The sequence below is a fragment of the Desulfobotulus pelophilus genome, from assembly GCF_026155325.1.
In the GTDB taxonomy this organism is placed as follows: Bacteria; Desulfobacterota; Desulfobacteria; order Desulfobacterales; family ASO4-4; genus Desulfobotulus; species Desulfobotulus pelophilus.
Window position 1 is genome coordinate 1 of record NZ_JAPFPW010000020.1, and the last position, 54,582, is coordinate 54,582.

Here is a 54,582-nt window from a genome sequence, read left to right on the forward strand (position 1 = left end):
TTGCTTATACAATATTTTGTTCCTTGTTTTTCATCTGGAGAAATTGATTATTCCTCCTTTATTGGGGTGAAAAGGCTCTGTATTTCTTCCAGAAGCGGCCGGAGTTTCTGTTGCCAGGATCCGGGTATCATGAGCATGGGGATCTTTCGGTTTTCCGGCATGGGAATGGAAACACTGCCCGGAAACAGTCTTTCCATGAGAAGATCCAGTAGAGATGCGCTTCTGCCATTGGCGTCCAGGTGTTCTGTCAGCTGAAGGAAAAGGGTATGGAGAATGACAAGCCCCTCTTCCATATCCGCTGCGCCACTTGTCTCACAATTTATTTTTGAAACCATGCAGCGACAGGCCATGGGTCTGTATTCATAGACGAGACATGTTTTTTGGTCCGTGTCCATAAGGGGGCATGGCCACCATGCCGGATCGGCGGCATCTTCCTGTGGCTCTTCACCTTCCATGTAAAGAGATGCCATGGTGTTCATGGTTATGCGGGGCTGAAGCCGAAGGAGTGCTGGCTGGTTTAAAAAAGCACTTTGCAGTCTGGTACTGTTGTCGGAACTCATACCTTGTATAATGAAATCCGCTTCAAGACTGGTTATGACAACATTGCGCGTGCAGCAGGATGAGCAGCCGGGCTTGCAGGCTGTCTGATAGGGTTGAAAAGCTGCGGCCTGAAGGTGATACAGTTCTTTCAGAGACAGAAGGCGGCTAGCTGGATCCATGGTTGTTCCTTTTGCTGTGACATGGTCTTTTTTCATATGCCGGTATGGACGAAAAGTTCGTAGAGCTTTGCTGGTTTTTGATAGGAAAGTCAAGGAAGGAGATGGTTTTCATTTTCTTTTTTCTTGACCGCTGAAAAGAAAGAAGGTAAAGAGAAAAACTGTTTCAGGCGCGTAGCTCAGTTGGTAGAGCGCTACCCCGACACGGTAGAAGTCTCCGGTTCAAGTCCGGACGCGCCTACCAAAATGTATGAAAACCCGGTATGGCTAAGGCCTGCCGGGTTTTTTGCGTTGCGTCCCTATGGCGTCGATGGAAAGATATTTCCAAAAGAAACATTTTTTGTTTGAAAGGTTCCGGCATGACCTTAACTCTGCTGCACACTTCGGACTGGCATATTGGGCATAACCTCTACGGGCGTAAACGTTACGAAGAACACGAGGCGTTTTTTCAATGGCTGCTGCAATATATTGAAGAACGAACGGTGGATGTTCTTCTTGTATCCGGTGACATTTTTGATAGCAGCACACCTTCCAACCGTGCTCAGTCCCTTTATTATGATTTTTTGCACAGACTGAGCCGCTCTTCCTGTTCCCATGCGGTTATCACCGGTGGTAATCACGATTCACCAACTCTGCTGGATGCCCCGGCAGCCCTTCTTTCTTCTTTGTCCGTTCATGTTGTGGGCCGGGCACCCGAAAAACCGGAGGATAGTGTGCGGGTCCTTCGGGATGCGGCGGGTGATCCTGTCCTTGTGGTTTGTGCGGTACCTTTTCTGAGGGACAGGGATCTTCGGCGGGTCGAAGAGGGAGAATCCATGGAAGAGAAGGATATCCGTCTGGTGGAGGCAATGAAGGGGTACTATGCTGCTGCATGTGGGCATGGAGAATTCCTGCGGAAGACAATGAGTCCTTCTGTCCCCCTTGTGGGCATGGGGCATCTTTTTGTTGCCGGGGGCAGAAGTGAAAATGGTGATGGTATGAGGGAGCTGTATGTGGGCTCGCTGGCCCGTATGGGAAGCGATCTTTTTCCCCCGTATCTCGACTATCTGGCACTGGGCCATCTCCATGCCATGCAGAGGGCGGGTAAAAAAGATCATTTTCGTTACAGCGGATCCCCTCTGCCCATGAGTTTCGGGGAGGCTCGACGTTCTCAGGGTGTTCTTCTGGTTTCTTTTAATGAGAATGGGCTTGCGGGTATTGAGACAGGTGAGGTTCCACGTTTTCAGGAGCTTTTATCTTTAAAGGGAGATCTGCTTTTCCTTGAAAAACGCATGGAGACTCTGAAAAAAGAAGGAAGCCGGGCGTGGCTGGAAGTGATCTGTCAGGGAGAAGGGCTGGGAGGAGGGCTGAAGGAATATATGGACGACCTCATGTCTGGTTCCTTTCTGGATCTGTTGCGTGTGGGGTATGAAAAAAGTGAAGGTGGTTGTTTTTTGGTTTCCGATGGTGTGGAGCAGCTTTCAGATCTGGACGTAAGAGAGGTTTTTCAACGCTGTATGGATGTCGGGGAAGTCCCGGAAAAGAGACGGGCGCAGATGATGCGTCTGTTTGAGGATATTTTGTCAGAAATGGCGATCAGAGATGGTATGGCAGAGTAAGCAGCTGTTGCAAGGAGGCCTTTATGCGTATTGAGTCACTGCGGCTGAAGAATCTGAACTCCCTCAGGGGAGAATGGCAGATTGATTTCAGAAACAAGGTGTTCCTCTCGGAAGGTCTGTTTGCCATTACTGGCCCTACAGGTTCGGGAAAAACCACAATTCTGGATGCTATCTGCCTTGCTCTGTACGGTGCCACTCCCCGTCTTGGTCGTATCACCCGTGAAAATGAGATGATGAGCCGTCACACGGGAGAGTGCTTTGCGGAAGTGGTATTTGCCGTGGCGGAGGGACGCTTCCGTTGTCACTGGTATCAGCACAGAAGCCGCAAACGGGCGGATGGTCCTCTTCAGACAGCCAGACATGAAATATCAGAAGTGGATAGCGGAACAGTTCGAAGTGCAAAGCTTCAGGAGGTTCTGGCAGAGGTTGAAACCCTTACGGGTATGAATTTTGATCGTTTTTGCCGGTGTATTCTCCTCGCTCAGGGGGCTTTTGCCGCATTTCTGGAAGCAACGGAGGATGAGCGGGCCCCCATTTTGGAGCAGATCACGGGGACGGCCGTTTATTCGGATATTTCACGGGCTGTGCATGAACGATTTACCTTTGAAAAACAAAATGCTCAGGAGCTCACACAGAAACTGGCGGGAATGGACCTTCTTTCCGGCGAAGAAGAAGCAGAGCTGTCCGGGGAGCTGCAGGCCTTGGAAGAGGAGGAAAGGAGGGGCAGGCAGGGAAAAGATGCCTTGTCAGCCATTCTTGCTCATTTTCTGCAGGTGGAAAGGCTGGAGGCGGAGCTTGCTGGTATTTCTGTGTCCCTTACGGCACTTCAAAAAGAAAAAGATGCTTTCAGGGCAGAGGGTGTCCGTCTGGACAGGGCCAGGCGTGCCCTGCTCCTTGAGGGAGGCTGGGCACGCCTGGAAGTTTTGCGAAGGCAGCAGTCCTTCCAGATAAAAGAAAAGGAAGCCTGCGAAAACAAATTGCCATTTTTGGCAGACACATTGCAGATCATGACAAAAGAGGAGGCCCGTCTCGCGGATTTATGGGATGCGCTGAGAAGAAAAATGGAGCAGAACAAGCCCTTTTTCAGAGAAATACGGGATCTTGACGGGGCCATTGTCAGGCAGCGGAAAGATTGGCATGCCGCCATGGGAGAAAAAGATTCCCTTGAGAGGCGAAAAGCCGTGGTTGCTGAAAGGGAAAGGGAGCTGATCACGGTCCTTGGAGAAAAAAAGAAGCAGCTTTTTCTGCTGCAGAAATGGCAGAAGGACAAGGCCCATGAGGGTGCCATTGCCGAAATTCTTGGGGGCGTCACCCTTCTCACACGGCGTCTTCAGGATATCCAGAAGGAAGAGAAGTGTTTTGATACAAAGAAGAACGCATTGCTTGTTGAGCAGAAAGGTTTGGCAAAAGAAACGGAGAGGGTTTGTGAAGATCTTCTTGCTGTACGGAAAAAAGTCTTGGAGGCTGAAGAAAGGGTGCGGAACGGGGAGGGCCAGCTTGCTGATCTTGCCGGTGAACGTTCTCCGGATGTTCTTGAAGAAGAAAGAAGACTCCTTCGGGAAAAGGGTCTCATGCTTTCCATGAGAATGGAGAGGCTTTCGGAGTTTCATCGTCTGGAAGAAAAACGTGTCCATCATCAGGAAGCAATGAAAAAGCTGGATGAAGAGGACTGCCGGTTTCGTGCCCAGATTTATGAACTGGAAAAGCTTCTTCACGAAAGGGAAAAGGAAGCTGCCCATCTTGAAAAGATGCTGATTCTGGAGCAGAAGGTCCGGGATCTGGAAAGTGAGCGGCGGTATCTTCAGTCGGGAGAACCCTGTCCTTTGTGCGGTTCACGGAATCATCCCTATGCACATGAAGCCGTAGCATTGGGTGAGGCGGGGCAGATTCAGCAGGATTTTGATGCCGCCTGTGTGCGGAGAAAAGAGATGCAGGAAAAACTGTTTTCAGTTCGCACGTCCAGCACTATGGCCATGCGAGACCGGGAGCACCTGCAGAAGTCCCAGGAGGAAACCCTTCTGGCTCTGGTGGGTATCCGGGAGACACTGGCATGGGAACACCACGAAGCGGTAGCGGATCTGTCTGTAGAGATAATTCGCCAGAGGTTTCTGGAAGTAAGTGAAAAAGAAAAGGAACTGGAAGTTCTTTCTGCAAGAATCCGTAAAGTGCAGATGGAGCTGGAAAGCAGCCGCAGCCAGTGGAGGGATGCGGCGGAGAAGCTGAGCAGGATTAGGGAAAAGCATACGCTTGCTGAACATCGTATGGAGACCCTTCTCAGGGATCTTTCCGGGGTGAATGAGCGGCTTGGGGTCTGTATTCAGGAAAAGGAGCAGGAAGAAAAGAGTCTTCTGGACATTTTGGCTCCATTTGGTTTCGGGCAGAACGACCTGCTTTTCCCCGAGGCCCTTCTTTTTGCTCTGGAAAAGAGAAGAGACAGCTGGAAGCAAGCCCTGAAAGATGAGCAGGCACGGGTGATGGAAATTCATTCCCTTGAAGGAGATTTGCGGGAAAACGGAGCCAGAATGGCCGAACTGCAAGAGTATGCAGAGGTTCTGACGGTCAGGCTCGGGAAACTGGAATCTGATGAAAGCCGTCTGGTGCGGGAGCGTCAGATTCTTTTTGGAGACAGGGATCCGGACAGGGAAGAAAGGGCGCTTGTCAGCGAGGGAGAGCGGTTGAACCGGAGTCATCAGGAGGCCCTGAGGCGGACCGTTGAAGCTTCCGCAGCTTTGACAGAGGATAAAAGGCGTTCTTTGCGTATGGCGGAAGCTCTGAGCCGACTGGAAGAGGAGGTTGCCGGAGAAGAATCTTTGTTTCACACAGATCTTGGGCAGGCATCGTTTACAGGTGAAGCCGAATTTCTGGCGGCCCGTCTGCCAGATGGGGAAAGGCTGGTTCTGGAGCAGAGGGAAAAAAGGTTGCAGGAAGAAGAGGCAACCCTGCAATACGGTCGTAAGGAAAAAGAAAAGGCTCTGGCCGCAGTTTTGGCAGAAAAGCCTGTGAACAGAGCCAAAGAGGATGTGCAGGCGGAGCTGGAAAGGGCAGAAGCCAGGCTCCGGGAGCTGCGGCAGCGAATGGGGGCTATTCAGGAAGTTCTCCGTAAGAATGAAGGGGTAAAAGCCAGGCATCAGCAAACCCTTACCCTGCTGGAAAACCAACGGGGTTTAACCCGTGACTGGGAAGAGTTGCACGGCCTCATAGGGTCTGCAGACGGGAAAAAATTCCGGATCTTTGCTCAGGGACTTACCTTTGAGACCGTAGTGGCTTATGCCAATGAGCGATTGCAGTTCATGACAGATCGTTATCTTCTGGTGAGGGGCAGAGAAATGCCGCTCATGTTGCAGGTTCAGGATCTGTGGCAGGCCGGAGAACTGCGGAGTACGAAAAATCTGTCCGGAGGAGAAAGTTTTCTTGTGAGTCTTGCTCTGGCGCTGGGCCTTTCCCGTATGCAGAGTGGGGACAGGGCTGTTGCATCCCTGTTTCTGGATGAGGGTTTTGGCACTTTGGATGATGCCACGCTGGATGTGGCGCTGGATGCTTTGGCGGGTTTGCGCCAGGAAGGAAGGCTGATTGGCATGATTTCCCATGTGTCCCGTCTTCAGGAGCGCATACCTGCAAGGATAGAACTGGTACCGGGTCCCGGAGGCCTGAGCCGTGTGCAGGGGCCGGGTTGCAGCAGGAAGGGAGAGAGGGTCTGATCCTTTTTTCGGGCATTTTGCTGGACACAGAAAATTGTCATGATATACAGTACTGTAAATAAAGAACAGTACTGTTGTTAGTTCACCGGTGTTCCCACGGTATTTTGCTCGGGAGTCTTCATCCTTGGCCTGAAGGGCTGCTGTTGCTACCACGGCTTCTTACAAAGGAGAAAACCATGCATTTTCTGAACAACCTCAAGGTGGGCAGACGCATGGCCTTAGGTTTTGGGCTGCTGACGCTGATTATTCTGTTTCTCGGAGGTTTGGGCTATGTGGCTTCCATACGTACGGACCGTTCTGCGGATGAAATAGTTATGGTCCGGCTTCCGAGTCTGGACTCTGTCCTTGTTATGGAATATCAGCTAGAAAAGCTGATTTCTGCGCAGCGTATGCTGTTAAACCCCAGAAACTCCATGGAAGTCAGGAGGATAGCTTATACGGCCCTTGACGCGTCGCGTAAAGCCTATGAAGAGGCTTCCAAAGTGTATGAACCTTTACCCCAGACACAGGAAGAAAGCCTTGAATGGCAGGCTTTTCAGTCCATTCTTGCGGACTGGCGCAGACTGAATGATTCGTTTATTACGAGGTCACAGGAACTGGATTCAACGGGAATTCTGAATCCCGATGAGCTGATCGGATATATCCAGATGTTTCGGGCGGATCACCACTCTTTAATGGGCAGTGTTGCCAATTCTATTCTGCTGGGTGATTCTTTTCGTGGAGGAGAAGATCACAGGGAGTGTAATTTTGGTCGATGGCTGGCTTCCTTTACCACAACCAACAGAAATCTTCAGGCTACCTTGAAGGAAGTGCAGGCGCCACATAAGGTTTTTCATGAAAGCGTTGAAACAATCCGAAGGGCCATGGAAGAGGGGGACAGGGAGAAAGCCCTGGGTATATTGAACGGAGATATGCGTCCAGCGGCGGAACAGGTGTTTGATTATTTTTTTGTTTTTCTGGATGAAGCCTTTCAGGTTCAGGAAATGCAGAATGAACTGACCCGTATGCTGGTAGGGGAGATTCTTCCTTTACAGGAAAGGGCCCTTGTTCATTTGGACAGGGTAGTTCAGATCAACAGGGATATTGCCACACGTGAAGGTGCGGGTCTCATGGCTCTGTCTACCCGCAATAAAGGTCTGACGCTGATGGCCCTGTTCGCTGCTCTTATTCTGGCAGCGGTATTGGGTGTTGTGGTTACCCGCAGTATCCTTTTGCCCCTTGGGCAGAGCAGTCGTCTGTTTAGGGCCATTTCTACCGGAGATATGACGCAGACCGTGCCGTCGGATCTTCTGGTCAGAAAGGACGAGTTGGGTGATATGGGGCGGCAGATGGCGGAAATGGTGGCTTCTCTGCGGACTGTTTTTACCCGGCTGAACGGAGGGGTGGAAACGCTGGCATCCTCTTCTACGGAGCTTTCCAGCATATCTGAACAGACAGCAGAAGGTGCGCAGGAATCGAGTAAGAGGGCAGAAACGGTGGCCGCTGCGGCGGAGGAAATGACTGCCTCCGCTCAGGCCATGGCCCAAAAAATGGAAACCTCCTCCGGGAATCTGAACTCTGTGGCATCGGCCATGGAAGAAATGACGTCGACCATTGGCGAAATAGCCACCAACACGGCAAAAGCCAACACAAGTACGGAAGAATCCGTTAAAAGGATAGAAGGTTTTGCCCGAATGATGCAGGAGCTGGGTGGGGCTGCTCAGGAAATCGGCAAGGTGACGGAAACCATTAACGGTATTTCTGATCAGACCAATCTTCTGGCCTTAAATGCGACCATTGAAGCGGCCCGGGCCGGTGATGCGGGCAAGGGTTTTGCCGTGGTTGCCGGTGAAATCAAGGAACTGGCCAGTCAGACAGCGAGGGCTACGGGTGATATCCGTCAAAAAATCAATGGTATTCAAACTGCTGCTGACAAAGCGACAGCAGATATTGAAACCATTGTTCACGGCATTCAGAATGTGAACCATATCGTGGGTACCATTGCGGCAGCCATTGAAGAGCAGTCGTCTGCCATCGGTGAAGTTGCCGCTAATATAGCTTCTGCATCGGGTATGGTGGAGGAGGCCAATGGGCAGAGCAGCGAAATGAATCAGGTTTCAGGAGAAATAGCCAGAGACATGGCTTCGGTGAGTGCTGCGGCAACACAGGTGGAAAGTGCCAGCAGGCAGGTACAGGAGACCGTACGGGAGCTCTCTGCCCTTTCTGAGGAAATTCGGGAAATGATGCGTCGTTTCAAAGTATAAGAATCCGTTGACCCGGCAATGATCAACAGACGTCACGTCATTTGGTTGTTGGAGCCCTTATTTAAAAAGGCTGTTCCGTTAAGGGGCGGCCTTTTTCTATGCTTGAAGTACCAGAATGGGGGCAGTCCCCGGGCCAGCCATTGCTCAGGCTTGCCGTAGGATTACGACCTTTGGGCAGGATCATAAAAAATGGGGTCGCATTCAAGAAAAGAAAAGGGCTGGAAAAAAGGGGGCAGAAAGAACCGGTATTGTTTTTTTCTATCGGTTTTATCTTTGGCATAGAAATACACAATTTGCCCTGCTTCCTACCCCGTGGTATCCCGTGGCCTTATTCTTCGGCTGTCAATTCAAAAGTAAGGGGTTTCAATGCGTTGCATTCAAAAAATCTTTATATTGTCTTGCTTGTCTGTTTCTTTGCTTGTGGCTCCGGTGCATGCAGGAGAGAATCCTTCTTTTAGAGGCAAAAGCGGAACTCTGCAGATTGCAGGAGGAACGGCGCACATACCCGTTATGAGGGATCTTGCAAGGGTAATCATGACAGAGGCTCCTTCTGTGCGTATTGCCATTGCCGGTGGTGGCTCTGGCGTGGGTATTCAGAAGGTTGGGGAAGGCCTGGTGGATATCGGTAATTCCGGGCGCAGACCCACGGATCGGGAGATTGAAAGCTACGGACTGGTCCTTTACCGCTGGGCACTGGATGGTGTGGCTCTGGCCGTTCATCCTTCCAACCCCGTAGGTAGCGTGGATGTGGCAACCCTTTCTGCCATTTATAAAGGGGAGATCAGAAACTGGAAAGAACTGGGAGGTCCGGACAGAACCATCACCCTTTATACACGGGATGCGGCATCCGGCACCCGGGAGGTTTTCTGGACAAAAGCTCTCCAAAAAGGAGCGATTGCGGAGACTGCCCATGTGGTGGCTTCCAACGGGGCCATGAAAACGGCCATTACCCAGGATCCCGGTGCCATTGGCTATGTATCCGTAGGCCATCTGGAACCGGGAATAAAAGCCCTTGCTTTTGAAGGTGTCATGCCCGGAGTGGATACGGTGCTTTCCGGTGCCTATCCCGTTTCCCGGGGTCTTTACAGCAGTACAAAGGGAGAAGCCACCGGGCTGGCGGCAGACTTTCTGAACTATCTGTATACCCCGGAAGGGCAGGCGATTATACGGGAAAAGGGTTTTATTCCTGCCGGTCGGGACTGATTTTCGGGTTGGCGGATACTGTGTACAGCGTTCCGGCATCCTGTGTACCGGATTCCGTATAATTGAAAAAACCCGGAAAGCCGGTCAGCTTTTCCGGGTACAATTTTTAAAAGGGGCAGGTTCTCAGAATGGTTTCCTCTTTGAGAGCTCCTGTCCGGGGAGCAGGCTTTAGGCCATGGGACAGTATTGTTTTCCCCCAAAGGATAAAAGGGAAACCCTTTTTCAGTATTTCTGCGGTTTTTCCGCATATTTTACCTATTGTCTTGTGCTGCTGCTTTTTGGCTTTTTTCTTTTTTTTGCTTATCCTCTTCTGAAAAGCGGAGGATATTTTCTTTTACTGGTAACACCCTGGCAGCCTTTGGCCGGTAATTATGGCATTGGCCCCATGATTGCAGGAACGGCTGTTATCAGCCTGCTGGCGGTGTGTCTTGCCTTTCCCGTATCCTTGGGAGCGGCCGCTTTCTGCGAAGCAGGTCTTGCTCCTAGGAATCTTGTACGTTGGGTGCGGCCAGTTTTTCAGCTTATGACGGGCATCCCCACGGTGGTCTATGGCTTTCTGGCGGTTTTTCTTCTGGTTCCCTTTCTTCGCAAGGCCATCGGAGGTTCTGGTTTTTCTGTCCTTGCCGCATCCCTTATGCTGGCCCTTCTCATTGCACCGACCATGATCCTTTTTTTCTCCGATGCTTTCCGTGCTGTTCCCGGAGAGCACCTGCGAGTCATGACAGCCATGGGAGCCCATCCGGAAGAAAAGCTGGTTTTTCTGCTTCTGCCCCAGGCCAGAAGCGGTATTGTGGCGGGATTGCTTCTTGCCGCAGGCCGGGCTGTGGGAGATACCCTCATAGCCCTGATGCTGGCGGGTAACAGTCTGGCTTTTCCTTCCTCCCTTACGGAACCGGCCCGTACCCTGACAGGCCATATTGCCCTTGTGATGGCTTCGGATACCCAAAGCCCTGAGTTCCGGTCCATTTTTGCCTGCGGGCTAACGCTGTACCTGATAACCACCCTGTTGATTTTTTTCTGCAGAAGGGTCGTGGTTTCTGAAAGGGGAAAAGGATGAAGGCGCCCCTGCGTATAGCCATAAAAAGCGCTGCCTTTGCTGCGGCTTTGGGGCTTTGTTGTCTTGTTCTTTTTCTGCTGGCAGCCCTTTTTGTGAAAGCATGGCCTGTGCTGGATCTGCGCCTTTTGTTCGGGGATACTCCGCCGCTGCAAGCGATCAGGGGGGTAAGGCCCGTATTTGACGGGCTCTTCCCCGCCATTTGCGGAACCCTTCTTCTGGTGATTTGTGCTGTGGTTCTGGCCCTTCCCATGGGGATGGGAGCGGGCATTCATCTGGCTTTGGCTGCCAGCCCAGGTACCTGCCGCCGGATCGGCTTCTGCGTGGATATCCTTGCGGGTATGCCTTCCATTCTCATCGGTCTTCTGGGTTTTTCCCTTATTCTCTTTCTGTATCGTTACTTTCCGTTCATCACTCCGGGACTGCTGCCGGCAGCGGCATCTCTGGCCTGCCTTATTCTTCCCTATATCATCAGGGGAACCTGGCAGGCCATTCAGACTCTGCCACCGGAGCTGTTGCGGACCTCCCTCTCTCTGGGAGCCAGCCCTGTGCAGGCGCTGCGTCATGTCCTGCTTCCAGCTGCAAAACCCGGGCTTACGGGTTGCCTCCTTCTTTCTGTAGGGCGTGCCGCCGAGGATACGGCCGTTATTCTTCTTACGGGTACCGTTGCTGCCTATGGTCTGCCATCGGGATTCTGGGATCCCTTCGAAGCCCTGCCATTTTTTATCTATACCACCGCAGCGGAATACGGCTCCCAGAGGGAGCTGGCCATGGGCTTTGCCGCATCGTTGATTCTGGTGGGGCTTTGTGGCGGACTCTTCAGCCTTGCCGCATTGATCCGCAGGACCGTACAGATGAAAATTTTTACGGGAAACATGTCATGATGAAACCGAATATCAAAATCCGTATCCGCGATCTCCGTGTGGCCTATGGCAAAAGCCCTGTTTTTGCTAATGTTTCTCTGGATATAGCAGAAGGGGCCATTACGGCCATAACAGGGCCGTCCGGAGTGGGTAAATCTACTTTTCTTTTCAGCCTCAATCGTCTTTTGGAGACGGAAAATCAGGTGAATATTTCCGGCAGTATCCTGCTGGCTACGGAAAGGGGCTGGCAGGATATTCATGCCGGATCCATGGATGTGTATGAACTGAGACGGAAAGTATCTGTGGTGTTTCAAAATCCCAATCCTCTGCCCATGGGTATTTTTGCCAATGTGGCTCTGCCCCTCAGGCTGAAGGGTATCCGGAGAAAGGCGGAGCTGGAGGAAAAGGTGATCAGAGCACTGAAGCAGGCCCATCTCTGGGAGGAGGTGGGGCACCGGCTTACTGCGGATGCCCGTACCCTTTCGGGAGGTCAGCAGCAGCGGCTGTGCATAGCCCGAAGCCTTGTCATGCAGCCGGAAGTCCTGTTACTGGATGAACCAACATCCTCTCTGGATGCGTCGGCAGAGGCTGCCATTGAAAGCCTGCTTCTGGATCTGAAAAAGACCTGTACGCTGGTACTGGTTTCTCATTCAAGAAGGCAGGTGAAAAACCTTGCGGATCTGGAGTTCGCCATGACCTGCCGTGACAAGAACAGGCCTGCCATTTCAGCTTTTTGAAATAACAGACCTGTTTTTTTGTTTCTCCGTGCGCCGGGGCTTTTTTTGCGGTTAATATCCGGAAGCTTCCTCTGTGCAGCCGGACCTCTATGTTGGACAATTACAGAATTATTCCCTCAAGGCCGGCTTCATACCGGTCATTCACAGCAGTCCAGTTGATGATTTTGAAGAAGGCTTTGATGTAATCGGGCCGTCTGTTCTGGTATTTCAGGTAGTAGGCGTGTTCCCAGACATCCAGGCCCAGCAAGGGTATTTTCCCATGCATGATGGGGCTGTCCTGATTGGGCAGGGGCAGCAGAACCGGTTTTCTTTTTTCATCCAGAACCAGCCACATCCATCCGGACCCGAAGAGTCCTGCCGCACCCTCTGTAAATTCTTTTTCAAAGTTACCGTAGCTTCCGAAGGTGTCAACAAGGGATGTCAGTATTTTCCCGTCTGGTTTTTCTCCTGTTTTCAGTGTCTGCCAGAAGAGAGTGTGGTTGGCATGCCCCCCTCCGTGGTTGCGTACGGCCGTTTTTATGGTTTCCGGTAGGAGCTCCATTTTTCCGAGTAGCTCATGCAGGGTTTTTTCCTGCAGGTCCTTGTGGTTTTCCAGTGCGGCATTCAGTTTGTCCACATAGGTCTGATGATGTTTTGTGTGGTGAATTTTCATGGTTTCTGCATCAATATAGGGTTCCAGCGCATTGTATGCGTAGGGTATTTCGGGAAGTATGTGCAGCATTCTGTACCTCCTTGTTTGCATGGTTCATGCATCAGAATTTCTTATGCTGCAACAAAGAGTGTGTCTTTTTTTTGGTTTGTCAAAAAGTTTTTTAAGAAAAAAACACTCCCTGATTTGAATTTTATCGGGATTGGGCTGGTATGGGAACAATGGGCTTTTACAGAAAAGGGAAGGGTCCCATCTCAGAACAGGTTGAAACTCATGCCACTGTCGTCATTTTTTCCAATGCCACAGGTGAAGGGGTATGGTAGGATTGTATGTGTCGGCCATTTTAAAGTGGTGAATCATTTGCCATCGCTGACCCAGTGTCAGGTCGGATAGATCTATTGTGGACCATGAGGATGTAATTTCACGTATAAGAGGCATCCAGGCGTCTCTGTTGGCTTCAAAGGGAAGTCCTGTACAGGCCATGGCGTGGCGCAGGGCTTTATCCTGTATTTCGTAGAGGCTTTTTGCCATGGCAGCGTTTATGGCTTTTTCAGTCCTCCAGGCTGACGTGCCGGGAGCCGTGCACAGAGGATCGAGTATTCTCAAAAATTTTTGATAAAAAGAGCTGTCCTGCTGCATTCCGGCCTCCCTTTTTTTCTGCTCCGCTTTATCGGGTTTGTTTCGGATGGTGCCATTTACTTCCAGAAGGTACGTTTCAGACGATTTTCAATGAGTTCGCGCAGTCGTGCACTTTTATATCTGCCATCGATCACGTTCCATATGCTGCTTCGGGAAACCCCCCATTCCCTGGCCCATTGGGCAACATTTTCTCCCAGCACTCCGATCATTCCCCGGATTTCCCGGGCAATCCTGAATCGTTCCTGTTCATCGGGCGAGGCATTTTCAGGCATGCAGAGGGTGTAATGCACCACTTTTTCGGATTTTGCTGTGTGTCTCATTGCATGATTCCTTTGTGGGGGTTGACGGCTTACTTCGTCCTGCAGAGATGGTGGAACAGAACCGCAGGTTCGGGCTGTGTCTGGCCGGTACCGTGCCGGCGGGAGGCCGGGAAGAAAAGAGTCGGCTGCATGGGTCTGGCCGGGTCCGTTTGTCTGTGGTAGAATGACTGATCAGGATCAGAAAAAAATGACGGCATTTCTGTTGGCGCTTTGATTCGGGGATATGGGCAGCCGGGGCTGTGGCCGTTGAACTGTTTTCAGATCTGTGTGCCAGTGCTATTTCTCTGAGTCCGGATGACCTTTCCGGGTGAGTTGCCCTCCTCAACCTGCCAGTGAGTTCCTGTAGAGACCGGTATGGCTTTTCGGTTGTCACTGGACGCTCCATTCCCTTTATGATGACTGTCATCCGTAACAGATTAGAGTTGTCTCAATTCGTTCAAAGCTGTAATGATTACCGAGACATGTTTTGTTCTTCGGGAAAAAATCGTAAGCTAAATATTGTCGCCATGTCAATAAAAAACTGGTTTTTTCGCAGTTTTTAACTCCTTGCCAGGTGTTTTTAAGGATTGGAATCGCTCACCTATGTTGCCGATTACCTCAAAAGATAACAATTCTCAAAAAGAATCACTGAAAAACCAGGCTGATGCCGGTCTTTTTGAGAAGCGTTTGAATAGGCTGAAAAGTGTTTTAAAAGTTAAAAGCGAATCTGAATTAGCTAAAATCTTAAATATCAGGCCGCAGTCCATAGCTGCAGCCAGAAAGCGCGGCCAGTTTCCCACTGGCTGGATTTTTCAGGTGGCAGAGCTTGCAGGCGTTTCTTCGGATTGGCTTTTTTTTGGAACCGGTCCGGTCCGTCGAACGGTAACGCCGTGGTCAGAAGGGCCAGAAGAAGCAGTGGGGCAGAACGGTGCATTGAGTGAACTGGACGTAATGAAGGACAACAAAAGCAGTGAATCAGCCGAGGCGGAGTCGGAGTCAGGTCATTACGGATGGGTTCCCATGGTGGAAGCCCGGTTTGGGCCGGATGGAGAGTCCCTGGAAGTGGCGGAAAGCCGACGGAGCCTGTATGCGTTCCGAAAGGGGTTTCTCCGGCGTGTGGCTTCCAGTCCTGGAAAATTGGTTATGATGCGTATTAGCGGAGATTCCATGGAGCCGCATATCCAGGATGGTGGCATTGTCATGATTGATCTGGGCCGATGCAGCCCCAGGGATGGCTGTATTTTTGCCATGAATTTTGACGATGTTATTGTGATTCGGGAGCTGGAGCTCCTTCCCGGAGGTATGTGCCGGGTTATCAGCCGCAAGCGATCCCGCTACGAGTCTTGTACGGTATCGTTAAAAGATATCTGTATTGTGGGTCAGGTTATTTGGAGTGATCGTATCTTCCCACGGTAAGTTACGCGTTTTCATGAGAAAGCAGCATGTGTGATGGAAAGCCTTCGGAATGAAAGTGTTTGGCAAAAATAAGCTTGGCAGAAAGCTCAATGGGTAGTATGTTTAGCTTGTTGGCTAAATGATAAGCTGTTATCCTGCTGACGGAAAAAACGGCGGATTTGGAAGAAAAGAAGGCGTTTTCAGGGGGCAGGGGAATGGTTTCTGCATGATGACAGCGTGTGAGGTTGGGGAGAGAAGTTATGATTTCGGATAAAGGGGCAGGACCTATGATCCGGCACCGTTATGGAGCTGTGGCATCGGCTGAGAACAGGGGCTGCTGCAGTGACGGTGGGCTGGCGTCCATTGATGCTTCCCGTCTTGGTTACAGTGCGGAAGAAGCGGCATCGGTTCCCGGGGGATCCAATCTGGGGCTTGGGTGCGGTAATCCCGTGGCCCTTGCCTCAATCAAGCCAGGTGAAGTGGTGCTGGATCTGGGGAGTGGAGCTGGGTTTGATGCTTTTCTTGCTGCAGAGAGGGTGGGTGAGACCGGTTTGGTTATCGGAGTGGACATGACGCCGGAGATGGTGGATAAAGCCCGCGCTAATGCAGAGAAAGCGGGGAAGTCTCAGCTGTCTTTCCGCTTGGGGGAAATTGAGTATTTGCCCGTGGCGGATGCTTCGGTGGATGTGATTATCTCCAATTGTGTACTGAATCTTTCTGCGAGAAAGGATCGGGTTCTGGAGGAGTCTTTCCGTGTTCTGCGGCAGGGAGGGAGGCTGGCCATTTCCGATGTGGTACAGATGAAACCCTTTAGCAGTATCTTGCTGGATCATCCTGACGCTCTCTGTGCCTGAGTTACGGGCGCCATAGCGCCCGAGCTTCTGGAGAAGCTCCTTGAAAAAGCCGGATTTACCGGTATTCAGATTGAGGTTCATGAGGAAAGTCGGGAATTTATCCGGGAATGGGTGTCGGGAATGGATGCGGGAGCCTATGTGAGAAGTGCCCGCATTCAGGCCAGAAAGCCCTGAATACACCTCAGCGTCTGGTAAAATCGGAAGGAAGGGCTTGAGGAAAGTCTGGGCGGTCCCTTTTATGTCTCTGGTGGTCTCAGAGATTTTTCTCTGGGGTTGGCAGATAAAGCAGGCCTTGCCTGACTTCTGCAAGCGGTATGAGACGGTTTGGGACAGGTTTGTTTTTTGGGTGAGCAGGATTCAATTGCGATCCTGCCCTATGGAAAAGACTGGACAGGTTCGTTTGCCTGTCCAGTCTTTTTTTTGTCTGGGCGTTGCAGGGCTTGCCACCAGGCTACCCGTATAAGCCTTCTGTTTCGCCATGTGCCCGGGTGTGAGCCATTTTGTCTGTCTGTATCATGGCCTGCGCAGCAGCAAGAGCTTGGGAGAAGGAGGGAAAGAAGTGCTCTTCATCGATTTTCGGGCAGATCTGCATCTGCTGCATGGTTTTATGGACTTTTGGATGAAGCCCGCAGATAAAAACGCATGTTTTTTGTGCCTGCAGCCGGTCAATGGCAATTTCCAGCCCGTGAGCGGCTGTGGCATCGATGCTTTCCACTCTGCGCATCCGTAAAATAAGAATGGCCGGTGGTTTGTTCAGGAACTGAAAGGTGTCGAGAAACCGGTTTACCACCCCAAAGAAAAAAGGGCCTTCGATTTCATAAACCTGAATGGCTTCACCCGGGATGGGGAGTGTTTCGTCACCGGAAGGGGTGTGGGGATGCAGGTCAAAGTGGGCTAATGCCGCCATGCGTCTCATGAAGAGCAGGGCGGCAAGAACCACACCAACCTGAACGGCAAGGGTGAGTCCTGCAAAAACAGTGAGAATGAACGTTACCAGCATGACAAAGATATCTTCGGCCGGAGAGTGGAGGAGGGTGATGAACTTGTGGATTTCTCCCATATCCCAGGCAACGATGATCAGAACACCGGCAAGGCAGGCCATGGGAATGCGGGAAGCCAGTGGTGCGAGGCATAGGATGGAGAGGGCAAGGGTGATGGCGTGAAAAATCCCTGCCATGGGCGAATGGGCACCGGCACGTATGCTGGTTGCTGTCCTTGCGATGGCGCCTGTGGCAGGAAGACCGCCAAAGCAGGCGGAAGCCATATTGGCCAAGCCCTGTGCCGTCAGCTCCGTGTCAGGGTTGTGTCGTTTTCCCGTCATTCCATCCGCTACGCTGGCACTGAGAAGAGATTCGATCCCACCCAGAAAGGCAATGGTGAGGGCGCTGGGAATCATGACCGGTATGAGGCCCCAGATATTTTCAGGAATGCGAAAAGAGGGGAGGTTTGCCGGTATGCCACCGAAACGGGATCCTATGGTGGCAACTTCCACATCCAGCATGCAGACCAGTATGCTGGCGGAAAGGATACCCACAATATGGGCGGGAATTTTTGGTATTGTCCGGCGCACCATGACCATGACCAGAATGGTGAAAAGAGTGAGGCCCAGGGTTGCGGGGTCCGCTTCGCCCATGTGGGAGACAGCATGATTCATGTGATCCAGGAAGGAAGATCCTTCCGGCTTGGCAGCGATGCCGAGCCCTTCCCGTAGCTGGGTGGAAAAAATAAAGAGGGCGATACCAGAGGTAAAGCCTGTGGTGACGGGATAGGGAATGTATTTGAGCATTTGACCAAGACCGAAAAGTCCCATCAGAAAAAGAAACATACCGGCCATAAAGGTGGCAACGCAGAGTCCTTCATATCCGAATTGGGCCATGATGGAGGCAATAATGGCAACAAAGGCCCCGGTTGGCCCACCAATCTGAAAGCGGCTTCCCCCCAGAAAAGAGATGATGAATCCTGCCACAATGGCGGTAAAAATCCCCTGCCCCGGTGTGCATCCCGATGCAATGGCAAAGGCAATGGCCAGGGGGAGAGCTACAATCCCCACCGTGATACCGGCACCCAGATCCTGCATAAAATGACTGCGGAAGTAGTGTCTGGAAAAGACCATGCGGATTTCCGGCTGACAGGACGAGGTTATACGGTGAAAAACGGCAAAGTGCATGAGAGAAGCCTCCATGGATGTCGGTATAAACAGACACGCAGGCTCAGGTCGGGCATGGGGGTCAGGCCGAGTCTGTGGTGTGCAGTGGAATTTGTGGGTTCGGTTTGTCGGTAACCGTCAAAACGACAAAAAGGCCTTGGTTCGGACGGTGAGTAACTTATGACAAAAAGATTTTGTGGAAAACGGGAGGAGGAAGATCAAGGTGAAGCATGGCCGATTCTTTCATTGGGGAAGGATAGAGAGTCTCACCATCAAAGCTTTTTTTCTATACCCGGCAAGAAGGAAAGGCAATGTTTTTGTAGCGGCAAGGTCCATGGAGTCTGCAAGTCTGTTTGTCGTCCGTTGCTTCGGTTCGCTGGTTTTGAATAGAGAAGGCGGTCACGGGAGGCAGAGGGAAGTATGGGCTGTTTTGCCCCGCCCGCTGCAGGGGTAAGCTGCGGCAGGCGGGGGCAGGTCATTTCTGTTTGAATGACAGAATACGGGCTGGATGTGGGTGCATCGTTCTGCCGCTCTCAGGTGGAGGAACCCTTGTCCCCTTGAGTGTGCCACCCTTGCTCATGCCGCTCCCGCAGCGCTTATAATATCTTTCAGATACCAGGTTGCAATGCTGAAATAGATCAGAACACCGCCAATATCCGCAATGGATGTGATGAGGGGTGCACTGGCCGTTGCGGGATCCAGCCGAAAGCGGGTGAGGAGGAAGGGAAGACTCATGCCCACAAGGCTGCCGAAAAGAACGGTGAGTACCATGGTCATGGCCACCACCACAGCCACATCCGGACCTCCCCGGAAAATACCGATCATGGATACGGCGAGTCCCATACACAGGCCTATTCCAATGGCTACGCCGATCTCTTTTTTCAGCAGCTTTAGCCAGTCTCCAAGTTTGACATCCCCCACAGCCAGAGCCCTTACCATCAGGGTGGCAGATTGAGATCCTGCATTGCCGCCGCTGTCTATGAGCAGGGGAAGAAAGAAAACAAGGGCGACAACCGCCGCAATGGTGTCTTCAAAGGCCGCTATCCCCGCACCGGAGAAGATGTTCATGAAAACCAGCACCAGAAGCCAGGGAAGGCGTTTTCTGAGTATGGAAAAAAAACCGGCATCCCGGATATTCAGGTTAAGATCAGGGATTTTGTGGCTTATGGCCCCAAAGCGGTGAAAATCTTCCGTGGCTTCTTCCTGCAGCACATCGGCCACGTCATCGTGGGTAATGATGCCCACCAGTACCTCGTTGCCATTGGTCACGGGAATGGCGAGAAGATCATATTTAAGAATCTTTCTGGCAACCTCTTCCTGATCCTCTTCCACCTTGGCCCGGACCGGATCCATATGCATGATGTCCTGAATTTTTGTTTCCGGACGGGCAAGAATGAGCTCCCTCAGGGAGACGGAACCGATGAGGCTGCGGTTTCTGTTAATGACATAGGCATAATAGATGGTTTCCTTATCCGGTGCTTCCAGTCGCAGCTTTTCCAGGGCTTCCCTTACGGTGATATCGGCAGGCAGGGCTGCATAATCCGATGTCATGATGGCACCTGCCGTGCCTTCGGCATAGGATTCCAGTTTAAGGATGTCCTGCCTTTCCGCTTTGGCCAGCATGTGCAGCAGTCGGTCTTTCCGGATGTCGGGAATGTTGCGGATGAGATCCACCCGGTCATCGGCATACATGGCTTGGATGATCGCGCTCAGCACCTCATCGGACAGTACAATGGTTGCTTTGGATTGCAGCTCTGGTGTCATGTGGGACAGAATTTTTGAAGCCGTTCCCGGGTCCAGCCGGGTCATGATAAGACAGATGTCCTGAGTCAGGGCGTCTTCGAGGGCCGCCGCTAGGTCGGCAGGGTGCTGTCTGGCGCAGAACTGGACGAGTTCCCTGTTATTGTTGCTGCTGATGAAGGTCTGAAGGGTGGGATAGATGGAATGCTTTTTCATGGTTCACCTCAAAAAACACGCCGCACATGGGAAAGGGGCGGCGGAGGGAACCGTGAGAGGCTAGGAGCCTGTCAGGAGAACTGCCGTCCTTTCAGCACGCAGACGCATTGCTGTGGCCAGAGGCCTGTTGGGAAAGCGGAATGCTGGTAAGCAACTACTGCCTTCGTCCATTGCTGTTACGGGTCTCCATTTTCAGGTTGATGGCTGGCAGGGTACAAAAAAACCCCTGTAAAAAACCGACTGTCCATAGCACAGGGATGTTTTTCAGGTCAAGATTTTTTTCTCTTTTCTTGTGGATGGCCCGGAGATGGGGAAGGGTTTACCCTGAATCCACCAGATATGACGACTCCTGCCAGCAGTTCCATCAAAGACTGAAATACGATAACCACCATAGCAAGCTCAAGTTCCGATGGAAGTGCGAAGGCATTGGGGAGAACGACAAAGGAGTTTTGTGTGGTAAAGGGGAAGGCCAGCATCCGGCGCCGATCCGCTGGCAGATTGGATAACGGATGGATATGTTTTAAGACCTGCCTTTTCAAACTCCCGCCATTTTTCCGGACCTTTATTTGTGACAATATCACCTTTATTTTATAGATGTTACAATAAAATACGCCTCTGAACGGGAATGCCCCTTGGCTTGCTTCACGAGAGTATCGATGTCTGGGATATGTCCTGCAGAACCGGGGAGGAAAGCCATTTCATCCCAGCCTGTGGAGGGGAGAGAGTGATCCGGTTGATGTTTTGTTTTTTATCGGATACGAATAAGGTATTATATGTTACTATGGTTACATTATTAAGGTTACAGATCTTTTAATTATGAAGGCTGAACAGCGGATGCCGGGGATGATCTTTCATAACAGGAGGTACTCATGGAACTGGCCATAGTCGCCTGTGATTTTGGATACGGCTGTCGGGCGGATACGGGTCATTGAGAGGATCTCTGCGGGTGTCAAAACGCGGATTTTGTTTATTGCATTAACTCAGCGTTTTATTTGGCTTGGACTGCAGGTGATAGGTTTAGGGTGTAAAAATGAACAAACCAGACGAATCCATGGATGCACCATCGGCAGAAGACGACAGGGGAGGCATGACAGCCAGGAGATCTTCACACTGGTTTAACCGGACCGTGGCCGGAGCGGGCATCACCAGTGCGCTGGGTGATTTCTGCTACGAAACCACCACAGTGGTTCTCCCCGGTTTTCTTGCCGTGCTTGGCGTTCCTGCAGCGGTACTGGGTATTATCGAAGGTATCGCTGATGCGGTGGCGAGCTTCACAAAGATGGTTTCCGGCTATATCGCTGACAAGCTGGGGCACCGGAAACTGCTGGTGCTGGTCGGTTACGGCTTGACTCCCGTCGGGCAGGTGCTGATCGCTCTGGCGGCAGGCTGGCCACTGATCCTGCTGGGGCGGCTGGTATCGTGGTTTGGCAAGGGGCTGCGGGGCCCTTTGCGTGATGCCATCGTGACACAGTCGGTCACTCCGGAAACACGAGGGCGGGCCTTTGGTTTTCACCGGGCGACGGACACCATTGGCGCGGTGGCAGGCCCTCTGCTGGGGGTTGCACTGCTCGGCCTGGCCCAGGGCTGGCATTGGAACGGTGCTGACGGCCCTTTTCGTCTTGTGCTGTGGATATCGATGATCCCAGGTCTTATGGCGGTGCTGGCCTTTCTGATATTGGTGAAAGACCCCCAGCATGCTCCCAATCCAGGCTTGAAATTTTTCAGCACGCTGCAGGGATTGCCGCTACTGTTTAAACGCTACCTGGCTTCGGTGGGGGTGTTCGGCTTAGGCGATTTTTCCCATAGCCTGCTGATTCTGGCCGCAACGACATTGCTGGCTCCCTCTTTCGGTATCGTGAAGGCCAGTCAGGTGGCCGGACTTCTGTACGTGTGGCGCAATGTCGTGCAGGTCGCCGTGTCCTGTCCGGTGGGGTTTGTGGCTGACCGCATCGGTCATTTGCCTGTGCTGATCACCGGCTATGTCCTGGGAACGCTGACGGCGGTTCTGACAGCCCTGGCATGCTGGGCCGGTACCGACAGCCTTCCCTTGCTGGTGGGGATCTTTTTTATGGCCGGACTGTATATGGCTGTGCAGGAAACGCTGGAATCGACGGTAACGGCGGAAATGGTTCAGCCTGAGACCCTGGCGATGAGCTATGGCGCTCTGGGGACTGTCAATGGAACGGCAAAATTCATTTCCAGTTCCCTGGTGGGTGTGTTGTGGACGGTTTTTTCACCCATGCTCGGGTTTGGCATTGCCGCGTTTTTTATGTTCTCCGGAACAGTGGCTTTGATCCGGATTTCCCCCCGATGATCCGATGAACTTTCAAGGTTGTACATTGTTTCTGTAAAGATGCACTCTGGTGTTTTCAAGAATAACCAGGCCACTGTGGATGACATCTCCGACACTGGCGAGAAAATTCTGTATCCTATCCGGTGAATCCACAATGTCCACGATAATGGGCAGGTCAAAGGAAAGGCGCAGGATTTTGGAGGTATGGATGCGGCTGTTGGCGCCAAAGCCCATGATGCCACGAAAGACGGTTGCGCCCGCCAGTCCCTGCTTTTTAGCTTCAATAACAAGCCATTCATAGAGGGGAATTTTTTCATAGGTGTCGCTTTCCCCGATGTATATTCTGAGCAGTTGTCCTTCATCCAGAAGCTTCATGGGTGTCATCTCCAGAGTGTGATGGTTAAGAAACGGCCAAGCATCAAGGCGGTCATGCCAAGGAACACATGGGCTGCGATATTCACGGTACCCATGAAAAAGGAGTTGTTCATGAGGTTCATGGTTTCGTTGCTGAAAGTGGAAAAGGTGGTGAATGAGCCCAGAAATCCGATCATGAGCAATAAGCGAACCTCTGCCGTCATTCCGGAATGGTACTCCGCAAGATGGGATAAGATCCCCATGAGAAAACAGCCGATGACATTGACTGCAAGGGTTCCGTAAGGAAAGGAAAGGGTATTCGTCAGGAGATGAACAAGGCCTGCCATAGCATACCTTGCAATCGCACCGAAAAAGCCGCCAATTCCGACGAGGCATATCTGGTACATGGACAAACTCCTCTGTGTATACAAATCAGGAGAAACAGTATCGGTAGGTGGAGGATGGCAAAGGCCATCATCCGGTATGCAGAAACATTGCGTTTCTCCTGCGTTAAGGCGGGTGGCAGGATGGGGGGAGGTGGCTTGGCAGGCAGCCTCGGTTTGGGGATGGAAGGGGCTTTCTGTGCCTATTTCCCGTTCTGGTTTGGCGGATTATCACTGTTTTCATCATAGGTCTCAAATACCTGGCGGGCGTAGGTGTCCAGTAGGACTTCGCAAGCCTGCAGTTTTTTTTCTGCCTCATCGGCGAGGGGCGCTCCCAGAAAATCAAGTTTCTGGATTTTATGCAACCAGGACTGGAGCTTTTTCAGGTCCGCATCATTTTCTTCCAGCTCCGCATAGGTAAAATGACGCGCCAGGGTTTCTTTGTGGATTTCAGACTCAAAATCCTGGCATTTACCGATGAATTCTTCATATTCCTCGTTGCGATCCATCCTGAACCGGGTCATGAGTTTTTCTTCATTGGCCTGATCCAGCCCCAGGGTCTCCATGAGAACGGACTCTCCGCCCATTTCCGTGATTTCATGGGCCAGCATTTTCAGGGTACGCAGATGGTCTCTGGTTTTGGGAAGAATACAGACTCCGTTTTGCAGATAAACGGCTCCCATTCCTTTGAGACGACGCCAGAGGGCCACCCGTTTTCTTGCGGGTTCTGCGGGTACTTTGTAGGTGAGCAGGAGCCATTTTATTTTTTTCATAGGACGCATCATTATGTAACCGCTGTTACATGTCAAGTCCGGACTTTTTCTTGTGGGATTCTTTTCTTGACTTCTTTTTATACCCTATTATAGCCTTCCATCCAGAAGGGGATGGAGTTCCCCGGAACCGCCCAGGCCGGGCTGATGACTCCTGTATGCGCCATGTTGTGGCGAAAGGGGATTGGTAAAAAAAGGCCTGAGGCGGTTTTTTTATGGCTTGTTCCCTGTGGATCCTTAAGGTACTGAAAACAAACTGCCGTATGAGGAGGTGACCATGCACCAGGCGAGCCTATCTTTGCCCAGCCAGGATAAGGTTTGGGCGTTTTCAGCCCTGCTTGTAAAAGCCGCAGATCAGATTTCCGGGATGGGATCGGGATTTCTTCATTATGGGGAAAACCTTTCCCACCTGAATCAGCGCCTGTGTGAAGGCCGCTTTCATCTGGCTGTTCTGGGTCAGTTCAAGCGGGGTAAAAGCACCCTTTTAAATGCCCTTGCGGGTGAGGCCATCCTGCCCATGGGCGTACTTCCCCTGACCGCAGCACCTACTTTTATTCAGTTTGGCGAAGCTCCCAGAATTTCTGTGTGCCATGGAGCAGGAAAAAACCAGGAGTCTTTTATGGGGAAATCCACGGCGGAGCGAAGTGCCTGGCTGGCACATTTTGTCACGGAAAAGGAGAATCCTGAAAACAGGCGGGAAGTCAGTGAAGTGCTTGTGGACCTGCCAGCTCCCATCCTTTCTAGCGGGCTTGTTCTCATTGATACTCCTGGCATTGGATCGACCCACCTTCATAATACGACGGCGACTTTCAATTTTCTGGAGTCCTGCGATGCCGCACTTTTTCTGATTTCGGCAGACCCGCCCATGACGGCGGTGGAACTGGCCTTTTTGCGGGAGGTCCAGAAGAAGGTTCCGCAGCTGATTTTTGTACTGAATAAGATCGATTATCTGGCAAAGGATGAATTGGAAGAGGCCCTTGGTTTTTATCGGGGGATTTTGATGCGGGAGCTTGGCTTGTCGGAAGACGTGGTGGTTTTCTGTGTATCCGCCCGCAGAGGGCTTGAAGCCAGACAGGCAGAGGATCAAGAAACCTGGGCCGCCTGCGGTATGGCAGACCTTGAGCGATTTCTTGGGGATTTTCTGGCGAGAAAAAAAATGGCTGCCCTGATGAACGCTGTGGCTTTGCGGGGCAGGGCTGTGCTGGATGCGGTTTTGATGGAAGCGCGCATTGCCCTGAAAGCTTTTCGTCTGCCCCAGGAGGTGCTGGAAGAAAAGAGGGCGTTTTTTGCCAAAAGCCTTGAAAAGGCCGAAGAGGAAGGCCACTTGATTCAGGATATTCTTGCAGGGGACAAGAAGCGTATCCTGGCTTTTGTTGAAAAAGCGGCGGAGGAAATGCATCAGGAATCTATGGATTTTTTAAGTGGGATCATGGGGCGTGAAGCGAAGGGGGGCAAGGGGCTATTTTCCAGTAAGCTGGTGGAAAAAGCCTGGGCGGAGGCCATTCCTGATTTTTTCGCCGAACAGCAGGCCGTTTTTCAAAAAAAGGTCACAGAATATCTGGTGCGGTGTTTTGCGGGGCATGAGGCTCGCCTGGAGGGTCTGATTGAAACCCTGCGCCATGCGGCTGCCGATCTTTTTCAGGAAACTTACTGTGCGGCAGGACAGGATGGCGTAGATATCATGAAAAAGAAACCCTATTGGGTTACAAATACCTGGAATACGGATTCCCTTCCTGTGCTGAAATCCACAGGGCAGCGTATGGATGAGCTTGCACGGCGGAATGCGGGGAATATCCGCTGGGCCATGGTGCAGAACGTGAACAACGCTTTCATTGGTTTTTCCGCACGGGTGAGACAGCGTCTTGCGGATACGGTGACGAATATTCAGGGTGCCATGGAAGCGGCTCAGGTGCGGTTGCGGACCAGGGATGGGAGCCTTGAGGATGACGTGCAGCGAATGGAAAAGAATCTGGCTGTGCTGGAAAGCCTCAGAAGAGGCATGGGCGGTTTTTAGATGGTAAAGGGATGGGGGGGACAGAAGAGAAGAATTCTCCACCGTCCCCTTTTTTATAAGGGTGCATCCGCAATAAAAGGCCGGGCAATGAAGTAGAGTGCCAGAAGCCCGATGCCGGCACCGGCTGTTTTTTTGAACCAGAAGCCACCCTGCTGGAAAAAAGTGCTTTCCAGAAGCCTGCGCACCAGAGCCATGCTGGAACCGGCAATGGCAATGGGCAGGCAGTGGCCGATGCCAAAGAGCACGATAAAGACAAGGCCCGAGGCCATGGTTTCCTGCAGGGTCATGAGGGCGAGAATCGGGGCGATAAAACCGAAGGTGCAGGAGCCGGAAAGAATTCCATAGGCAAGGCCCAGGATAAAAGCTCCGGAAAGTCCCCGGACCCGTAACTTTGAAAGGGTGCCGCCGCCGGACAGGGAACAGGCCTGCACACCCATCATGTCCAGGGAGATCCAGAGCAGGATGGCTCCCACCAGAATTGTCCAGTAAGGGCTGATTTCACCCATCATTCTGCCCAGCAGGGTGGCGAGGATACCCAGTACCGCAATGGTGATAAAAAGACCCGTGGTAAAGGAAAGAGCGTACGAAACACCCTTTGACGCTTTGGGTTTTTCATCTTGCCCAGCCACATAGCCCACAATCAGGGGGATGGAAGCCAGATGACAGGGTGACAGGAGAACGCTCACCATGCCCCAGATAAAGCTGGCTGCAGCACCGATCCAGAATCCTCCCATCATCCAGTGATGGAGGGTAATGAAAAATTCGTTCAGCATGATTGCTATTTCCTTGCAGCCTGTGTTTTTGGCAAAAAGGGGGGGCCCTTGTTTATTCCACGCCAAGTTGTTTCAGCACATCCTCAATGCTTTTTTTATCCATGAATCCCACATGACGGCCCGCTTCTTTACCCTCTTTATCGAAAAAAATCTGGGTGGGAATGCCCCGGATACCGTATTTTCTAGCCTGATCCCTATGTTTCCAGACATCAATAAAAACGATGGCTGCCCTGCCTTCATATTCTTTTTCCAGCTCTTTGAGAATGGGAGCCATCATTTTGCAGGGGATACAGCTTTCCGCACCCAGATCAATCATGGTGACCATTCCCTTGACAGGCAGTTCGGGGATGGAGGGGGTTGCCCACAGGGCAGGGGCGGAAAAAAGGATAAGAAGAAAAAAAAATGTACCGGTGGATTTCATGGTTGTTTCCTTACAAGATGGACAAGAAGGTAGAAGGAGAGAAGAAGAAACGATGCGTCACGCAGGAGGTAGAAAAAAGCATCACCCGTAGCTTCCGGATCCGTGGAAAAGCACCCGCAGGAAATATCAAGGCCTCTGTACATATTGAAAAGAAGACCAGCCACAAAGCTGATGAGCAGCAGATTGGTGAGCACAACCGCAGCGGGATAGGCCCTCTGGGTCACAAGCAGAATGGCGAGGATGACTTCCAGCCAGGGAAGGATCAGGGCCACGGGCTGGATAAGAAATGCCGGGAGGATCTGATAAAGTTCAATTATCTGCGCAAAGCCATGGGGGTTGAAGATCTTGGGAATGCCTGCCGCCAGAAAGATGACCGCCATGGCAAGCCTTCCTGCCAGGGCGAGGTGTTCCCATGGGAAGGCCTGCTCCCGGGATGATTCATGGGGCATGGTCAGTCCCCCTTTTCCGTGGGTAATTGCTTTTGCTGCCAGAGTCCCCACCCGTTGATGAGAACCCGGACATTTTCATAGCCCAATTCCCGTAAACGTTCTGCCACGACGTGGCTCAGGTCACATACCGCACCGTCACAATAGACCACAAGGGGTTGTTCTGGGGGAACCCGTTCGAAAAAATGTGGTATGAAGGCATCAAAATCATCATGGGGAAGGAAAACAGCTCCCTGAATGCGGCCCTTGTTATATTCCATTTGACTGCGTGCGTCTACGAAGAGGGTGTTTTTTTTCTGAAAAAGGACGAGGGCTTCATCCGGAGGTATGATTTCTCCGGAAGCCTCGCGGACTTCATGCGGGCTCAGGGAAAGGGGCAGGCCATTCTGACGGATCGCATTGCTTCCCAGCCCCAGAAGAATGGAAACAATGAGTATCAGCGGCATTTGCCAGAGGCAGTTTTTGGCAATGGCGACAGGGTGCATGCGATCCTTTGCTCGGAGTTGTATTGTGAGCGTCTGTGTCGGAAGAGGGGTAGAGGAGCAGGCAAGGAAACCCTGCATAGGGATTCCCTGCCCCTGTTTTATTGGAGCCAGCCCAGTACGTCTTCTTTTTTAGGTACCTTGCCAACCATTTTTACATCTCCGTCAATGATAACGGCGGGGGTTCCGAAAACGCCATATCCTGCAATTTTGAGGAGATCGGATACCTTTTCAATGGAAGCGTTAATGCCTGCTTCGGCTACGGCTTCCCTCACCACTTTTTCCGCCTGACCACATTTGGCACAGCCCGGTCCGAGAATTTTGATTTCCACGATTGTTCTCCTTTATACTGTCTGTAGGTTCCGTTGCCATACGGCTTGTATTCAGTGAACTTTTTTAAAAAGGTACGCAGGACTTTTGACCGGAATTCACATTCCAAAGCAAGAGTCCTTTTTTTACAGGCTTGATTTTCGGCTGGAGAACCGGATCAGCCTATGCGAAAAAACTGCCATAGAACATGCCTGCCGCTGTGGACATGACAATGACCAGCAGGCTGAAAACCGCTGTTTTTTTCACTCCCAGCACACCGGAAACCACCAGCATATTGGGAAGGGAGATGGCAGGACCCGCCAGAAGAAGGGCCAGAGCCGGACCTTTTCCCATGCCTGAGCCCATGAGGCCCTGCAGAATGGGGATTTCCGTCAGGGTGGCAAAATACATCAGGCCACCGGCAAGGGCTGCAAAAAGGTTGGCCCCAAAGGAGTTGCCCCCCACAAGTCCTGCGATCCATGATTCGGGTATCAGGGCGGGATGGCCGGGACGACCGAGGAAAAAGCCAGCAGCCAGTACACCAATGGCAAGAAGGGGGGCAATGAGTTTCACATAGTCCCAGGTGGACGCCACCCATGCTTTTCTTTCTTCCTGAATAAACCAGGCCTTGAGCATCCATGCTAGAATCCCCAGCAGGCCAATAACAAGGTACCATTTGATGCTGAATAAAAGGGCAAAAACACCAGCGCTTCCCGCCGCAGGCGGTGCGAGGGTGGCAGACAGAAGAATCAGTACCATGACCAGCATGAAACCGCCATCCTGCCAGAGACGGCGGCCCGTATCCTCTTCATCGGGAAGGTGGAGCTGGCCTGCGGTGCGGGCGGCATCGTCCTTTCTGAAAATAAAAGCCATCAGGAGGCCTATGATAAGGGCAAAGAGGATGGCACCGATGGCCCGTGCAAGGCCCATCTGCCAGCCCAGCACCCGTGCTGTGAGCACAATGGCCAGCACATTGATGGCAGGGCCGGAGTAGAGAAAGGCTGTTGCAGGTCCAATGCCTGCCCCGCGGGTATAGATGCCGGCAAAAAGAGGCAGGACCGTGCAGGAGCATACGGCAAGGATGGAGCCGGACACGGAGGCCACGGAATAGGCAAGGATTTTTTTAGCCTGGGCGCCGAAATATTTGAGCACCGCTGCCTGGGATACAAAGACAGAGATGCCTCCGGCTATGAAAAAGGCGGGGATCAGGCAGGTGAGTACATGCTCTCTTGCGTAATCCTGCAGCATGAGAAAGGCTTCCAGGCCGGATCTGCGCATGACTTCATGGTCCCATGGAATGAAATATGCGGCAATAAAAAGCCCGATGATCCATAAAAGTTTGCTTCTTTCCTGCATGGTTTTCTCCTTTGTAACGGATGGAAGATGCTGTCCGTCATCTGGCGGGCAGGTGATTTTTGTAAAGGTATCTGGCCTGATGCTGGTGCGTGGCCGTGTTCATGTGCGGTAAGGCCCTCAGGATGCTGCCCGGTCAGGTACAGATTTGCGGATACGATCTCTGTGAATTTCCGGGAGGAGAGTTCGCATTTCTGTAACAGCGTCATCGTCTTCCAGCCAGTTTTTTATTTTGGCAAGCATGTCTGCGGCATAGGGATTATCCGTTTCCTTGTCTAGGGCATAGTTCACCCACGGGCCTTCCTTTTTCCAATGGACAAGCCCTGCTTCTTCCAGAATTTTTAAATGCTTGCTTACCGTAGACTGGGCAAGCCCCATGACTTCCTGCAGTTCACAGACACAGAGTTTGCGATTTTCAAGGGCTTTCAGAATTTTCAGTCTTCCGGGATCGGAAAGAGCTTTCATGACTTTGATCAGATGTTTCATTTTTATATCCTCCATATCGACATATGTGAATATGCGCTTCTGTTCTAGGCGTGTCAAGATGAAATGTTTATCCGTTTGGTCCGGGTGTAAGGCCAGCCCAGCAAAATCATCTGATGGCTATGTGTCTTCCCTGCAGAAAGGGTGTTCTTGCAGGTGGATGTGTCCGTATTCGGAAAAATATTATAATCAGAAAACAAGTTAAAAAAGCTTGAAAAATGGAACAGGGTTGCTATGCTTAGTTTGTTGGCTAAATGTTAAAGAGCGGAGGGAATATGGAAAAGCTGCTGGCCATTACCAAGGCCCTTTCCGATGCCAATCGGCTTCGGGTTCTCATGGCCCTGACGGAAAGGCCCCATCTCTGTGCCTGCCACCTGACGGAAATGCTTGGGGTGACAGGTGCTACGGTATCCCGTCATATGGGTCTGCTCCGTCAGGCTGGTCTTGTGAAGGCCAGGAAGTGTGGAAAGTGGACGCATTACACCCTTTGCACCGGCAATGTGCAGATCGACACCCTCCTTTCATGGGTGCAGTTGCATATGCCGGAAAATGAGGTGATTCGTGCAGATCGGGAATTTATCCGGAGCTGTGTTCTGGAAAAAATGGAATGTGAAGAAGGGTGTTGTGGGTAGTCTTGGCTACTACCTTATCTGCCCTGATGAAGGTCAAAAAAATCTTCCCAAAAAGGGAGAAGAGCCGGAAGGAGGCAAGAAGATGACAGAAAAAAAGAAATTGCTCTTTCTTTGCACGGGAAATTCCTGCCGCAGCCAGATGGCCGAAGGCTGGGCCAGGCATTTGAAGGGAGATGTGCTGGAGGTTTATTCGGCGGGTATGGAGACCCACGGGCTCAATACCAATGCCGTTGAGGTGATGGCGGAGGCGGGAGTGGATATTTCCGGACACAGGTCCAAGCTTCTGGAGGATCTTAAGGATGTGGATCTGGATTATGTGGTGACCGTATGCAGCCATGCGAATGAAACCTGCCCCTATTTTCCGGGTAAAGCCAGGGTTGTGCATGTGGGCTTTGATGACCCTCCAAAACTGGCTGCCGGTATGGATGATCCCGAGGAAAAACGGAACTGTTACCGCAGGGTGCGGGATGAGATCCGGGCCTTTGTGGAAACCCTGCCAGCGAGCCTTGGGGCTTGAGAAGAATTGTATCAGAACAAATAAGATATGGTAACGGTTCAGCATAGTTTTTAAGGGATCCTATCGGTCAGGCAGATGCACAGGCAGCCAGACCATTTGCTCGCGGCGCAATTGTATTGTTAGAGCTTTTGGCCGGTGTGGAACCAACGAAAAATTTTTGGCACTCAAGACTGAAAATTTTATAAGAGGCTTTGGGTGTCTGCTTTGGGTGTCTGCTTTGGGTGTCTGCTTTGAGTGCCTGAAACCTGAAACGATTGCACTGACACTTGCAAACAGTCAGGATGCCTTGCAATGGTACGGATCTGCTGAATTATATGGTGTTGGAATTTTTGAATAAAAACGACTGTACCATCCCATATTATGCAAGAAATCCGTTTTTTGATAATGGAAAAGCACCTCTACAGGCTTCTTTCGAGGTTCTGTGATGCGTAAAAGGTTAGAGGAGAGTAGAAAACATGGATGAAAGAACGAAAATTCTGATAGGAATTGGATCTTCCGTGGCCACAAGCTGTCAGCCCTGCCTTACACACCATGTGGACAGGGCGGATGAACTGGGAATTGAAGATGCGGATATTATTGAAGCCATTCATGTGGGAACCCAGGTCAAGCAGGGCGGCATGAAGGCCATGCAGCAGTTTGTGGAAAGGGTTGCTGGGAAAAGGCTGGAAGCGGTTTCTGTTCAGGGAGAGAATAGTGCGGAAAGCTGCTCCTGCGGTGGGAGCTGCTGCTGATTTGACTGATATATATCCGGCACTCAGGTTGTAAATTCAAGCTTGTTGCTACTAAGTGACTTTTGGGCTTGAGTGCTGGAAAACAAAAAATCTTTGTGCCTTAGTATCTAACTATATTGAGAAGTATATGGTATTGGTGAGTTTTTATAAAAAAGGAGAAGCCCATGACAGCTAAAGACAGCAGACCGCTGGGTTTTTTTGAAAGATATCTTACTATTTGGGTGGCCCTGTGCATGGTGGCAGGTATCCTGATTGGTTTTCTTTTTCCGGGAATGGCCAAGGTTATCCATGCCATGTCCATAGAGCAGGTGAACCTTCCCATAGGGCTTCTGCTCTTTCTGATGATTTATCCCATCATGATGCAGATTGATTTTCCCCAGGTTGCCAAAGCCTTCAAAACCCCGCGTCCTGTACTGACAACCCTTGTGATCAACTGGGGAGTCAAACCCTTTACCATGACGTTTTTTGCCTGGATCTTCATGTTTTTCATCTGGGCCCCTTTTATACCAGCCGATATGGCCAGTGAATATTTTGCCGGCATGGTACTCTTAGGTATTGCGCCCTGTACGGCCATGGTTTTTGTATGGAGCTATCTGTCCAGGGCCAATATGGGTCTGACCCTTGTCATGGTTGCCATTAACTCCCTTACCATGCTGGTTCTTTATGCCCCTCTGGGAAGCGTTCTGCTTGGCGTGGCTCTGCCCATTCCCTTTATCACACTGAGTCTCACTGTTGGTTTTTATGTGGGTGTCCCCCTTGTGGCAGGCTGGCTTTCCAGGCGTTATCTGATTCATAAAAAAGGGAAAGACTGGTTTGATACGGTGTATGTGGCCAAATGGGGAAAGGTTTCCATTCTTGCTCTGTTGGCCACCCTGGTTTCTCTGTTCATTCTGCAGGGAGATGTTATTCTGCGGTCTCCCCTTGTGATTGTGATGATTGCCATTCCCCTTATCATTCAGACCTTTGTTATTTTTGGCCTTGGTTATGTGGTCTGTCGTTTTCTGGGGATTTCCTATGAAGACGCAGCTCCCACTTCCATGATCGGTGCCTCCAATCACTTTGAGGTGGCCATTGCCGTGGCCATAACCATGTTTGGTGTTACCTCCGGTGCTGCTCTGGCTGCCGTTGTGGGGCTTTTAATTGAAGTGCCCATCATGCTGGCTCTGGTGCGTTTTTGCCTCAGAACAAAGGCTTTTTTTCCATCTGAACCTGAAAAAGCTCCCCTTGCCTGATGCTGTTCAGGGGTAATCTTTCTTTCCTTGGAGAGGCGGGCTCCCCATTTCGGGCCGTCGTTTCCGTGAAGGCCCCAGTGCATTGAATTCTGAAAGTTGTGTTTGCGGTATGAGGGTGAGAGGGGAATCTCCCATGGTGACATATACTTTTATCGTGGCCACGATGGGATAAGAAAATGATAAAAATGTGGGCACCGGCGCAGGGGACGTGTGCTGAACAGCTAGCCGGGGGTGCGGAGAAAAACTCTGCACCCTTTTTCATGCAGACCTTTACGGAAGGCTGGTGTTTCTTTACTGTACCCGGGGATGTGCCCGAAAGAAAAAATGAAATGAACCGTGAATTGATGGAGGCATTGTATGCCGTTGTTTCGTATGATGATGGTTTGTTTTTTACTGCTTTGGAGTGTCTCTGCTGCTTTGGCTGAGGGCATTGCCTGGGTGCCACAGGATAAAGCCGTGGAAAGGGCTGTAGAGGAAGGGAAACATGTATATTACTATTTTTACACGCCTTCCTGCCCATCATGTCAGATCATGGGAAACCATACCCTGGAGGATCCGGGGGTGGTAAGCCTTCTCAATGGGTATTTTGTCAGTACCAAAATGCATGCTTCGTTTAACAGGGAGCTGGCCGGAAGCTTGGGGGTCATGGTTGTGCCTACCCACATCTTTTTTTCAGCAGATGGAGACGAGCTTTTTCGCCAATCAGGTTATCTGCCGCCGGATGAGTTTATGCAAGTGCTGAAAAATCTGAATTCAGAAAAGTGAGTGGGGGTATATTGGTAAGGTCCACAATGGGATGGCCGCTGAGCGTGGACCTGAAGACTTTCTGAAATCAGGAACAGGGGTTGGATAATGATACAAAAGATCTGTCATCTACTGGTTGTCACCGCTCTTTGTTTCAGTGCATGGATAGCCACGAATGATTTGTTTGCCTTGCCTTTTTTTCTGTCTGCGTCCTCCGTGACGGGCTGTGAAACAGCCTGTGCTGCCCTGCATGAATCCAGCATCGGTATTCTGTACGGGATCCCCCTTTCTCTGCTGGGTTTTCTGGGGCTTCTTGTTTTCTGGATTTTACGGATCAGAGGCTTAAAGGCCATAAGCTTTTTGATTCTGTCGGCTATGGTGGGAGCAGAGTTTTATCTGATTCTGCTGCAGTTTTTTTATTTCAGGGAATTCTGCTCCTCCTGTCTGGTTTTTGCGGCCATGGTTTTTACTGTTTATGCCATGATTCTGGTTCAGGATTTTTTTTTGAAGCCTCCTGTCCTTTTTCGGGAGCTGCCTTTACAATTATTCCCTGCCTTTGTTTTTATGCTGGTGCTTCATATGGTTTTATTCCCGCCTTTTTTTCCGGACAGAATCCTTGCCGAAGGCCTGCCCCTGTGTCTTACGGAAAAAAAGCCTGATGTCGATTCGATTCGTATAGAAGTTTTTGTTTCTCCGGATTGCCCCTATTGTGAGGCTGCGGTTTCCTATCTTTCCAGTATTCTTTATGGAAAGAATAGGAAGGCATCCATACGTATCAAGCATGTGGGGCTGAATGGCCAGTCAAGGCGTAAAGCCATCGAAAATGTGGCTATGGGCATTTATGGTGATCTTTCGCCTGCGGCTCTGAAAATGGCGGAATGCTATATCATGCAGAATGAAAAAGAGCTGGCAGCTATTCAGGATGGTCAGCTGCAGACGCCCGTGATCCGTATGGTTGGTGACGGGGATTCCCGGTATTTTACGGGCTGGACTTCACGGAATCAGGAACAGATTGCAGAAATTTTGAATGAGCGTATGCCGGACAGAAACCGTCCAGCTGGATCTGTGGACTGGTTTCATAATCGTTTGCCAACGGGAGATACGGTTCTCTGTCCTTCCACGGGGGCACCTTCTGATAAGGGAGTGTGCGGTTTCTGATGCGGAAATTTTTTTATTCCCGCATCTTTTTGGGAGGTTATTGTTTTTGTGGGTTCAGCCCGATGGAAAAGCGGAAGGTCTCTTGTCGTCATTTTGATCCGTTCGGCATTGGAGGGCTGCATCCGGTACCCATTGACTCAGATAATGAAGATACTGAGGGTAGGTGGCCAGATAAAAGGAAAGGCCCGGTCCGAAATTTTTACCGATCAGGCCGTTGATCAGAAGGGTGCTGACGTGTTTTTCCTCTTTCAGCATCTGGTGATAGGCGCAGAAGACTTCCCTTTCTTCAAAAGACATGCGATCCATTCGTTTTTGTAAGGCTACCCGTGCTCTGGGCTGGTACATAAAAAAGTGCAGAAGGTCCAGAACGTTGATGACGATCATGGTCGTCAGGCGGGTATGGGGATGGTTTTCCGGGAGTATGCGGTTTTTTGTATCCGAAAGCAGTGTAAGGATGTCGGATCGGGGGAAGGCCAGCTCCAGTTCCATGCAGGTATCAAAAATCTGGCGCATTTTTTTCCTGTAGTCCTGGGCACGGAGTTCAAGATTGTGGAAACGGTCTGCCAGTCCTTCTATGATGCCAGCAACCGTATCGGATGCGGTTTTAGATATGATGGCGGCCCATTTTTGTAAAGCTTCGCTGGGAGCTCCATGGCCTGTACCCGCCAGCATCTGCCCGCAGATACCGCTGAACAGTACAGCTACGGGAATGGCAAGAATACTTCTGAAAAAATTACCAATCACAGCCGCTCTCGGAAGCCCCCGGAAAAAATTGTGGGTGGAAAGATAAATTCCGTTTGCAAGTCCCATGAACGCATAGAGAGCTATGGGGTTGCTGGATGTGGTGATGGCAAAGATTTCGTCAAGGATTCTGGTTTTGACCACATAGTCCAGCAGGGGAACAGAAAATCCTGTAAACAGAAGGGAATCCGCCACCCGGTTCCAGCGTACGTGGTCATGCCATTTCAGAAGGGGGGAGCGGCGGATACCTCCACCACCCAGAACGGACTGCAATATGTTGCGCAGGCCGGTAATGAAAAACCAGATGACCGCACCGAAATAAGCCAGAAGCCACCAGTCCTTTGTCAGGGCAAAGGTTAAAAATGCAGGAATAAAACCGATGACAACCTTCAGTATCTGGGTCAGTGAAGTGTTCAGATAGGCTGCCGGATGAAAGCGGAAGGCTTTTTCCCTGTGTTTGAAGGCTGCTTTGGGATTTTCCTGCCGCATGGTGCCTCCAAGGGTGATGACATTACCTCTGGCTTCCAGACGAACAGCACTTTTCCGGATAATGAATTCAGATTGTTTTTTATGGGTTACGGGACGCAGAATTTTGGCGTATCGCAGCCGGTAGAGGATTGGTGCCAGTTTTCTGCAGGGAGGTTTTTTGGGTATCCATGTCACCCTTGGACGGACGGGGATGCGGATACCGGGGCGGTGATGATTTTTTCCAAGTTTCTGCTGGAGGAAGCGACGGGTCCTGAAGGGAAGGGTATCTCTCAAAACAAGGCCCATGCCGTAAAAGCGGGGAGAATTTCCTGTGGAATCCGTACCTATGCGTGTCTGCAACGGACGTATGGCATAGGGACTCACCAGCCGGGTAAGATGGGAGAGAATGTTCTCCAGTGTTTTGGACTGTTCGGTAGCCTGGGATGTGTGAGCCAGCTGCAGGTGATGGTGGCAGTCCATGAGTATGCGTTTAAGGATGATGATGTTGCCCTGATTCAGGGCCAGCTGCAGGGCATTGATTTCTCTGTATGCCACGGCCCTTCCCAGGGCCTGATCCTTGAGATTGTAGATTTCAAGATGAGAAATACGGCCTTCGGTCCGGAAGAGGAGTTCTGCCACATCCGCCACCCGAAGGTGTTTGAGGTTGAGAGTAAGGGAAAAGGAAGGGTGCAGTCTGGCCAGAGCTTCGGTGAGAGTTTCCGGTGAAAGGGTCAGCAGCTCAGGCAGGTCCTTTTCCGGGCTGAAGCTGTCGTCCTGTTTTGCAGGGGCCAGAAAGCGGTTTTCAATGGCTTCCGGTGTCAGGGTTTCAAGGGCTTCAATACGTTTTACAAAAATAGCGGCTTCGGGCGATTCTGTGTCCACTTCCAAGGGGGCAGGATGGAGAGACTGGCGGATGGCTGTTTCCACCAGAGAGTGAAGATAGGCGGAAAGGTGCAGGGTTGAGGGCTGGCCTAGTCCTACCATGACCAGAAAATCCTCTTTGCTGGCTTCCGGTATTTCCATGGCCAGCTCCGTTTCGATTTCAGGCCGGTATTTCCGATTGAATATATCCAGGTTTTCAAGAACTTTTTCTGCCCGGTAGCGGGAAACTTCTCTGCCTTTTTCCATAAAGGCATCTACTTTCGGCAGGTTGAAAAACCGCGTCATGGCTTCGGCCGTATGCAAGCCGGAGGGAGCCCATATAAAGGAAGCCATGCGGCCCCGGAAAGGAATTTCATACTCAATACCGATGGCCGCTCTGATTCCCATGATGGAGGCGGCGTTCATGAGCTCGGAAACTGCCTGAAAAGGAATGTGATTGTAATAAATTACCCGGATTTCCCGGATGCCTTTGATCCAGGCATCCATGATGAGATGGCAGGGATTTTTGCGGCCTTTGGTATTGGCATCATGGACATGGTCGTCAAAGCTGACCTGATTCCAGTCTTCAGGCATTTCCAGCAGATGGTAGTGGCTGAGGAGGCTGCGTATGACCCGGGGTCTGCCGCTGGCAGCCCTTCTGAAATCATGGGCCAGAGCCAGCTGGCGAAGCATGTCATTTTCATCGCAGCGAATGAGCTCCTTCATAAGCTGCAGCATGACACGGGCTGCGTTATTGCGAAGGTTGCTCTCTGTGGAACTCCGGACCTCATCCACGATGGACTGCAGGGCTGTCAGCCGGTCTTCCACGCGACCCGCATCCAGGCTGTCCAGAAGGTGGGCTGTTGCATAGGCCATGCGGAGTTCTCTGGGGGCAGCCAGCTCTTTGATACCTCTGGGGTGGAGGTAGGGGCCTACCCGTTGACGAAGGTCTTTCTGCTTTTTTTTACGATAACGTATATCTTTAATGATATCAAGCAAATGATAGTCTGCTGCATCAAACATGAATGGATGCCATTTTTTCATAGTGCTCCCTGATATGAAAAGGGTCCGGATGGGTTGTTTTATGAAACAGGCCTTTCATTATGGATAGCAATAAATATGCCGTGATTGTTTTCTGGCATTTCAGGGGGTAAATTGTACTTTTTTGTGAAAGTATGTAAAAAAAGATGACAGTCAGGCATGTTTTTCCCGGAATCAGGTGTGATTGCTATGGGAGGGATTTACGCAGAAAGCCGCCGATTTATCCCGACGGGAGAAAATAGGCGGCTTTCTGCGTACAATGTGACCATGTTTCTGATCCTGAGATCAGGCTTTTCCCGTTTCCTCTTCCGGAGTTGCGTAAACACCGTCTTTATTATGGTCTTCCGTGCCTACCAGAGCCGGGTTGAAAACGCAGACAAGGCGCATGTCTTCAGAAGCCCTTAAAAGGTGGGATTCATGGCCGTTAAGGGCATACATGGTGCCATCGGATATGGGGATGATTTCCCCGGTATCCAGCCTTTCCAGCTCACCTTTGCCGCCAACGCAATAAACGGCTTCCAGATGGTTTTTGTACCAGATCCGGGTTTCCGTACCGGCGAAAATGGTGGTTTCATGGAAAGAGAAACCCATGCCATCCTTTGCCAGAAGAAAACGGCGGCTGACCCAATTGCCGTTGGCAGCTTTTTTATCCCGCTCTGTTCCGATAATTTCTTTGAGGGTGCGAACAATCATACTTTTCTCCTGTTTTGTTGGGATGCCAGGCATGCGAATGTAAAAAGTTGGCCATAGTGTCCGGTATGGTGTATCCCGAAATTTCATGGGCTTTGCTCCGTGGCAAGGCATACCGGGCTATTGGCAATTGAGTTTGCAACAGAGCTTCGCAGGCCGCCTGTGCGAAAAAAGCGGTCAACTGCCTGATTCGTCATGCAAGCAGCAAAATCAGATTTGTCAGGGTGGTAACCAGGCTTTTTGCTTGAGTGACGCAGGGTTTTTGCCGATCCCGAACAGGTCAAGAAGCTCTAGGAATAAGATTGCGTCACGGGCAAACAGCCATGGTGCCTGTGTCTCTGTCTCGCAGGTATGGAACGTAGAGGCTTGTGCTGATCAGTTACAGGAATTTTTGCAGGGCAGCCCCCCTTCCGGGGCTGCCTCGTTGGTTCTGTGTTTAAGCAATTTCTCTTTCTTTGAGAACGTCCTTGACGCTGTCTGCAATGATGGCCAGCCCTTCCTTGAGAAGCTCTTCTTCAATAACAAGGGGTGGCAGCAGCTTGAGAACCTGTTTTTCAGCGCCTGCCAGTTCCATAACCAGTCCCTTTTCAAAGCATTTCTGGGAAATCTCCCTTGCCATGCTGCGTTCAGGTATGTCAAGGCCCCAGATCATGCCACGGCCGCGGATGCTGGCTTCCAGTTCCGGCCAGGTGGCCCGGATGACATCCAGAGCTTCATACATGAGATTGCCCTTGTACTGTATGGATTCGCTTAAGGCGTTGTTGTCCCAGTAGGACAGTGCTTCGGTACAGGCGACAAAGGCAAGGTTGTTACCGCGGAAGGTACCCGTATGTTCGCCGGGTTTCCACTGGTCGAGATCGGGCCGCATGAGAACCACAGCCATGGGAAGACCGCCACCGAGGGCCTTGGACAGGGTGATGATGTCCGGCTTGATGTCGGCGAATTCAAAGCTGAAGAAGCTGCCTGTCCGACCGTTGCCTACCTGAATGTCGTCAATGATGAGAAGGATGTCAAATTCACGGCAGAGCTCGGAAAGTCCTTTGAGCCATTCCGCGGAAGCCACGTTGATGCCACCCTCGGCCTGTATGGTTTCCACGATAACGGCTGCGGGGAGATCCAGGCCTGAGCTTGTATCTTCAATCATTTTTCGCAGGCAGACCAGAGAATCCACGCTGTCGCCGAAGTAGTTTTCAAAGGGCATGAAGCTGACGTTGGACCGACTGATGTGGGCCTCATCTCTGTAAAAGGTGTTGCCTGTCACGGCAAGGGCGCCCATGGAAAGACCGTGGTAACCATTGGTGAACGACACTATATTGGAGCGGCCCTTTACGGTTCTGGCCAGTTTCAGTGCGCTTTCCACCGCATTGGTTCCGGTGGGACCGGTGAACTGGATTTTATAATCCATGTTACGGGGTTCCAGGATGGTGGTGGAAAATTTTTGGAGAAAACTTCGTTTGGCTGTGGTGGCCATGTCCAGTCCGTGGATAATACCATCGGACTGCAGATATTCAATCATGGCTTTGGAGATTTTATCGTTGTTGTGGCCGTAGTTCAGGGTTCCCGCACCGGCAAAAAAATCAATGTAGTTTTTTCCGTTCTCATCGGTGAGAATGGCACCTTTGGAAGTGGCAAAAACGGTGGGGAAGGAGCGGATATATCCGCGGACCTGGGATTCGAGGGCTTCAAATATACGCATTTTGTGTCTCCTGTTTTTTGATGTGAAACGGGATCTTTTGTTAATATAGTAAGAAATCCTGAAAAAAAGAGTCGGCTGGTTCAGGATAAATGAACAGGTTTTGGCTCAATGCAGCTTCGGTTATGGGTTATGGCTGTGTCATTTTTTGTTGTAGAGGGCCGATGACAAAGAGAAGCTCCGGTTCATGGGCTGCCTTGCCAAAGCAGGAAGCTGGAAAAAGTTCCTCTTCAAAAACCCATGGTACATCATGGTGTCGTGCCAGCGCCGTAAACAGGGCAATGGAAGCTTTGTTGGACGGAGTTATGGTTGCTTCTATCCATAGGGGCCCTACCTTTCGCTTCAGTTCGTTGAGCATGGTAAGTCCCAGTCCTTCTCCCTGACAGGACGGGTCCACGCAGACCTGCCATATGAAAAGACAGTTCGGGTTTTCCGGAGGTGTCAGGCCCGTAATAAAACCGGCAAGCTGGCCGTTTTTTTCGGCGATAAGGGAGGTTCTGGAAAAAGCATGCCCAAAGTAAATGTAGTAGTAGGCTGAGTTCAGATCCAGGCCCGGAGTTTTTTTGACCAGCTGCCAGAGCGAACCGCCATCGGCGGGCTCTGGATGGCGGAATGTGTAAGGGGATTGGTAGGATTTCATCATAGGCCTCACTGAATCAGAATGCAGAGTCCGAGGCTCTTTTTCTCCTTATAATTTGGTGTTGTTAGAAGGCGACACCAGTATTCTGTACGGTAAAAGGAATAGGATGCTGGTTGATGTGTCAGACAGAACGGGGGAATCATAGCATGCTATGATTCCCCCTGTCAAGTTTTTGACTCTTTTGCCCGGGGCTTAGTACACTTTCCGCTTGGAGAAGGATGATCCCATTACGGAGAAGGTATTTTCTACAATGAAAAGGGCGTTGTCGTCTTCCGTGAAGACAATTTCTTCCAGTTTTTTGAGCTGTACATTGTTGATTACGGTCATGAGAACCTGACGTTCCGTGCGCAGGTAGGCGCCTACGGCGGGGATGAGGGTGGAGCTCATGCCCAGCTCCTCAATGATTCTTTTGGCTATAATATCGGATTCACCGGAAATAATGAAAACAACCTTGCGCTGGTTAAACATGGAAAGACTGTATTCCAGCGTGGCGGAAGACACAAAAACCATGATGATGGAGGCAATAACAAGATCCGTTTCAAAGGCCAGAAAGCTGATGAAATATAAAATGAGATTGAAAGCGAAGTAGGATTTGCCCAGACCGATATTGTAGCGTTGCAGAAGCAGCAGGGCAACGATATCCAGGCCACCGTTGGAACCTAAAGACCGGAGGACAATGCCGGCTCCCATGCCTGATATAACGCCGCAGCTGATGGCTGCGTAAAGCTGATCTTCAATGGGAATGGTATAGGGATAGAGGGCAAAGGCCACAGTGGTAACGATAATGGCCCATGTGGTATAGAGAACAAAGCGCCTGCTGAGCAGCATTCCCCCCAGAATCATGAGAGGAATGTTGAGCACAAGAAAGATAATTCCCGGCTCCAGAAGGCCTGTAAGATAGTAGATCATGGATGCCATGCCGAAAAGTCCGCCGGGAACGAAGGCATGGGGTGTTGCAATGCCTTTGATGGCGATGGCATACATGACAGCACCGAAGGTGATGAGAATAAGGTTCCACCATACGGTGTAGCTGACGTCGCGTTTGAACATGCAGTCTCCGGTTATGAGGCCATGGCGTCGGCCCCGGTTGCAGCGGTTTCTCTGTGGGCATCCTCCTCCACAAGCCCTTTGTGGAGGGCTTTGGCAGCCCTTGCATAGTCTTCTTCCGCTACAATGAACTGCATGTCAACCTGTCTCATGGATTGTTGCAATGCAAGGATGTTAATTCCTGCTTCGTGCAGGATGCCCGTTGCCTTTGCCAGAAAGCCGGGAACCTTCATATTGCTGCCGATGGCGGCAATGAGAGCAATTTTGCGTATGGTAACTTCCGCACCGGGAAAAGTTTCTTCCAGGGCTTCTGTGAGGCGGTTCGCTCTTTTGAGGGAGCTGTCCACGTAATGAATGATGGTGTTGGCATTCAGGTTTTTGCCGATGGAGCGCATTTTGAATCTTCGGAAAACGTCACAGACAGCCGCCTCCCTGTCGTAGTAGCCCACCCGGTCCTGATCGAAAATTTCTATGGCCAGAACGCTTTCCCGCCCCGCAATGATTTCCACACAGGGTTCTTTGCTTCTGTATCTGCAGTCGATTACCGTTCCCGGATGTTCCGGTTCAAAGGTGTTTTTGACGCGGATGGGAATGCCCGCCTGTCGCAGCCCTTTGGCTGCCTGTGGATGGATGGCTTCCATGCCCAGATCGGAAAGCTGATCCGCCACATCGTAGTTGGTACGGCCCATGGGTGCCACATTCTCAGGCCCCATGAGTTTGGGGTCTCCGGAACTTAAGTGAAATTCTTTGTGGATGATGGCTTCTCCGGCTCCCGTGAGACAGGCCACTTTGCTGAAGGTGATTTCTGAATAGCCCCGGTCAAAGGTGGCCATGAGACCTTCCTTGCATCGGGTGTATCCTGTGACAACGGGCATTTCCTGAGAGACATCAATTTCGGAAAAAACGGATTGAATTTTTTCATTGATGGGCAGGGCGCACTCTTCCATCCATCCGGAAAGATCCACAAGGCGGGCGTTGATACCACAGTTCTGAAGTATCTGGACCGTATTGAAGGCGCTGTGAGCCTCTCCCACCGCGCTGAGCATTTCCCGGACGGTCATGAGATGTTCCTCCAGCTGAAAGTGGCCAAAGGAGCAGAGTCTGGTGAGATCCAGCAGGCAGCTTCGGGCACCTTCAATGCGTTCCCGTACAAAGCGGTCTGCGGTCATGAGGTCCAGTCCCAATGGAGCCAGTTCCGCATTGATGGCAATCATGCGTTCCGCGACTCTGTTCAGGGAATCTCCCCAGGCCCAGGAAACATCGTCGTTGGCAAAAAGTCCATAAACGCCGGGTTCTCTGGTTTTTTTATGTTCCAGCAACAGGTCGGTGATGCCTCCGTAGGCAGAAACAACAAAAATGCGGTTGTAGAGCGCGTCCTGTTTGCGATGGCCAAGGATGATGTTCTGCAGAACATCGCTGAAACGGGACATGGATGTGCCCCCTATTTTTTCAACGGTATGTCTGGTTTTCATTGTTCTTCCTTTGTCTGTTCTTACGGATAAACGGCTGTTATTGGCAGGCGCTTATTTTCAGGGAAATCTCGGATGTGTCGTGATGCCTGCAATTGTGATTCTGGACAGGATCCGAAGGGGAGGATGATGACAGTCTGCAGATTGTGCAGAAGGCGTCCAGAGTTTGGCATTTGGACAAAGTTTGTATATCTGTTGTGATGACATCCAAAAAGTGTAGACCTGTGAAGGGGAGTTGTCAAGAAAAACGTCAAAATAATGACGTGTTCTTTTCTGGCAAGGGGGAGGAGATGGGAAGAGTACGATGCATACTGCGGTGCGGTCATGGATGGAAAAGGCCCGTTATCTGGTAGATCTGTCCAGAACCGGGCCTTTGATGTGATTTGCCGCCGTGTTTAGCCGTTACGTCTTTCTTGTTGAATGGCGTCCAGAATGGCTGCGCCGCCCGCAGAAAGGATCTCTCCAGCAAGGTTGTGGCCCATATTTTCAGCGTCCCTGCCGTAACCTTCCACTTCTCTGGTAATAAGCTTCTGTCCCATGGGATCGATGATGCCCGCAGAAAGGCGCAGTCTGTTTTGATTCAGATCTGCAAAGGCAAAGGCCGGAATGCTGCATCCCCCCTCCAGACGGCGCAGAAAGGCACGCTCTGCCAGAAGTCGTGTTTCCGTGGGGTTGTGATTGACGGCAGCACGAATTTTTTCTTTACGTGCAGGGTCAAGGTGGGTAAAGGCTTCGATGGCAATGCAGCCCTGACCCACGGGTGGGATGAAAAGGGATAGGGGCAGTTTTTCTGCAATCAGGTCATCATAGCCCATGCGATGGACACCGGCAAAGGCGAGAATGAGGGCATCGCACTGGCCTTCGTCCATTTTACGGATGCGGGTCTGCAGATTGCCCCTCATGTCCACCACTTTGACATGGGGAAAGGCGTGTCGTAAAAGGGCGACCCTCCTCACCGAAGACGTCCCCACGGTCAGAGGCTTTTCTCTGTCATTGAGGCGGGCGGTTTTTCTGCGGCTTACAAGTACATCTCCCGGATATTCCCGTTCTGTAAAAGCGATGAGTTCAAAGCCTTCGGGAAGGATGGACTGCATATCCTTGGCGCTGTGGACGGCAATATCCATTTTGCCGGAGGCGAGGTCTGCTTCGATTTCCTCTGTAAAAACACCTTTGGAACCTATTTTGGCAATGGATACATCGAGTATTTTATCCCCTTTGGTTTCCAGGGGAATCAGCTCGGTTTCCATGCCTGCTTTATGCAGCAGGTCAGCAACGTGTCTGGCCTGCCAGAGGGCCAGTTCGCTTTTTCGGGTGCCTATGCGGATGGGGTACATGAAAAACTCCTTTATAAAAATACACCTGAAAAAATCAGGTCTTTGTATGCACAACAGGGGCATCCAGCACTACGCCACAAAGCGTAAGTCGGTACCATGGCTGTATAGCAGAAAAGGGGGGCAAATTAAAAGGTCCTTCCTTTTGCCGTCCCCGGTGTTTCTCTGTGTGCGGTCAAGACCCGTTCCTTTCGACATGAGTATTTGAACATATGGTAATTATAATGCCTTGTGCTTGTCGATTCCCAGAAAGCGGGCGGCATTTTTTCCGCAGATATTCAGGATTTCTTCCGTGGACAGGCCTGCTTTTTTCATATCCCTGAAATAGAGGGCAGGGGGCAGAAGGGGCCAGTCTGAGCCGAAAAGAAGCGGGCCACCGGATGCGTGCAGCAGAAAAGAATAGGTCTCATTTTTATAAAGAAAAGGGAAGGCGGCCGTGTCATAGGCAACAAGATCTCTTTTTCCGGTGATTCCTTTTTTCATAAGGCTGTAAAAAGGATATCCTCCCCCACCGTGGGCAAGAATCATGCGGTTTTCTGGAAAATATTGCAGGAGGTTCTCAATGCCTTGCAGGGAAATGGGTGCCTTGCCCGGATAGTTGTGTCCGACGGGATCGTTGGTGTGTATGAGAACGGGTGCCTGAAACTGTCTGCACAATGCCATGACGGGTCTGAGCTTTTCCAGAAGGTCTTTGTCAAAATCTCTATGATAGCAGGCCACCTCGCCGATGCCAAAGGCACCGGCCTCAAGGCAGCGTTCCGTTTCTTCTGCTGCCCATGAATCTTCAGGGTTGATACAGCAGAGGGCAAGGATGCGGCCTTCATATTTGCGGCTGGTTTCCATGAGAAAAGTGTTGTGGTGCTGAAGGCGCTGTCTGCTGCGCCAGGGAAATCCGCAGGCAAGGGAGATATGGATGCCGTTTGCGTCCATGGAGGCAAGGAGGGCCTCTGGTCCCTGAATGCTGGAGGCGGGATTGTTATACAGAAGGGCAAAGCCTTGGTCATCCAGAAACTCTTTGCGGTTTTTTTGAACGGTTTCAGGGAAAATATGGGTGTGACAGTCGATGAGCATGGATTTTTTCCGGGTTTTCTGATTAAAGGATGCCGTTGGTAATCGTTTGGTTGTCTGACCTTACATATGACGCAGACGGTTTTGGGTTACCCTGTTCTTTCCGTTCTGCGGATCAGAATCAGGATAATGGCTAACTTTTTAGTGACTGGCAAGTTGTTAAAAAGTACAGGAATTATAGTGCCGCACCATGAAAATGTTTTGTAAGGACAGGATTCTGCTGTCAATGGAGTCCGGCAGGCAAGCTGGAGAAAGAAAAGACAGGGTAGACAATGTGCAGGGTCAAGGCAGAACGTCATGTTGTACTGGTTCATCCGGAGATTCCGTGGAATACGGGCTGTGTGGGCCGTACCTGTCTGGGAGTGGGGGCCACGCTGCATCTGGTGGAGCCCCTTGGATTTTCCTTAAGCGCAAAGGAGGTAAGGCGGGCGGGCCTTGATTATTGGCCAAGGGTTTCTTTGCAGGTCTGGCCGGATTTTGCCTCTTTTATGGATTCTATGAAGCCTGGTCAGGAAGAAATTCTTTTTTTCACCAAAACAGCCAGCCGGACATTCAGAGATATCATCCCTCTGAAGAGGATGATTCTTGTGTTCGGTTCTGAGTCCAGGGGACTGCCACCGGAAATTCTGGCCTCATTCACGGGCCAGCATGTGCATATTCCCATCCATGACAGTATACGTTCCCTGAATCTTTCCACGGCCGTTGGCATCGGCCTTTTTGAAAGCATGAGGGGAAGGGATCCGGGCCATGGATGGTAGGGAGCCATGTTTTCAGATGAAAAAAAACGCCAGTAGAATGAAAATACCGGTCGGGTGCTGGGTGGTGCTGTTTTTCTTCGCAGGTTTTTTATGGGGAAAGCAGGCTCTGGCCCACCCTCATGTGTTTGTGCAGACGGCCCTTGAGCTGGAGCTGGACGAAAAGGGGGTACGGGGTATATGGCAGAGATGGGCCTTTGATGAATATTTCAGTGCCTGGGTCATAGAAGATTTTGATAAGAATGCGGATGGGGTCTTCTGCGAAAAGGAAGTGCAGACCGTTTACGAGGAAACCTTTCAGAATTTAGAAAACTTTGGCTTTTTTACGACGATTCTGAAGGATGGCAAGAAGGTTCCCGTTAAAAGAATAGAGCATTTTTCCGTGGAGATTGAAGAAGGCCATGCTGTTTATTCCTTTTTTATTCCCTTTGTCCTGTCCCCGGAAGAAGAGACGGCAACATTCCATGTGGCGGTTTATGATGAATCTTTTTATTGCCATCTTTTTTTTCCGCCGCAAAATGTGGGAATAAGGAAAAACGGCCATGGCTGGAAAGTGGTGTCTGTTCCCGAGGAAAGGCCGGACCTTGCCTACTATTACGGATTCATGACGCCTGTGGCGCTTCGCTTTGAGGTGGAAATACAATGATGGGGAAAACTGGATGGCTTATGCTTGTGTGTTTGCTGCTGGCTATGACCGGTGAGGTTTTTGCCAGCAGCCCCTTTCAGCGGTCTGTGCAGGTCGCACCAGCGGAGAAGGAATCCTCCTTCAAACCCGCAGACCTTCTGCCTTCATGGGTCCGGGATGCCGGTTCCAAAGCCATGGGCAGGATTCTTGTCTGGCAGGTGCAGCTTCGTCAGAAGGCGGGGGGGTATGCCCGCCAGATCCGTGAGAACCCTTGGGGTAAGGCTTTCTGGTCCTATATGGGGCTGGCCTTTGCCTATGGGGTGGTCCATGCCCTGGGGCCGGGTCATGGCAAGGTTTTTGTGAGTACATGGTTTTTAAGCAGAAGGGGCAGCCTGACTCAGGCCATGGCCATGGGAGGACTCATGGGCTTTCTCCATGTATTCTCAGCCCTTGTGCTGGTTTTTGTTCTTTATTTTATTTTGAAAGCAGGAGGGCCCGGTGCCATGGACGGCGCAGGCTCACAGATACAGAAGTTCAGTGCCGGACTGATTGTGCTTGTGGGGCTCTTTATGGTCTGGAAGGCCTTTCGGGGTATGACTCACGGACATGGGGCAGGGGAGGATTGTGCCTGCTGTGCCAGCGACTCCGACAGGCGCAGCCTTCTTTCCCTGAGTCTGGCCGTGGGCATGGTTCCCTGCCCCGGTGCGGCGCTCATCCTCTTTTTTTCCATTTCTCTGGATATTCTGCTGGCAGGGGTACTGGCCATGGTCTTTCTGGCGGCTGGTCTTTCTTTGACCACCATCACCTTTGGCGTGTTGTCCCTTTATGCAAGGAAGGCCTTTTCCGCCATGGGATCCGGGGTGTGGGTGAGGCCCCTGTGGTATCAGGTTCCGGTCCTTGCAGGGGCCCTGTGTATTACAGGCATGGGGGTCTTGCTTTTTTTCAGTCCTGTGTAGGGGGCTTAGGGGTAGTTACGGGTTTTTTACGGATCTTCACGGACCAGTACGGATTGTCACAGGCCTGCGCGGACGGCTGCCTGTCCCTGACAGTCTTTGTATGTCTGTGTTTCTCTGGGTCTGTGCCCTTAATGTCTTTAAGGTCTTTAAGGTCTTTAAGGTCTTTAGGGTCTTTAGGGTCTTTAGGGTCTTTAGGGTCTTTAGGGTCTTTAGGGTAGACTGGCTTTTGTGTTTTTCTGGTCTGTGTTCTTAATCTCTTTACGCTTTTTATCCATGGGAAAACCCATGGTCGGCCCATTCGGGAAGCCCTGTGATCCGGCCTTCGGAGGATTCAAGACAGGTACCGATGCGGGTGATGTCGGAAAGCTTCGTGCGCAGTTTTTCAGCCATGCTATCTTCTGTTGTGAAAAGGAGCTCATAGTCTTCTCCGCCGGTTAAGGCAAAGGAAAGGGGATCTTTTCCGTAGCGGCTGCAGTAGGCCAGAAGGTCCGGTGACAAAGGGATGGCGTGGGGATCAAGGGCAAGGGTGAGGCCGGAAGCCTTTGCCAGATGCAGGGCATCCCCTGCAAGGCCATCACTGATATCCATGAGACAGCAGACTCCCGCATCCGAAAGAAAGCCGGCAGCATCGAAGCGGGCTTTGGGTTTAATGAAACGGCGGATAAGGGGGGCTGCCCCTTTGCGGTTTCCGGAAAGAAGGGCATGGCAACCTGCGGCGGCATCTCCTGAAAAGCCTGTCACATAAATGCCTTCTCCGGTTTTTGCAAGGGACCGGCGGGGAAAAAATTCTCCTCCCTCTCCTGCCACAAAAAGGTCCACACAGAGGGCTTCGGCTTTGCAGATATTGCCACCAGCAATACTGCCCCCGGTTTCCGCAAGGGCCTGGCGCATGCCCTGCTGCAGGGCAAGGATATCCTCCTCTTTTTCTCCGGGGGGAAGGCCCAGATTGACAAAAAGTGCAACAGGTCTTGCAAAGGAAGCGGCAAGGTCACTGGCAGCGGCCATAACCGCTTTGTACCCCAGCTCTTCAAAGGACATCCAGTTTCTTAGGAAATGAACCCCCTCCCTCTGGGTGTCGGTGGAGATCACGGGCTTTTGCAAACAAAGCAGAAGGGCGGCATCATCTCCGGGCCCCACAGGAATGGCGGGGTCTTTTTTGTCTGCTGTCAGTTTTCGGATCAGGCTAAACTCATCCCAGTAGATGTTTCCCGCAGATTTTTTGGGTGTGGGGGCGAAGCGTTTGTGCCAGCTGTCAAAGCGTTCCAGCTGATGGTCTCCGAAACGGGCCAGCTGATTTCGTATGCTGGCAAGGGGTTTTTCCCTGCCCGCTTCCCCGGGGTTTTTGGAGAAGAATTTATCTGCATAGCAGATGATTTTTTCTTCAAGGGAGAGCGGCTGCATGTCCCGTGGGGGCAGGGGCAATTCTGCTTTCTGAATTTCTTCCTTTGAAAGGCCGGTTCCCGTGTGGCGCTCACATACCAGAGCGTGACGGGGCAGGCCCTCTTTTTTCAGTATGTCATGGCCGAGAAAGCCATGGCATATATAGGAATGTTTCCCATGGCAGCCGATATCCGATGCATGGGTGAGGCCTATCCCGATATCGTGCAGAAGGGCGGCTTCGGCAATGAAGTTGAGATCCGGCCCTTCTTCCATAACCTGCAAGGCCGCATCCAGCGCTTTGCGGGCCACCATGCGGGAGTGCTGCAGCAGAATATCCCTTGCAGGGTGGCCTTCGGGGTAATAGTGATTCAGGATTGTCAGGACCCTGGGATTCATGCCTTGCCCTTTGCATGGCTCCTGCGGAGCAGTTCCGCCTGGATGAAGCCGTCCAGAGAACCGTCCAACACGGCTTGGCTGTTGCCTGTCTCGTGGTTGGTTCTGTGATCCTTGATCATCTGGTAAGGATGGAGCACATAGGAGCGTATCTGGGATCCCCAGGCAATTTCTCCTTTGCTGTCATGCATTTCCTGCATTTTTTCATCCTGCTTCTGTTTTTCCAGTTGATACAGGCGGGACTGCAGAACCTTCATGGCCATTTCCCGGTTTCTGTGCTGGGATTTTTCCTGCTGGCAGGAAACCACAATGCCTGTGGGCAGGTGGGTGATGCGGATGGCGGAGCTGGTTTTGTTCACATGCTGACCGCCGGCACCCGAAGCCCGGAAGACGTCAACCCGCAGATCCTTATCTTCGATATCGATTTCGATTTCCTGATTCACTTCAGGGTAAACAAAAACGGAGGCAAAGGATGTCTGTCTTTTACCGTTGGCGTTAAAAGGGGAGATGCGTACCAGTCTGTGGACTCCGGATTCGGTTTTGAGATAGCCGAAGGCAAATTCTCCGCTCACGGTAAAGGTGACACCTTTAATGCCTGCCTCATCTCCGGGCTGGTAATCCACCATCTGCATGGAAAAGCCTTTGCGCTCCACCCAGCGGGTGTACATACGGAACAGCATTTCCGCCCAGTCCTGAGCCTCCGTTCCTCCGGCACCGGCATTGATGGACATGATGGCTGTGGCGGAGTCATCTTCTCCGTCCAGCATCAGCTTTAAGGAAAGATCGCCAAGGCTTTCTTCCACATCATCCATTTGCATGGCCACATCTTTAATGGTTTCTTCGTCTCCTTCTTCCACAGCCATTTCCAGAAGCATTTCCGCATCATTAATAGCGCCTTCTATTTTTTGATAGCTTTCCAGTTTTCCTGATAGGAAGGTGCGTTCCTGAAGAATGGGTCTGGCTGCTTCCGGGTTGTCCCAAAATCCTTTATGGGCGATGATGGATTCAATTTCACTCAAACGGTAGCGGAGGTGTTCGAGGTCAAAGACACCCCTTTAACTGAAGGAGTTGGGCGCGCTGATCCTTTGTGCGCTGCTTCAGTTCTGCGGACATGGTATTCTCCTTAAAAGTAAGTGAAGCCCCTTTACGTTGAGGGGAGTGTGCTTCCTGATGGGTCAGGATTTTTTTTTCTTACGCAGTTCTGCCAGTCTTCCCATGGAGACAGGCAGGACGGGTATCACAGCTTTGAATAATACCACAAAGAGGCAGGCCCATGCAAAAAAATCCCCGATTTCGGCGTAAAGGCTTTTTCCTTTGAGCAGGGGGGCTCGGACGTTGAGGGTGTCTGTGGTATTCATGGCTGTTTTTTTCTCTATGCGTCCCGTCGGGAGGATTAGGGCGCTGATGCCTGTGTTGGCACTGCGTATGACGGTTTTACGGAATTCAACGGCACGGAACTGGCTGAAGGCGAGGTGCTGGGCCGGGCCGCCGGTATTGCCGAACCAGGCATCATTGGTCTGGACCGCAAGGAGTTCGGCCCCTTTTGCCACAGCCTCCCTTGCCATGTGGGGGAACACGCTCTCAAAGCATATCAGGGGGGCGAGAAGCCTGTCCTGAAAGGCAAGGACGGGTGGATGCATGCCGGGAGTGAACTCTCCTGCGGGAACGATAAACTGATCAAGAAATGGCAGATAGCGTTTCAGGGGGATGTATTCACCAAAGGGAACGAGGTGGCGTTTGTCGTAGCGGGCAAGGATATCTCCCTCGGGGCTGATCAGGTAGCTTCTATTGAAAAAAAGGTAGTTTCCGCCGGATGCTGTCTCGTAGGCAGGTGAGCCCGTGAGGTGATATCCTCCGGATTCCCTTATGTGGGTAAGAATCTGCCGGGTGGGGGCTTTGTCCGTAAAGAGGTAAAAGGGGGTGGCGGTTTCCGGCCAGAGGAAAAGACGGTTTTCGTCTTCAGGTGCTTTGGCCATGAGCCTGTGGTAACGATCAAGGGTTTTTTTTTGGAATGCCGGATCCCATTTCTGGTCCGGGGGAAAGTTCCCCTGAAGGATGGAGACTTCAATGCCCGGGGCATGGGCTGTTATTTTTTCAATGTTTTTTATACGGATATGGCCGTACGAACCGAGGCAGAGCCATAGGCAGAGGGAGATGACCATGTTTTTTCCTTTTTTTCCCGGAAAGGCCAGAGCTGTATTTGCCATAACAATGGCAAAGGAAACAAGGTAGACTCCGCCCATATCCGCCGACTGTATGAGGAGGGGAGTTTCGGCAAGGCCGTGGCCCAGCTGTGCCCATGGGAAGCCGGTGAAAAGGTGTCCGCGTATGAACTCAAGAGCTGTCCATGCAGCCGGAGCAAGGAGGAGAATATTTTTTTTTTTCTGGTAAATATGGTGGATGAAAAGAAAGAAAAATGCCGGATAAAGGGCCATGTAGGAGGCAAGAAGACCCAGGGCCCCCAGGGCTGCGGGCCAGGGAAGGCCGCCGAAGGCCTGTACGGTGGCAGCCAGCCAGTGCAGGGTTACGGAAAAGAAAAAAAAACCGAAAAAAAATCCACACCGGAAAGCCTTGCCAGAGCTGTCTGCTCTGGCGGACATACGTATGGGCAGGGCAGATGCCATAAACAGGAGGGGCCAGAAACCAAAAGGGGGAAAGGCAAGAGCTGTAGCAATACCGCAGGCAGATGCTGTGGCTGGTGCGGAAAGACGGGCATAGAGCATGGAGGGGTCTCCCGGATAAAAGAACAGATTCACATTGAGATTCCTCTGGCCTTGTGCTATTTTTTCAGGAAAGTCTTTTCAGCAGGACCTCTTATTGAATCCCGCCAGATTTTGTTTTTCCGTTGTCGGAGTCCCGGCATCTCTTTTTTTCCAAAATATACGGAGTGCATGCCATGAGTCAGATTGTAAAGGAGCAGGACCGGACCATTGTCATTCCCGGCGTGGATATTGTTGCGTCCATGGCCAATGATTTTCGCACGGAATTGCAGAACCTGATACAGGATAGCAGCGGTGATATTGAGCTGGACCTTGCAGGTGTTGAGATGGTGGATTCCGTTGGTATCGGTGTGATTATTGCCACCCATAACTCTCTGACGCGTCAGAATCGAAGGTTGAAAGTGGTAAATGTTGCGAGAGATATCTACAGCCTGTTCAGTACCATGCGACTGGACCGGCATTTTTCCGTAGAACCTCTAGCTTCCTGAAAGGCTGTTCCGGTAAGCTCAGACAAATACAAAACGCCCTGTTAAGGGCGTTTTTTGATGTGTGGTCGGGGCGAGAGGATTCGAACCTCCGACATCCTGCTCCCAAAGCAGGCGCGCTACCAGGCTGCGCTACACCCCGAAGAATAAAGATGGTACTTACCACGCTTCCCCGTCTTGTGCAAGTGTCTTCTTTGCCCCAAATCCTCCATCAAATTTATCCACACCCCTCCTGTGGTGTTTCGGGAGGCTTTTTTCAGCCCTCAACAGGGCGGCGAGAATTCAAAAAGGGTCTTTTTATGATGAATACATCTCAAGTATAAGGCGCAAGACTCAAAATCAATCAATCTTCGGTAATTTTAGACGCAGCTATCCCTCTTGAGGCAATTTTTAGAAAAATGGGGTCGGTCGTCAATAGCGGACACCAAAATATGTAAGCCGCCTGCTGCTCTTTGAAAAATTGTTTCTCATAGGATGCAGGAGAGAGATAGCCAAGCCTCTTCTGCCGTCGTTGCCGATTGTAAAAGATTTCTATGTGGGTTGTAATCTGGCGTATGGCTTCCTGCCGGGTTTCGTAGCGCCGATGATGAACAAGTTCGTTTTTCAGTACACCCCAAAAGCTTTCAATGGGAGCGTTGTCGTAGCCGTTCCCCCTGCGGCTCATGGATGCCCGCTTTGAACTGGTCAAGGAATTTTCGGTAGTCTGCGGCGCAATATTGGCTACCACGGTCGGAATGATGAATCAGGCCATCTGCAGGCCTTTTGGCGACGACGGCGCGAAACAGTGACTGGGAGACCAGGTTTTTTGTCATACGCTCTCCCATTGCGTAGCCTACGACCTCTCCGGTAAAAAGGTCCTTGTGACCGGCAAGGTATAACCACCCCTCCGCCGTAGGAATGTACGTGATATCCGTTACCCGGACCTGATTCGGTGCCTCCGTTACAAAGCTCTGCTCCAGAAGGTTGGCGGCAACCGGCAGCTTGTGGTTTGAATTCGTGGTTGCCTTGAATTTTTTAACCTGTTTGCAGCGAAGCCCCAGGTTCCTGCGAATCCGCTTGATCCGGTGAACCCCA

The 54,582-nt window shown here is 51.3% G+C and carries 48 protein-coding genes, 2 tRNA genes, 1 pseudogene and 1 riboswitch; of the genes and pseudogenes, 22 read left to right on the plus strand and 29 right to left on the minus strand.

The features are described from left to right. Positions 1 to 47: 47 nt before the first annotated feature. Positions 48 to 719: a YkgJ family cysteine cluster protein gene (locus OOT00_RS13545; RefSeq protein ID WP_265425925.1), complete on the minus strand. Its 672-nt coding sequence runs from the start codon at positions 717 to 719 to the stop codon at positions 48 to 50. Between the two features lie 165 nt (positions 720 to 884). Here OOT00_RS13545 and OOT00_RS13550 point away from each other — a divergent pair. The 8 genes from OOT00_RS13550 (at position 885) to OOT00_RS13585 (ending at position 12,112) form a co-directional block, all read left to right on the plus strand. Next, positions 885 to 960, plus strand: a tRNA-Val gene (locus tag OOT00_RS13550). A 115-nt stretch (positions 961 to 1,075) separates the two neighbouring features. After that, positions 1,076 to 2,314 (plus strand): exonuclease SbcCD subunit D C-terminal domain-containing protein, encoded by a 1,239-nt coding sequence (locus tag OOT00_RS13555; RefSeq protein ID WP_265425926.1) that lies wholly within the window; start codon positions 1,076 to 1,078, stop codon positions 2,312 to 2,314. Between the two features lie 23 nt (positions 2,315 to 2,337). Continuing rightward, positions 2,338 to 6,012, plus strand: coding sequence for an AAA family ATPase (locus OOT00_RS13560; RefSeq protein WP_265425927.1), 3,675 nt, complete (start codon positions 2,338 to 2,340; stop codon positions 6,010 to 6,012). 176 nt (positions 6,013 to 6,188) lie between these two features. Continuing rightward, the gene (locus tag OOT00_RS13565) at positions 6,189 to 8,255 is read left to right on the plus strand and encodes a HAMP domain-containing methyl-accepting chemotaxis protein (RefSeq protein WP_265425928.1); all 2,067 of its coding nucleotides are present in this window, start codon (positions 6,189 to 6,191) and stop codon (positions 8,253 to 8,255) included. Between the two features lie 366 nt (positions 8,256 to 8,621). Next, positions 8,622 to 9,458, plus strand: coding sequence for a phosphate ABC transporter substrate-binding protein (locus OOT00_RS13570; RefSeq protein WP_265425929.1), 837 nt, complete (start codon positions 8,622 to 8,624; stop codon positions 9,456 to 9,458). 175 nt (positions 9,459 to 9,633) lie between these two features. Further along, positions 9,634 to 10,515, plus strand: a complete 882-nt coding sequence (locus tag OOT00_RS13575) for a PstC family ABC transporter permease (RefSeq protein ID WP_265425930.1) — start codon at positions 9,634 to 9,636, stop codon at positions 10,513 to 10,515. Then, positions 10,512 to 11,396 carry a PstA family ABC transporter permease gene (locus OOT00_RS13580; protein ID WP_265425931.1) on the plus strand — a complete coding sequence of 295 codons (885 nt, stop codon included), beginning with the start codon at positions 10,512 to 10,514 and terminating at the stop codon, positions 11,394 to 11,396. Before OOT00_RS13575 ends, OOT00_RS13580 begins: the two co-directional genes overlap by 4 nt. Then, a complete protein-coding gene (locus OOT00_RS13585) occupies positions 11,393 to 12,112 on the plus strand; it encodes a phosphate ABC transporter ATP-binding protein (RefSeq protein WP_265425932.1) in 720 nt (239 codons plus the stop codon). Before OOT00_RS13580 ends, OOT00_RS13585 begins: the two co-directional genes overlap by 4 nt. Before the next feature lie 100 nt (positions 12,113 to 12,212). Here OOT00_RS13585 and OOT00_RS13590 read toward each other — a convergent pair whose 3' ends face one another. The 3 genes from OOT00_RS13590 to OOT00_RS13600 form a co-directional block, all read right to left on the minus strand. Further along, on the minus strand, positions 12,213 to 12,833 hold the full coding sequence (locus OOT00_RS13590) for a superoxide dismutase (protein WP_265425933.1): 621 nt from the start codon (positions 12,831 to 12,833) through the stop codon (positions 12,213 to 12,215). A 213-nt stretch (positions 12,834 to 13,046) separates the two neighbouring features. After that, positions 13,047 to 13,400, minus strand: a complete 354-nt coding sequence (locus OOT00_RS13595; protein ID WP_265425934.1) for a hypothetical protein — start codon at positions 13,398 to 13,400, stop codon at positions 13,047 to 13,049. A gap of 56 nt (positions 13,401 to 13,456) precedes the next feature. Next, complete coding sequence (locus OOT00_RS13600) at positions 13,457 to 13,720, minus strand: helix-turn-helix domain-containing protein (protein WP_265425935.1); 264 nt, start codon at positions 13,718 to 13,720, stop codon at positions 13,457 to 13,459. A gap of 582 nt (positions 13,721 to 14,302) precedes the next feature. Between OOT00_RS13600 and OOT00_RS13605 the strand changes: the two genes are divergently transcribed. Together OOT00_RS13605 and OOT00_RS13610 are read left to right on the plus strand one after the other, a co-directional pair. Then, on the plus strand, positions 14,303 to 15,115 hold the full coding sequence (locus OOT00_RS13605; RefSeq protein ID WP_265425936.1) for a LexA family transcriptional regulator: 813 nt from the start codon (positions 14,303 to 14,305) through the stop codon (positions 15,113 to 15,115). Positions 15,116 to 15,354: 239 nt separating this feature from the next. After that, complete coding sequence (locus tag OOT00_RS13610; RefSeq protein ID WP_265425937.1) at positions 15,355 to 15,948, plus strand: methyltransferase domain-containing protein; 594 nt, start codon at positions 15,355 to 15,357, stop codon at positions 15,946 to 15,948. A gap of 451 nt (positions 15,949 to 16,399) precedes the next feature. Here the strand turns inward: OOT00_RS13610 and OOT00_RS13615 are convergent, their stop codons facing one another. Both OOT00_RS13615 and mgtE read right to left on the minus strand, forming a co-directional pair. Continuing rightward, positions 16,400 to 18,115, minus strand: a complete 1,716-nt coding sequence (locus tag OOT00_RS13615) for a SulP family inorganic anion transporter (RefSeq protein WP_265425938.1) — start codon at positions 18,113 to 18,115, stop codon at positions 16,400 to 16,402. Between the two features lie 555 nt (positions 18,116 to 18,670). Beyond that, positions 18,671 to 20,050: a magnesium transporter gene (mgtE, locus tag OOT00_RS13620; protein ID WP_265425939.1), complete on the minus strand. Its 1,380-nt coding sequence runs from the start codon at positions 20,048 to 20,050 to the stop codon at positions 18,671 to 18,673. A 1,030-nt stretch (positions 20,051 to 21,080) separates the two neighbouring features. Between mgtE and OOT00_RS13625 the strand changes: the two genes are divergently transcribed. Beyond that, positions 21,081 to 22,364 (plus strand): MFS transporter, encoded by a 1,284-nt coding sequence (locus OOT00_RS13625; RefSeq protein ID WP_265425940.1) that lies wholly within the window; start codon positions 21,081 to 21,083, stop codon positions 22,362 to 22,364. Positions 22,365 to 22,376: 12 nt separating this feature from the next. Here OOT00_RS13625 and OOT00_RS13630 read toward each other — a convergent pair whose 3' ends face one another. The 3 genes from OOT00_RS13630 to OOT00_RS13640 form a co-directional block, all read right to left on the minus strand. After that, a complete protein-coding gene (locus tag OOT00_RS13630; protein ID WP_265425941.1) occupies positions 22,377 to 22,718 on the minus strand; it encodes a DUF190 domain-containing protein in 342 nt (113 codons plus the stop codon). Between the two features lie 5 nt (positions 22,719 to 22,723). After that, on the minus strand, positions 22,724 to 23,104 hold the full coding sequence (gene crcB / locus OOT00_RS13635; protein WP_265425942.1) for a fluoride efflux transporter CrcB: 381 nt from the start codon (positions 23,102 to 23,104) through the stop codon (positions 22,724 to 22,726). Positions 23,105 to 23,283: 179 nt separating this feature from the next. Next, positions 23,284 to 23,853, minus strand: coding sequence for a Chromate resistance protein ChrB (locus OOT00_RS13640; protein WP_265425943.1), 570 nt, complete (start codon positions 23,851 to 23,853; stop codon positions 23,284 to 23,286). A 98-nt stretch (positions 23,854 to 23,951) separates the two neighbouring features. Next, a riboswitch (Fluoride riboswitch) is annotated at positions 23,952 to 24,014 on the plus strand. 113 nt (positions 24,015 to 24,127) lie between these two features. On the opposite strand from OOT00_RS13640, the gene OOT00_RS13645 reads away from it, so the two are divergent. Next, positions 24,128 to 25,864, plus strand: coding sequence for a dynamin family protein (locus tag OOT00_RS13645; protein ID WP_265425945.1), 1,737 nt, complete (start codon positions 24,128 to 24,130; stop codon positions 25,862 to 25,864). Between the two features lie 53 nt (positions 25,865 to 25,917). Here OOT00_RS13645 and OOT00_RS13650 read toward each other — a convergent pair whose 3' ends face one another. The 7 genes from OOT00_RS13650 to OOT00_RS13680 form a co-directional block, all read right to left on the minus strand. Beyond that, a complete protein-coding gene (locus OOT00_RS13650; RefSeq protein WP_265425946.1) occupies positions 25,918 to 26,637 on the minus strand; it encodes a cytochrome c biogenesis CcdA family protein in 720 nt (239 codons plus the stop codon). 52 nt (positions 26,638 to 26,689) lie between these two features. Next, positions 26,690 to 27,058, minus strand: coding sequence for a thioredoxin family protein (locus OOT00_RS13655; RefSeq protein WP_265425947.1), 369 nt, complete (start codon positions 27,056 to 27,058; stop codon positions 26,690 to 26,692). Continuing rightward, positions 27,055 to 27,507 carry a MauE/DoxX family redox-associated membrane protein gene (locus tag OOT00_RS13660; RefSeq protein WP_265425948.1) on the minus strand — a complete coding sequence of 151 codons (453 nt, stop codon included), beginning with the start codon at positions 27,505 to 27,507 and terminating at the stop codon, positions 27,055 to 27,057. Before OOT00_RS13660 ends, OOT00_RS13655 begins: the two co-directional genes overlap by 4 nt. A gap of 2 nt (positions 27,508 to 27,509) precedes the next feature. Next, complete coding sequence (locus OOT00_RS13665) at positions 27,510 to 27,989, minus strand: rhodanese-like domain-containing protein (RefSeq protein WP_265425949.1); 480 nt, start codon at positions 27,987 to 27,989, stop codon at positions 27,510 to 27,512. 98 nt (positions 27,990 to 28,087) lie between these two features. Continuing rightward, a complete protein-coding gene (locus tag OOT00_RS13670; protein WP_265425950.1) occupies positions 28,088 to 28,318 on the minus strand; it encodes a thioredoxin family protein in 231 nt (76 codons plus the stop codon). Between the two features lie 160 nt (positions 28,319 to 28,478). Then, complete coding sequence (locus tag OOT00_RS13675; RefSeq protein ID WP_265425951.1) at positions 28,479 to 29,651, minus strand: permease; 1,173 nt, start codon at positions 29,649 to 29,651, stop codon at positions 28,479 to 28,481. 117 nt (positions 29,652 to 29,768) lie between these two features. Next, complete coding sequence (locus OOT00_RS13680; RefSeq protein WP_265425952.1) at positions 29,769 to 30,134, minus strand: ArsR/SmtB family transcription factor; 366 nt, start codon at positions 30,132 to 30,134, stop codon at positions 29,769 to 29,771. 272 nt (positions 30,135 to 30,406) lie between these two features. Here OOT00_RS13680 and OOT00_RS13685 point away from each other — a divergent pair, with 272 nt between their 5' ends. The 6 genes from OOT00_RS13685 (at position 30,407) to OOT00_RS13710 (ending at position 35,145) form a co-directional block, all read left to right on the plus strand. Continuing rightward, a complete protein-coding gene (locus OOT00_RS13685; RefSeq protein WP_265425953.1) occupies positions 30,407 to 30,763 on the plus strand; it encodes an ArsR/SmtB family transcription factor in 357 nt (118 codons plus the stop codon). Between the two features lie 82 nt (positions 30,764 to 30,845). Further along, a complete protein-coding gene (locus OOT00_RS13690) occupies positions 30,846 to 31,280 on the plus strand; it encodes an arsenate reductase ArsC (protein ID WP_265425954.1) in 435 nt (144 codons plus the stop codon). A gap of 455 nt (positions 31,281 to 31,735) precedes the next feature. Continuing rightward, positions 31,736 to 32,011: a carboxymuconolactone decarboxylase family protein gene (locus tag OOT00_RS13695; RefSeq protein ID WP_265425955.1), complete on the plus strand. Its 276-nt coding sequence runs from the start codon at positions 31,736 to 31,738 to the stop codon at positions 32,009 to 32,011. A gap of 164 nt (positions 32,012 to 32,175) precedes the next feature. After that, positions 32,176 to 33,243, plus strand: a complete 1,068-nt coding sequence (gene arsB / locus OOT00_RS13700) for an ACR3 family arsenite efflux transporter (RefSeq protein ID WP_265425956.1) — start codon at positions 32,176 to 32,178, stop codon at positions 33,241 to 33,243. A gap of 357 nt (positions 33,244 to 33,600) precedes the next feature. Further along, on the plus strand, positions 33,601 to 34,008 hold the full coding sequence (locus OOT00_RS13705) for a thioredoxin family protein (RefSeq protein WP_265425957.1): 408 nt from the start codon (positions 33,601 to 33,603) through the stop codon (positions 34,006 to 34,008). 87 nt (positions 34,009 to 34,095) lie between these two features. Then, positions 34,096 to 35,145, plus strand: coding sequence for a DsbA family protein (locus OOT00_RS13710; RefSeq protein ID WP_265425958.1), 1,050 nt, complete (start codon positions 34,096 to 34,098; stop codon positions 35,143 to 35,145). A 54-nt stretch (positions 35,146 to 35,199) separates the two neighbouring features. On the opposite strand, the gene OOT00_RS13715 is transcribed toward OOT00_RS13710, so the two are convergent. The 8 genes from OOT00_RS13715 to OOT00_RS13750 all read right to left on the minus strand — a co-directional run bounded on the left by OOT00_RS13715 (position 35,200) and on the right by OOT00_RS13750 (position 46,197). Further along, entirely contained in the window at positions 35,200 to 38,259 is a 3,060-nt protein-coding gene (locus OOT00_RS13715) for an SLC5/6 family protein (protein ID WP_265425959.1), read from the minus strand. Between the two features lie 282 nt (positions 38,260 to 38,541). Then, positions 38,542 to 38,949 carry an ectoine synthase gene (locus OOT00_RS13720; RefSeq protein WP_265425960.1) on the minus strand — a complete coding sequence of 136 codons (408 nt, stop codon included), beginning with the start codon at positions 38,947 to 38,949 and terminating at the stop codon, positions 38,542 to 38,544. Positions 38,950 to 39,382: 433 nt separating this feature from the next. Next, complete coding sequence (gene ectB, locus OOT00_RS13725) at positions 39,383 to 40,642, minus strand: diaminobutyrate--2-oxoglutarate transaminase (RefSeq protein WP_265425961.1); 1,260 nt, start codon at positions 40,640 to 40,642, stop codon at positions 39,383 to 39,385. A 127-nt stretch (positions 40,643 to 40,769) separates the two neighbouring features. Then, the gene (gene ectA / locus OOT00_RS13730; RefSeq protein ID WP_265425962.1) at positions 40,770 to 41,282 is read right to left on the minus strand and encodes a diaminobutyrate acetyltransferase; all 513 of its coding nucleotides are present in this window, start codon (positions 41,280 to 41,282) and stop codon (positions 40,770 to 40,772) included. Between the two features lie 189 nt (positions 41,283 to 41,471). Continuing rightward, positions 41,472 to 42,329: a YitT family protein gene (locus tag OOT00_RS13735; RefSeq protein ID WP_265425963.1), complete on the minus strand. Its 858-nt coding sequence runs from the start codon at positions 42,327 to 42,329 to the stop codon at positions 41,472 to 41,474. Between the two features lie 11 nt (positions 42,330 to 42,340). After that, complete coding sequence (locus OOT00_RS13740; RefSeq protein ID WP_265425964.1) at positions 42,341 to 43,798, minus strand: aspartate kinase; 1,458 nt, start codon at positions 43,796 to 43,798, stop codon at positions 42,341 to 42,343. A 392-nt stretch (positions 43,799 to 44,190) separates the two neighbouring features. Continuing rightward, a complete protein-coding gene (gene hemC, locus OOT00_RS13745) occupies positions 44,191 to 45,129 on the minus strand; it encodes a hydroxymethylbilane synthase (RefSeq protein WP_265425965.1) in 939 nt (312 codons plus the stop codon). Positions 45,130 to 45,345: 216 nt separating this feature from the next. After that, complete coding sequence (locus tag OOT00_RS13750; protein WP_265425966.1) at positions 45,346 to 46,197, minus strand: amidohydrolase family protein; 852 nt, start codon at positions 46,195 to 46,197, stop codon at positions 45,346 to 45,348. A gap of 269 nt (positions 46,198 to 46,466) precedes the next feature. Here OOT00_RS13750 and OOT00_RS13755 point away from each other — a divergent pair, with 269 nt between their 5' ends. The 3 genes from OOT00_RS13755 to OOT00_RS13765 are packed head-to-tail and all read left to right on the plus strand — an operon-like array spanning position 46,467 to position 48,530. After that, complete coding sequence (locus OOT00_RS13755) at positions 46,467 to 46,952, plus strand: tRNA (cytidine(34)-2'-O)-methyltransferase (protein ID WP_265425967.1); 486 nt, start codon at positions 46,467 to 46,469, stop codon at positions 46,950 to 46,952. 16 nt (positions 46,953 to 46,968) lie between these two features. Next, complete coding sequence (locus OOT00_RS13760) at positions 46,969 to 47,595, plus strand: DUF1007 family protein (protein WP_265425968.1); 627 nt, start codon at positions 46,969 to 46,971, stop codon at positions 47,593 to 47,595. 20 nt (positions 47,596 to 47,615) lie between these two features. After that, complete coding sequence (locus OOT00_RS13765) at positions 47,616 to 48,530, plus strand: nickel/cobalt transporter (RefSeq protein WP_265425969.1); 915 nt, start codon at positions 47,616 to 47,618, stop codon at positions 48,528 to 48,530. A gap of 267 nt (positions 48,531 to 48,797) precedes the next feature. Here the strand turns inward: OOT00_RS13765 and thiL are convergent, their stop codons facing one another. The 3 genes from thiL to lnt all read right to left on the minus strand — a co-directional run bounded on the left by thiL (position 48,798) and on the right by lnt (position 53,059). Next, a complete protein-coding gene (gene thiL, locus OOT00_RS13770) occupies positions 48,798 to 50,306 on the minus strand; it encodes a thiamine-phosphate kinase (protein ID WP_265425970.1) in 1,509 nt (502 codons plus the stop codon). Then, positions 50,303 to 51,416, minus strand: a protein-coding gene (gene prfB / locus OOT00_RS13775; RefSeq protein WP_265425971.1) for a peptide chain release factor 2 whose coding sequence is annotated in 2 segments (ribosomal slippage) — positions 50,303 to 51,358 and positions 51,360 to 51,416 — 1,113 coding nt in all. Because the reading frame shifts where the segments join, the coding sequence is not laid out codon by codon here. The genes thiL and prfB overlap by 4 nt, the downstream gene beginning before the upstream one ends. Before the next feature lie 62 nt (positions 51,417 to 51,478). Next, a complete protein-coding gene (gene lnt / locus OOT00_RS13780) occupies positions 51,479 to 53,059 on the minus strand; it encodes an apolipoprotein N-acyltransferase (RefSeq protein ID WP_265425972.1) in 1,581 nt (526 codons plus the stop codon). Positions 53,060 to 53,199: 140 nt separating this feature from the next. Here lnt and OOT00_RS13785 point away from each other — a divergent pair, with 140 nt between their 5' ends. Next, on the plus strand, positions 53,200 to 53,511 hold the full coding sequence (locus OOT00_RS13785) for an STAS domain-containing protein (protein ID WP_265425973.1): 312 nt from the start codon (positions 53,200 to 53,202) through the stop codon (positions 53,509 to 53,511). Between the two features lie 62 nt (positions 53,512 to 53,573). Here OOT00_RS13785 and OOT00_RS13790 read toward each other — a convergent pair. Together OOT00_RS13790 and OOT00_RS13795 are read right to left on the minus strand one after the other, a co-directional pair. Next, a tRNA-Pro gene (locus OOT00_RS13790) sits at positions 53,574 to 53,650 on the minus strand. A gap of 201 nt (positions 53,651 to 53,851) precedes the next feature. After that, positions 53,852 to 54,582 (minus strand): annotated as a pseudogene (locus OOT00_RS13795) (IS3 family transposase); the annotation flags it as partial.

Bases quoted from the DNA above. Each gene is read 5' to 3' on its own strand.
- OOT00_RS13600 (WP_265425935.1), bottom strand. From the start codon at position 13,720: ATGAGACACACAGCAAAATCCGAAAAAGTGGTGCATTACACCCTCTGC.
- OOT00_RS13545 (WP_265425925.1), bottom strand. From the start codon at position 719: ATGGATCCAGCTAGCCGCCTTCTGTCTCTGAAAGAACTGTATCACCTT.
- OOT00_RS13555 (WP_265425926.1), top strand. From the start codon at position 1,076: ATGACCTTAACTCTGCTGCACACTTCGGACTGGCATATTGGGCATAAC.
- OOT00_RS13735 (WP_265425963.1), bottom strand. From the start codon at position 42,329: ATGTTCAAACGCGACGTCAGCTACACCGTATGGTGGAACCTTATTCTC.
- ectA (WP_265425962.1), bottom strand. From the start codon at position 41,282: ATGATGAAATCCTACCAATCCCCTTACACATTCCGCCATCCAGAGCCC.
- OOT00_RS13720 (WP_265425960.1), bottom strand. From the start codon at position 38,949: ATGATTGTTCGCACCCTCAAAGAAATTATCGGAACAGAGCGGGATAAA.
- OOT00_RS13695 (WP_265425955.1), top strand. From the start codon at position 31,736: ATGGATGAAAGAACGAAAATTCTGATAGGAATTGGATCTTCCGTGGCC.
- OOT00_RS13645 (WP_265425945.1), top strand. From the start codon at position 24,128: ATGCACCAGGCGAGCCTATCTTTGCCCAGCCAGGATAAGGTTTGGGCG.
- OOT00_RS13605 (WP_265425936.1), top strand. From the start codon at position 14,303: ATGTTGCCGATTACCTCAAAAGATAACAATTCTCAAAAAGAATCACTG.
- arsB (WP_265425956.1), top strand. From the start codon at position 32,176: ATGACAGCTAAAGACAGCAGACCGCTGGGTTTTTTTGAAAGATATCTT.
- hemC (WP_265425965.1), bottom strand. From the start codon at position 45,129: ATGTACCCCATCCGCATAGGCACCCGAAAAAGCGAACTGGCCCTCTGG.
- OOT00_RS13625 (WP_265425940.1), top strand. From the start codon at position 21,081: ATGAACAAACCAGACGAATCCATGGATGCACCATCGGCAGAAGACGAC.
- OOT00_RS13685 (WP_265425953.1), top strand. From the start codon at position 30,407: ATGGAAAAGCTGCTGGCCATTACCAAGGCCCTTTCCGATGCCAATCGG.
- OOT00_RS13615 (WP_265425938.1), bottom strand. From the start codon at position 18,115: ATGCACTTTGCCGTTTTTCACCGTATAACCTCGTCCTGTCAGCCGGAA.
- OOT00_RS13705 (WP_265425957.1), top strand. From the start codon at position 33,601: ATGCCGTTGTTTCGTATGATGATGGTTTGTTTTTTACTGCTTTGGAGT.
- OOT00_RS13640 (WP_265425943.1), bottom strand. From the start codon at position 23,853: ATGAAAAAAATAAAATGGCTCCTGCTCACCTACAAAGTACCCGCAGAA.
- OOT00_RS13715 (WP_265425959.1), bottom strand. From the start codon at position 38,259: ATGAAAAAATGGCATCCATTCATGTTTGATGCAGCAGACTATCATTTG.
- OOT00_RS13760 (WP_265425968.1), top strand. From the start codon at position 46,969: ATGAAAAAAAACGCCAGTAGAATGAAAATACCGGTCGGGTGCTGGGTG.
- OOT00_RS13710 (WP_265425958.1), top strand. From the start codon at position 34,096: ATGATACAAAAGATCTGTCATCTACTGGTTGTCACCGCTCTTTGTTTC.
- OOT00_RS13680 (WP_265425952.1), bottom strand. From the start codon at position 30,134: ATGAAACATCTGATCAAAGTCATGAAAGCTCTTTCCGATCCCGGAAGA.
- OOT00_RS13740 (WP_265425964.1), bottom strand. From the start codon at position 43,798: ATGAAAACCAGACATACCGTTGAAAAAATAGGGGGCACATCCATGTCC.
- mgtE (WP_265425939.1), bottom strand. From the start codon at position 20,050: ATGAAAAAGCATTCCATCTATCCCACCCTTCAGACCTTCATCAGCAGC.
- OOT00_RS13575 (WP_265425930.1), top strand. From the start codon at position 9,634: ATGGGACAGTATTGTTTTCCCCCAAAGGATAAAAGGGAAACCCTTTTT.
- OOT00_RS13650 (WP_265425946.1), bottom strand. From the start codon at position 26,637: ATGCTGAACGAATTTTTCATTACCCTCCATCACTGGATGATGGGAGGA.
- OOT00_RS13630 (WP_265425941.1), bottom strand. From the start codon at position 22,718: ATGAAGCTTCTGGATGAAGGACAACTGCTCAGAATATACATCGGGGAA.
- OOT00_RS13585 (WP_265425932.1), top strand. From the start codon at position 11,393: ATGATGAAACCGAATATCAAAATCCGTATCCGCGATCTCCGTGTGGCC.
- OOT00_RS13570 (WP_265425929.1), top strand. From the start codon at position 8,622: ATGCGTTGCATTCAAAAAATCTTTATATTGTCTTGCTTGTCTGTTTCT.
- OOT00_RS13560 (WP_265425927.1), top strand. From the start codon at position 2,338: ATGCGTATTGAGTCACTGCGGCTGAAGAATCTGAACTCCCTCAGGGGA.
- OOT00_RS13590 (WP_265425933.1), bottom strand. From the start codon at position 12,833: ATGCTGCACATACTTCCCGAAATACCCTACGCATACAATGCGCTGGAA.
- OOT00_RS13580 (WP_265425931.1), top strand. From the start codon at position 10,512: ATGAAGGCGCCCCTGCGTATAGCCATAAAAAGCGCTGCCTTTGCTGCG.
- OOT00_RS13785 (WP_265425973.1), top strand. From the start codon at position 53,200: ATGAGTCAGATTGTAAAGGAGCAGGACCGGACCATTGTCATTCCCGGC.
- OOT00_RS13565 (WP_265425928.1), top strand. From the start codon at position 6,189: ATGCATTTTCTGAACAACCTCAAGGTGGGCAGACGCATGGCCTTAGGT.
- OOT00_RS13655 (WP_265425947.1), bottom strand. From the start codon at position 27,058: ATGAAATCCACCGGTACATTTTTTTTTCTTCTTATCCTTTTTTCCGCC.
- OOT00_RS13665 (WP_265425949.1), bottom strand. From the start codon at position 27,989: ATGCACCCTGTCGCCATTGCCAAAAACTGCCTCTGGCAAATGCCGCTG.
- OOT00_RS13755 (WP_265425967.1), top strand. From the start codon at position 46,467: ATGTGCAGGGTCAAGGCAGAACGTCATGTTGTACTGGTTCATCCGGAG.
- OOT00_RS13595 (WP_265425934.1), bottom strand. From the start codon at position 13,400: ATGCAGCAGGACAGCTCTTTTTATCAAAAATTTTTGAGAATACTCGAT.
- OOT00_RS13750 (WP_265425966.1), bottom strand. From the start codon at position 46,197: ATGCTCATCGACTGTCACACCCATATTTTCCCTGAAACCGTTCAAAAA.
- OOT00_RS13610 (WP_265425937.1), top strand. From the start codon at position 15,355: ATGATTTCGGATAAAGGGGCAGGACCTATGATCCGGCACCGTTATGGA.
- OOT00_RS13660 (WP_265425948.1), bottom strand. From the start codon at position 27,507: ATGCCCCATGAATCATCCCGGGAGCAGGCCTTCCCATGGGAACACCTC.
- ectB (WP_265425961.1), bottom strand. From the start codon at position 40,642: ATGCGTATATTTGAAGCCCTCGAATCCCAGGTCCGCGGATATATCCGC.
- OOT00_RS13765 (WP_265425969.1), top strand. From the start codon at position 47,616: ATGCTTGTGTGTTTGCTGCTGGCTATGACCGGTGAGGTTTTTGCCAGC.
- crcB (WP_265425942.1), bottom strand. From the start codon at position 23,104: ATGTACCAGATATGCCTCGTCGGAATTGGCGGCTTTTTCGGTGCGATT.
- OOT00_RS13690 (WP_265425954.1), top strand. From the start codon at position 30,846: ATGACAGAAAAAAAGAAATTGCTCTTTCTTTGCACGGGAAATTCCTGC.
- thiL (WP_265425970.1), bottom strand. From the start codon at position 50,306: ATGAATCCCAGGGTCCTGACAATCCTGAATCACTATTACCCCGAAGGC.
- OOT00_RS13675 (WP_265425951.1), bottom strand. From the start codon at position 29,651: ATGCAGGAAAGAAGCAAACTTTTATGGATCATCGGGCTTTTTATTGCC.